Source organism: Poseidonocella sedimentorum, from assembly GCF_900116005.1.
Classification (GTDB): Bacteria; Pseudomonadota; Alphaproteobacteria; order Rhodobacterales; family Rhodobacteraceae; genus Poseidonocella; species Poseidonocella sedimentorum.
Genome location: NZ_FOYI01000014.1, coordinates 1 through 56,542, shown reverse-complemented (window position 1 = coordinate 56,542; position 56,542 = coordinate 1). Strand labels below are relative to the sequence as shown.

General features: G+C 63.7%; 52 protein-coding genes and 1 tRNA gene (1 of these 53 cut by a window edge). 34 read left to right on the top strand and 19 right to left on the bottom strand.

What is annotated here, in order from left to right:
- Both BM353_RS15025 and BM353_RS15020 read right to left on the bottom strand, forming a co-directional pair.
- Window positions 1–176, bottom strand: the beginning of a protein-coding gene (locus tag BM353_RS15025) for an FAD-dependent monooxygenase (protein ID WP_218155490.1). It extends 997 nt beyond the left edge of the window; the window shows 176 of its 1,173 coding nt (coding positions 1–176); the start codon lies at window positions 174–176; the stop codon falls past the left edge of the window.
- Window positions 166–2,478, bottom strand: coding sequence for a LodA/GoxA family CTQ-dependent oxidase (locus BM353_RS15020; protein ID WP_092082303.1), 2,313 nt, complete (start codon window positions 2,476–2,478; stop codon window positions 166–168). Before BM353_RS15020 ends, BM353_RS15025 begins: the two co-directional genes overlap by 11 nt.
- 99 nt (window positions 2,479–2,577) lie before the next feature.
- Between BM353_RS15020 and BM353_RS16700 the strand changes: the two genes are divergently transcribed.
- Window positions 2,578–2,799 (top strand): hypothetical protein, encoded by a 222-nt coding sequence (locus tag BM353_RS16700; RefSeq protein ID WP_143104181.1) that lies wholly within the window; start codon window positions 2,578–2,580, stop codon window positions 2,797–2,799.
- A gap of 378 nt (window positions 2,800–3,177) precedes the next feature.
- On the opposite strand, the gene BM353_RS15015 is transcribed toward BM353_RS16700, so the two are convergent.
- Complete coding sequence (locus BM353_RS15015; RefSeq protein WP_092082301.1) at window positions 3,178–4,086, bottom strand: LysR family transcriptional regulator; 909 nt, start codon at window positions 4,084–4,086, stop codon at window positions 3,178–3,180.
- Window positions 4,087–4,251: 165 nt separating this feature from the next.
- Here BM353_RS15015 and BM353_RS15010 point away from each other — a divergent pair, with 165 nt between their 5' ends.
- From BM353_RS15010 to BM353_RS15000, 3 genes are all read left to right on the top strand, one after another.
- The gene (locus BM353_RS15010; protein WP_092082299.1) at window positions 4,252–5,916 is read left to right on the top strand and encodes a GMC family oxidoreductase; all 1,665 of its coding nucleotides are present in this window, start codon (window positions 4,252–4,254) and stop codon (window positions 5,914–5,916) included.
- Window positions 5,917–5,942: 26 nt separating this feature from the next.
- On the top strand, window positions 5,943–8,453 hold the full coding sequence (locus tag BM353_RS15005; protein ID WP_092082297.1) for a CoA transferase: 2,511 nt from the start codon (window positions 5,943–5,945) through the stop codon (window positions 8,451–8,453).
- Window positions 8,454–8,590: 137 nt separating this feature from the next.
- Window positions 8,591–10,237: a BCCT family transporter gene (locus tag BM353_RS15000; RefSeq protein WP_092082295.1), complete on the top strand. Its 1,647-nt coding sequence runs from the start codon at window positions 8,591–8,593 to the stop codon at window positions 10,235–10,237.
- A gap of 56 nt (window positions 10,238–10,293) precedes the next feature.
- Here BM353_RS15000 and BM353_RS14995 read toward each other — a convergent pair whose 3' ends face one another.
- Window positions 10,294–11,280, bottom strand: a complete 987-nt coding sequence (locus BM353_RS14995; RefSeq protein ID WP_092082293.1) for a zinc-dependent alcohol dehydrogenase family protein — start codon at window positions 11,278–11,280, stop codon at window positions 10,294–10,296.
- Window positions 11,281–11,565: 285 nt separating this feature from the next.
- Between BM353_RS14995 and BM353_RS14990 the strand changes: the two genes are divergently transcribed.
- From BM353_RS14990 to BM353_RS14965, 6 genes are all read left to right on the top strand, one after another.
- Window positions 11,566–12,555, top strand: a complete 990-nt coding sequence (locus BM353_RS14990; protein WP_245759673.1) for a thiamine pyrophosphate-dependent dehydrogenase E1 component subunit alpha — start codon at window positions 11,566–11,568, stop codon at window positions 12,553–12,555.
- Window positions 12,556–12,569: 14 nt separating this feature from the next.
- Window positions 12,570–13,598 (top strand): alpha-ketoacid dehydrogenase subunit beta, encoded by a 1,029-nt coding sequence (locus tag BM353_RS14985; protein WP_092082290.1) that lies wholly within the window; start codon window positions 12,570–12,572, stop codon window positions 13,596–13,598.
- Window positions 13,599–13,673: 75 nt separating this feature from the next.
- On the top strand, window positions 13,674–13,907 hold the full coding sequence (locus BM353_RS14980; RefSeq protein ID WP_092082288.1) for a biotin/lipoyl-containing protein: 234 nt from the start codon (window positions 13,674–13,676) through the stop codon (window positions 13,905–13,907).
- Window positions 13,904–14,584 (top strand): 2-oxo acid dehydrogenase subunit E2, encoded by a 681-nt coding sequence (locus tag BM353_RS14975; protein WP_092082286.1) that lies wholly within the window; start codon window positions 13,904–13,906, stop codon window positions 14,582–14,584. Before BM353_RS14980 ends, BM353_RS14975 begins: the two co-directional genes overlap by 4 nt.
- Window positions 14,581–15,279 (top strand): lipoate--protein ligase family protein, encoded by a 699-nt coding sequence (locus BM353_RS14970; protein WP_092082284.1) that lies wholly within the window; start codon window positions 14,581–14,583, stop codon window positions 15,277–15,279. Before BM353_RS14975 ends, BM353_RS14970 begins: the two co-directional genes overlap by 4 nt.
- Before the next feature lie 50 nt (window positions 15,280–15,329).
- Window positions 15,330–15,689: a putative quinol monooxygenase gene (locus BM353_RS14965; RefSeq protein WP_092082282.1), complete on the top strand. Its 360-nt coding sequence runs from the start codon at window positions 15,330–15,332 to the stop codon at window positions 15,687–15,689.
- An 8-nt stretch (window positions 15,690–15,697) separates the two neighbouring features.
- Here BM353_RS14965 and BM353_RS14960 read toward each other — a convergent pair whose 3' ends face one another.
- The 3 genes from BM353_RS14960 to BM353_RS14950 are packed head-to-tail and all read right to left on the bottom strand — an operon-like array spanning window position 15,698 to window position 19,358.
- Window positions 15,698–17,530 carry a sigma-54-dependent Fis family transcriptional regulator gene (locus BM353_RS14960; protein ID WP_092082280.1) on the bottom strand — a complete coding sequence of 611 codons (1,833 nt, stop codon included), beginning with the start codon at window positions 17,528–17,530 and terminating at the stop codon, window positions 15,698–15,700.
- Between the two features lie 42 nt (window positions 17,531–17,572).
- Complete coding sequence (locus BM353_RS14955) at window positions 17,573–18,379, bottom strand: SDR family NAD(P)-dependent oxidoreductase (RefSeq protein WP_092082278.1); 807 nt, start codon at window positions 18,377–18,379, stop codon at window positions 17,573–17,575.
- A gap of 10 nt (window positions 18,380–18,389) precedes the next feature.
- The gene (locus tag BM353_RS14950; RefSeq protein ID WP_092082276.1) at window positions 18,390–19,358 is read right to left on the bottom strand and encodes an LLM class oxidoreductase; all 969 of its coding nucleotides are present in this window, start codon (window positions 19,356–19,358) and stop codon (window positions 18,390–18,392) included.
- A gap of 127 nt (window positions 19,359–19,485) precedes the next feature.
- On the opposite strand from BM353_RS14950, the gene BM353_RS14945 reads away from it, so the two are divergent.
- Window positions 19,486–20,391 carry a LysR family transcriptional regulator gene (locus BM353_RS14945; RefSeq protein ID WP_092082347.1) on the top strand — a complete coding sequence of 302 codons (906 nt, stop codon included), beginning with the start codon at window positions 19,486–19,488 and terminating at the stop codon, window positions 20,389–20,391.
- 27 nt (window positions 20,392–20,418) lie between these two features.
- On the opposite strand, the gene BM353_RS14940 is transcribed toward BM353_RS14945, so the two are convergent.
- From BM353_RS14940 to BM353_RS14930, 3 genes are all read right to left on the bottom strand, one after another.
- Entirely contained in the window at window positions 20,419–22,299 is a 1,881-nt protein-coding gene (locus tag BM353_RS14940; protein ID WP_177220569.1) for a putative bifunctional diguanylate cyclase/phosphodiesterase, read from the bottom strand.
- Between the two features lie 129 nt (window positions 22,300–22,428).
- Complete coding sequence (locus BM353_RS14935) at window positions 22,429–23,667, bottom strand: L-rhamnose isomerase (RefSeq protein WP_092082272.1); 1,239 nt, start codon at window positions 23,665–23,667, stop codon at window positions 22,429–22,431.
- A 33-nt stretch (window positions 23,668–23,700) separates the two neighbouring features.
- Complete coding sequence (locus BM353_RS14930; protein ID WP_092082345.1) at window positions 23,701–25,800, bottom strand: bifunctional rhamnulose-1-phosphate aldolase/short-chain dehydrogenase; 2,100 nt, start codon at window positions 25,798–25,800, stop codon at window positions 23,701–23,703.
- Window positions 25,801–25,989: 189 nt separating this feature from the next.
- Here BM353_RS14930 and BM353_RS14925 point away from each other — a divergent pair, with 189 nt between their 5' ends.
- The 8 genes from BM353_RS14925 (at window position 25,990) to BM353_RS14890 (ending at window position 34,468) form a co-directional block, all read left to right on the top strand.
- Entirely contained in the window at window positions 25,990–26,790 is an 801-nt protein-coding gene (locus BM353_RS14925; RefSeq protein WP_092082270.1) for a DeoR/GlpR family DNA-binding transcription regulator, read from the top strand.
- A gap of 44 nt (window positions 26,791–26,834) precedes the next feature.
- Complete coding sequence (gene rhaS / locus BM353_RS14920; protein WP_092082268.1) at window positions 26,835–27,836, top strand: rhamnose ABC transporter substrate-binding protein; 1,002 nt, start codon at window positions 26,835–26,837, stop codon at window positions 27,834–27,836.
- Between the two features lie 99 nt (window positions 27,837–27,935).
- Window positions 27,936–29,480: a sugar ABC transporter ATP-binding protein gene (locus BM353_RS14915; RefSeq protein WP_092082267.1), complete on the top strand. Its 1,545-nt coding sequence runs from the start codon at window positions 27,936–27,938 to the stop codon at window positions 29,478–29,480.
- Window positions 29,477–30,475 (top strand): ABC transporter permease, encoded by a 999-nt coding sequence (locus BM353_RS14910; RefSeq protein ID WP_092082265.1) that lies wholly within the window; start codon window positions 29,477–29,479, stop codon window positions 30,473–30,475. The genes BM353_RS14915 and BM353_RS14910 overlap by 4 nt, the downstream gene beginning before the upstream one ends.
- The gene (locus tag BM353_RS14905; protein WP_092082263.1) at window positions 30,472–31,458 is read left to right on the top strand and encodes an ABC transporter permease; all 987 of its coding nucleotides are present in this window, start codon (window positions 30,472–30,474) and stop codon (window positions 31,456–31,458) included. Before BM353_RS14910 ends, BM353_RS14905 begins: the two co-directional genes overlap by 4 nt.
- The gene (rhaM, locus tag BM353_RS14900) at window positions 31,458–31,772 is read left to right on the top strand and encodes an L-rhamnose mutarotase (protein WP_092082343.1); all 315 of its coding nucleotides are present in this window, start codon (window positions 31,458–31,460) and stop codon (window positions 31,770–31,772) included. Before BM353_RS14905 ends, rhaM begins: the two co-directional genes overlap by 1 nt.
- Window positions 31,769–33,157, top strand: coding sequence for an FGGY-family carbohydrate kinase (locus tag BM353_RS14895; protein ID WP_092082261.1), 1,389 nt, complete (start codon window positions 31,769–31,771; stop codon window positions 33,155–33,157). The genes rhaM and BM353_RS14895 overlap by 4 nt, the downstream gene beginning before the upstream one ends.
- A 114-nt stretch (window positions 33,158–33,271) precedes the next feature.
- A complete protein-coding gene (locus BM353_RS14890) occupies window positions 33,272–34,468 on the top strand; it encodes a LysR family transcriptional regulator (RefSeq protein WP_092082259.1) in 1,197 nt (398 codons plus the stop codon).
- 7 nt (window positions 34,469–34,475) lie between these two features.
- On the opposite strand, the gene BM353_RS14885 is transcribed toward BM353_RS14890, so the two are convergent.
- Window positions 34,476–35,366: a GNAT family N-acetyltransferase gene (locus BM353_RS14885; RefSeq protein ID WP_092082257.1), complete on the bottom strand. Its 891-nt coding sequence runs from the start codon at window positions 35,364–35,366 to the stop codon at window positions 34,476–34,478.
- 118 nt (window positions 35,367–35,484) lie between these two features.
- Here BM353_RS14885 and BM353_RS14880 point away from each other — a divergent pair, with 118 nt between their 5' ends.
- From BM353_RS14880 to BM353_RS14855, 7 genes are all read left to right on the top strand, one after another.
- Window positions 35,485–36,087, top strand: a complete 603-nt coding sequence (locus BM353_RS14880; RefSeq protein ID WP_092082255.1) for a nicotinate-nucleotide adenylyltransferase — start codon at window positions 35,485–35,487, stop codon at window positions 36,085–36,087.
- A 61-nt stretch (window positions 36,088–36,148) separates the two neighbouring features.
- Entirely contained in the window at window positions 36,149–37,639 is a 1,491-nt protein-coding gene (dacB, locus tag BM353_RS14875; RefSeq protein WP_092082253.1) for a D-alanyl-D-alanine carboxypeptidase/D-alanyl-D-alanine endopeptidase, read from the top strand.
- A 156-nt stretch (window positions 37,640–37,795) separates the two neighbouring features.
- Window positions 37,796–38,083 (top strand): 50S ribosomal protein L28, encoded by a 288-nt coding sequence (gene rpmB / locus BM353_RS14870; RefSeq protein WP_092082341.1) that lies wholly within the window; start codon window positions 37,796–37,798, stop codon window positions 38,081–38,083.
- A 23-nt stretch (window positions 38,084–38,106) separates the two neighbouring features.
- The gene (locus tag BM353_RS16695; protein ID WP_143104180.1) at window positions 38,107–38,547 is read left to right on the top strand and encodes a hypothetical protein; all 441 of its coding nucleotides are present in this window, start codon (window positions 38,107–38,109) and stop codon (window positions 38,545–38,547) included.
- An 18-nt stretch (window positions 38,548–38,565) separates the two neighbouring features.
- Window positions 38,566–39,045: a copper chaperone PCu(A)C gene (locus BM353_RS14865; protein WP_092082251.1), complete on the top strand. Its 480-nt coding sequence runs from the start codon at window positions 38,566–38,568 to the stop codon at window positions 39,043–39,045.
- Window positions 39,046–39,371: 326 nt separating this feature from the next.
- On the top strand, window positions 39,372–39,821 hold the full coding sequence (locus BM353_RS14860; protein WP_092082339.1) for a low molecular weight protein-tyrosine-phosphatase: 450 nt from the start codon (window positions 39,372–39,374) through the stop codon (window positions 39,819–39,821).
- Between the two features lie 124 nt (window positions 39,822–39,945).
- Window positions 39,946–40,020: transfer RNA gene (locus BM353_RS14855), tRNA-Phe, on the top strand.
- A gap of 31 nt (window positions 40,021–40,051) precedes the next feature.
- Here the strand turns inward: BM353_RS14855 and BM353_RS14850 are convergent.
- The 3 genes from BM353_RS14850 to BM353_RS14840 are packed head-to-tail and all read right to left on the bottom strand — an operon-like array spanning window position 40,052 to window position 41,624.
- Window positions 40,052–41,164, bottom strand: coding sequence for a tyrosine-type recombinase/integrase (locus BM353_RS14850; protein ID WP_092082249.1), 1,113 nt, complete (start codon window positions 41,162–41,164; stop codon window positions 40,052–40,054).
- On the bottom strand, window positions 41,164–41,400 hold the full coding sequence (locus tag BM353_RS14845) for a hypothetical protein (protein ID WP_092082247.1): 237 nt from the start codon (window positions 41,398–41,400) through the stop codon (window positions 41,164–41,166). The genes BM353_RS14850 and BM353_RS14845 overlap by 1 nt, the downstream gene beginning before the upstream one ends.
- A gap of 17 nt (window positions 41,401–41,417) precedes the next feature.
- Entirely contained in the window at window positions 41,418–41,624 is a 207-nt protein-coding gene (locus tag BM353_RS14840; RefSeq protein ID WP_092082245.1) for a hypothetical protein, read from the bottom strand.
- A gap of 138 nt (window positions 41,625–41,762) precedes the next feature.
- Here BM353_RS14840 and BM353_RS14835 point away from each other — a divergent pair, with 138 nt between their 5' ends.
- The 8 genes from BM353_RS14835 (at window position 41,763) to BM353_RS14795 (ending at window position 52,485) form a co-directional block, all read left to right on the top strand.
- Window positions 41,763–42,185 carry a helix-turn-helix domain-containing protein gene (locus BM353_RS14835; protein WP_014881196.1) on the top strand — a complete coding sequence of 141 codons (423 nt, stop codon included), beginning with the start codon at window positions 41,763–41,765 and terminating at the stop codon, window positions 42,183–42,185.
- A 4-nt stretch (window positions 42,186–42,189) separates the two neighbouring features.
- Window positions 42,190–42,486 (top strand): hypothetical protein, encoded by a 297-nt coding sequence (locus BM353_RS14830; protein ID WP_014881195.1) that lies wholly within the window; start codon window positions 42,190–42,192, stop codon window positions 42,484–42,486.
- Between the two features lie 116 nt (window positions 42,487–42,602).
- Window positions 42,603–45,068 (top strand): type I restriction-modification system subunit M, encoded by a 2,466-nt coding sequence (locus BM353_RS14825; RefSeq protein ID WP_092082243.1) that lies wholly within the window; start codon window positions 42,603–42,605, stop codon window positions 45,066–45,068.
- Window positions 45,061–46,353 (top strand): restriction endonuclease subunit S, encoded by a 1,293-nt coding sequence (locus BM353_RS14820; RefSeq protein ID WP_092082241.1) that lies wholly within the window; start codon window positions 45,061–45,063, stop codon window positions 46,351–46,353. The genes BM353_RS14825 and BM353_RS14820 overlap by 8 nt, the downstream gene beginning before the upstream one ends.
- A complete protein-coding gene (locus tag BM353_RS14815; RefSeq protein ID WP_092082239.1) occupies window positions 46,343–49,609 on the top strand; it encodes a type I restriction endonuclease subunit R in 3,267 nt (1,088 codons plus the stop codon). The genes BM353_RS14820 and BM353_RS14815 overlap by 11 nt, the downstream gene beginning before the upstream one ends.
- Window positions 49,609–50,361 carry a M48 family metallopeptidase gene (locus BM353_RS14810; RefSeq protein ID WP_014881191.1) on the top strand — a complete coding sequence of 251 codons (753 nt, stop codon included), beginning with the start codon at window positions 49,609–49,611 and terminating at the stop codon, window positions 50,359–50,361. The genes BM353_RS14815 and BM353_RS14810 overlap by 1 nt, the downstream gene beginning before the upstream one ends.
- A gap of 366 nt (window positions 50,362–50,727) precedes the next feature.
- Window positions 50,728–51,315 (top strand): hypothetical protein, encoded by a 588-nt coding sequence (locus tag BM353_RS14800; protein WP_092082237.1) that lies wholly within the window; start codon window positions 50,728–50,730, stop codon window positions 51,313–51,315.
- A gap of 60 nt (window positions 51,316–51,375) precedes the next feature.
- Window positions 51,376–52,485 (top strand): SEC-C domain-containing protein, encoded by a 1,110-nt coding sequence (locus BM353_RS14795; RefSeq protein WP_092082235.1) that lies wholly within the window; start codon window positions 51,376–51,378, stop codon window positions 52,483–52,485.
- 80 nt (window positions 52,486–52,565) lie between these two features.
- On the opposite strand, the gene BM353_RS14790 is transcribed toward BM353_RS14795, so the two are convergent.
- The 5 genes from BM353_RS14790 to BM353_RS14770 all read right to left on the bottom strand — a co-directional run.
- On the bottom strand, window positions 52,566–54,119 hold the full coding sequence (locus BM353_RS14790) for a relaxase family protein (RefSeq protein WP_092082233.1): 1,554 nt from the start codon (window positions 54,117–54,119) through the stop codon (window positions 52,566–52,568).
- Window positions 54,113–54,541, bottom strand: a complete 429-nt coding sequence (locus tag BM353_RS14785; RefSeq protein ID WP_177220568.1) for a plasmid mobilization protein — start codon at window positions 54,539–54,541, stop codon at window positions 54,113–54,115. Before BM353_RS14785 ends, BM353_RS14790 begins: the two co-directional genes overlap by 7 nt.
- A gap of 41 nt (window positions 54,542–54,582) precedes the next feature.
- Window positions 54,583–55,437 (bottom strand): hypothetical protein, encoded by an 855-nt coding sequence (locus BM353_RS14780; protein ID WP_092082231.1) that lies wholly within the window; start codon window positions 55,435–55,437, stop codon window positions 54,583–54,585.
- Between the two features lie 255 nt (window positions 55,438–55,692).
- Window positions 55,693–56,304 (bottom strand): GIY-YIG nuclease family protein, encoded by a 612-nt coding sequence (locus tag BM353_RS14775; RefSeq protein WP_143104179.1) that lies wholly within the window; start codon window positions 56,302–56,304, stop codon window positions 55,693–55,695.
- Window positions 56,264–56,542 (bottom strand): transposase (locus BM353_RS14770; protein ID WP_177220567.1); only part of this gene is annotated, 279 nt, incomplete at its 5' end. The genes BM353_RS14775 and BM353_RS14770, both read right to left, overlap by 41 nt.

The window sequence follows — 56,542 nt, the reverse complement described above, 5'->3', positions numbered from 1 at the left end:
ATCACCCCTGTCAGCAGACGTTTGGCCGCCGGTGCGAGTGTCTCGCCCGCTCTGGCGCGCGCCACCTGCCGTTTCTCGGCGATCAGCACGCGCAAACCCGCGCGCCCCAAAGTGATCGCCGTGGCGCTGCCGGCAGGGCCGGACCCCGCGATCACGACGTCGTAGTCACGCCTCATTGTCATCGGGATCACAGGCCGGTCCGGCAGACGAGGCCGGGACAGAGTTCAGCACCGGATTGCGCTCGTATTCCCGGAAGGCGACCGCATTGCGCACAGTGATGACGTTGCCATCGCTGTCCCGCTGCGGCAGCACCATCCCCAGCTTGTCCCAGGCATAGACCATCTGGTTGTAGCCGTCTGATCCGGACAGGGGATTGCCTTCAGTGTCGAAGCCTCGGAACCACTCGCGATAGGTGCGCTGCCCCCCCTCATAGTTCACGACACCGCCGATTGGCGTCGGGCTCTCATAGGATGCGGGGTAGTATTGAAAGACGATGTCCGGGCGCTGCACCGGCCACCAGGCCACGTTGCAGGACCAGTAGTCGCCCTGCCACGGGCTCGACATGAAGGCCGCCACCGCCCCCGGAACGGTCCCACCTGCGACGCGAAAGGCCTCTTCGAAATAGGACCGGTAGCAGATCACGTAGGGAAACTCGATCCCCGGGTGAAACCCGCCGCCGATGGTCGGCTCCAGCGCGGCGCAATCCATGGCATGGGGCTGGTCTTCGATGGGAATTTGATCAAGCGGGGGCGGCACGGGCGGCGACGTCCCGGCGCGCTCGTTTTCAAATTCGCCAAAGGCCCAGTTGTAGAGGTGCGCAAGCGTGTTCGCCGTAAGGCTCAGATATTGGTTGGGAAAATCATGGCCGAGCTGCTGGTTCTGTAGCGGTTTGCCCGCGGTGCCCCACAGCTTCGGCATCTTGTTCCCGCGTGCGGAGCGGTTTGCCTTGAGCTCGTCGGGCAGCGGCGCAGAGGTCGGCGGCGGGTCGGTCGGCAAGGTCATGATCAGGCGGGGGAAGGTCGACACCAGCCCCTCCATCTCGGTGGTGGGCGCGGGATAGTGCGCATCCCGCGCGCCATGCTCCGCCTGTCGCATGATGCGGAAAATCTGTTGCCGCGTCTGATAGGCGGCCGAGGACTTGTCCTTGGTGTTGTCGACAAACCGCGCAATGTTGTCGTCGCTCAGCATGTTTCCGGCCTGTTTCGGGCCATGCGCAAGGTTGCGGTTCTCTGGCGTCACCCCGCCGGCCTCGGCACTGACCCAGCCGTAATTCACGGCGCGCGCCAATGTTGGATAGACGTCTCTCCAGAACTTGGTCACACCGGGGACCGGCGCTTGCCGGATCGGGTCCGCCGGAGACAGCGCCGGGCTCGCAAGTGTCGGGTCTTGCTCCGGGAAGGCTTCATAGACGCGGTCCTTGATGCTCACCACATGGTACATATCGGGCGCGAATTTCGGCGGGGCGGTGACGATCCAGCCTCCGGCTTTCGGGTCGCGGATCCCGCCCGGGCGGGTCGTCAGCGGCGCCTTGCTCGCGTCTTCGAACGTCACGGTCGCGTCGATTTCGCCGCCGCATGTGTCGTCCCACCAACCGGGGACGTTGAAATAGGCGAATTGATTGACCAGAGGATCGTAGTCCTTGGGGTCTACCGTGTCGCCGTTCGGCAACGTGCCGTTGGTGACGGGTGTGCCGTTCGGCGGGGTATGCGTCTCTGACGGGTTCGACAGGCAGATGTGCGGCGTGGTCACGCAGCCCGCAAGCCCGGGGCCCGCAATGAACAGAAGCCGCCCGTCCTCGTCCAGCTGGATCCGGCCGAGTTCGATGTTTTCCGCTTTGCTGTAGGTGACTTCGACCCAGCCGTCTTGCGGGGTGACGGCGTCGCCGAACTTCAGATCCGCGGGTAGGTAGTATTTCCTGACCGTGGGATCGGAGTCGAAGAAGCAAGACCCGCGCAACGAAATTTCCTCGGTGCCAGAGCTCAGGGACAGCTCTTGCGCGCCCGGATCAACGATGAGCTGGGACCGGTTCGCGGGGTCCGCGTAATCACTGATCTCGCGCGGCTGGATGTTCGGGTTCCGCATCTGGGTCGCGTCGAACAGATAGGCGCCCTGGAACGCGAAATTCGCAGCCTTCATGTTCTGCACGTGAACCCGCCAGGTGATGTCCTTGACGCCTGGGGTTCTGCGCGTGATCTCGACCGTATCGCCGTCGCTGTCCTGGCCGTAGATCCGGAAACGCTGCGCTTGCCGCTTCAAGTCCATGTTCCCGTCGCGATAGGTGCCGCCATTCGGCCCCGGGCCATCGCCCGACGCGGGCGAGTTCGGGTTGCCCGGGTCCACAACGATCCCGGGCGCCTCTGGCCCGACATAGAAATTCTGATTGATCTCGAGTGGATCCGGGGACCCGGCACCACTATTCCCAACGCGCGCAATCCCGATGCCGGGATGCACGCGAATCGATTTGATTTCGCTAGCCATGGTGCTCCGTCCCTGATGCCGCAGCGTCCCTGCGATCTCTCAAATCTGATGTGCGCTCTTGGCTGGCGCTTACATATCCGTCGACTTCCGGATCGCCCAATGCGCGTTATCCTGCGAGGTCACGACAAGAAAATTGCCACGGTTCTCGATCACGCATTCCGTCTGGTTACCGGCACGCTTGGCGGAGCGGATGTTGAAACCGCTTCCGAACTGGGCATGGATATTGCGCGTCACCTCGCGCAGCGCGTTATGAGCAAGCTTCTCGGGCTGTGGTGCTGCGTGGCCCCGCCCCGCAAGGGTAAGAGCGCCGAGACCGATTGAATATAGAAACGCTCTTCTTTTCATATACTTGCCCTATGGATATTCTCGCATTAGGCGATAAACAATCAAGAACCTTTAAAATTATCTTTCAATTTGGAGCATGAATACGTCTCTATTTCAACATATTTTCAACCGAAGCGCGTATTTTCTTCCGGTCAACACCCCTCAGGTATGCCGCCATTTTGCATCAGATTTGCATTTTCATCATCAGGCGCAACACCTCGAATTTTGGGGGCATTAGAATTCCAAGTAAATTCGGGGGAAATACACACTCCCATTTGAAATCAGGTCTTTAAACGTCCGCCGCAATCAAATTCGCGCCGAAGTCCAGAGCTCGAAAACACCGGCTGCGGCGCGCTTCGATCGCAACAGGGCGCCTCAGGACCAGACCGTCGCGAGCTGGTCGAGAAGCGCTGTGATGACGTCGTCAGAGGCACGCGCCTCGGGGGTGAGCATCACAAGGCTGGCCGGCAGGCTTTGGGTCTCGCACAGGCTGAGGCCGAACGAATGGCGCTGCTCCAAGGCAATGGTCTCGCGGCACAGGCACAGGCCGACCCCGGCGCGGACCATTTCGAGCATCGATGCCTCGTGGTCCACAAGCGCGACGATGTTCTGGGTGCAGCCGTGCTCGGCGAAGATCCGGCCCAGCAGCCGGTTGTGCACGGAGACCGCTGTTGTCCCGATCCACGGCAGAGCCGCCAGCTCCGGCCAGCCCGCTCTCGCGACCCGGGCCTCCCAGCCGATGGGCGCGATGATGCGGTAGTTGAACGTGGCGAGCGGCTTGACCTGCATCGCCTCCTCCACGGCGATGTCATCCACCGCCCCGGGGTCCGTGAGGTAGAAACTGGCGTCGATCTGGCGGCGGCGCAGTTTTTCGAGGATTTCGCCGCTGATGCCATGCACCAGCTCGGTGGTGATGCCGGGATGCGCGCTGCCCAAATGGCTCAGCAGGCGGCCAAGGCGGATGAACTCCGGGTCCACGATCGTCCCGATCCGCAGCGTGCCGGAGACCTGCCCGACCCGCCGGCGCGCGCTTTGCCTGAACTCGGCCATCGCGCTCAGGACGGCCTCGGCCTTCGGCAAGAGCGCTTTGCCGTCCGGCGTGAGGTCCAGCCCATGCGGCGCCCGGGTGAAAAAGGTCACGCCCGTATCCTCGCTCAATCGCCGGATCTGGTGGCTGATCGCCGGCTGGGTGAGGTTCAGCACCTCGGCCGCGCGCGACACGCTCCCCTCCCGCGCCACGGTGACAAAGGCGAGGATACTGTTGGGATTGGAGACTCTATCCATATTAAAGATTTTAATATCAGCCAGAGAGATATGTCATTGGGAATGTTTCGCGGCCGGCTCTAGAGGGGGACGTGTTGATGGGCTGGGAGGAGCCGTCGACCCGAAGCCCCGGGAAGATCCGGGCCCCGTGGTGGCGCCTCTTTGTCCGAAGATCGGAGAAGAGACATGGCCGACGCCGCGACTGAAGTCGATTTCATTGTCATCGGTGGGGGATCCGCCGGGTGCCTTCTGGCGAACCGGCTCAGCGCCGATGCGGCCAACCGGGTCCTGCTTCTGGAGGCGGGCAAGGCCGACAGCTATCCTTGGATTCACGTCCCCGTCGGCTACCTCTATTGCATTGGCAACCCGCGCACCGACTGGATGTACACCACCGAGGCCGATGCGGGGCTCAACGGGCGCACCCTGCGCTATCCGCGCGGCAAGACGCTAGGCGGGTGTTCGTCGATCAACGGCATGATCTACATGCGGGGCCAAGCCCGCGACTACGACAACTGGGCCGCCCTCACCGGAGAGGAGGACTGGTCGTGGGAGAACGCGTTGCAGGATTTCAAGGCGCACGAGAACCACTACAAGCTCGACGGTGGTGCCGATCCCAGGACGGGCGACAATGAGCGCTTCTCCGACACCCACGGCCATGGCGGCGAGTGGCGGGTGGAAAAACAGCGCCTGCGGTGGGACGTTCTGGACAGCTTTGCCGATGCCGCCGTCGAGGCCGGGATCGAGAAGACCGATGATTTCAACAGCGGCGACAACGCGGGCGTCGGGTATTTCGACGTGAACCAGCGCTCAGGCTGGCGCTGGAACACCTCCAAGGCGTTCCTCAAGCCGGCGAAGACGCGGCGCAACCTGACGATCTGGACCGAGTCGCAGGTCGAAAAGCTGACGTTCGAGCGCGATGCGGATGGCAAGCTGCGCTGCTCGGGCGCGACGGTCAACCGCAAGGGCAAGACGCTCACCGTGACGGCGCGGCGTGAAACGGTGCTCTCGGCCGGCGCGATCAATTCGCCCCAGATCCTGCAACTTTCCGGGATCGGCCCGGCGGATCTGCTCCGCGCGCATGGCATCGAGGTGCTGCGCGACGCTCCGGTGGGCGAAAACCTGCAGGACCACTTGCAGATCCGCGCGGTCTACAAGGTGAACGGCACCAGCACGCTCAACGCGCTCGCCAGCACTCTGTTCGGCAAGGCGAAGATCGGCGCGGAATACGCGCTCAAGCGGTCCGGCCCGATGAGCATGGCGCCCAGCCAGCTTGGCGCCTTTACCCGGTCCGATCCGAACAGATCCCACGCCAACCTCGAGTATCACGTCCAGCCGCTCAGCCTCGACGCCTTTGGCGAGCCGTTGCATGCCTTCCCGGCGATGACGGTCAGCGTCTGCAATCTCAACCCCACCAGCCGGGGCAATGTGCGCATCCGCTCGGCCAATTTCCGCGACGCGCCGATGATCTCGCCCAACTATCTGGCCACCGAAGACGACAGGAAGGTCGCCGCCGACAGCTTGCGGCAGGTCCGCGAGATCATGGCGCAACCGGCGATGGCGAGCTACCGGCCGGAGGAATACAAGCCCGGCGTGCAGTATCAGAGCGACGAGGATCTCGCCAAGCTGGCCGGGGACATCGCCAACACGATCTTCCACCCGGTCGGGACCGTGAAGATGGGCGGCAGCGAGGACGACAGCGCCGTTCTGGATCCGCATCTTCGGCTCAAGGGCGTGGCGGGGCTCCGGGTTGTCGATGCCAGCATCATGCCCGAAATCACCAGCGGCAACACCAACTCTCCGACTCTCATGATCGCGGAGAAGGCGGCCCGGTGGATCCTGGCCGGTCACTGACGCAACCAATCGAACTGGGAGGAACCATGCGCAATTCGTTCTCGAAACTGCCCCTGACCGGGGTGAAAGTGGTCGATTTCGGACAGTATATCGCCGGGCCGGCGGTTGCGATGCTGCTCGGTGATCTTGGCGCGACGGTGATCCATATCGATCCGCCCGGCGGCCCGATGTGGGACAGCCCCGCAAACGCCACGCTCATGCGCAACAAGCTGATCCTGACCCTCGATCTGAAATCCGGGGACGGGCTGGACAAGGCCCGTGCGCTGTGCGCCGAGGCGGATATTATCGTCGAGAATTTCCGGCCCGGGAAACTGGCCGCGCTCGGGATCGACTTTGCCGCGATGCGAGAAGAGCGGCCCGAGGTGATCACCGTCTCGATCCCCGGCTTTGCCTCCAACGACATGGAGCGCCGCGAGCAGCGCGCCTTCGAGAGCGTCATCGCGGCAAGCTCGGGCGTCTTCACCGACATGGGGCTCAACCGGGTGCTCATGGGCCTGAACCCGTCGTTCTCGCCCCTGCCGCTCTCCTCCGCCTATGCCTCGCAGATCGCGGCCTCGGCCACGGTGCTGGCGCTGCAATCGCGGCAGCTGACCGGGCTGGGCGACCAGATCGAGGTGCCTCTGGCGGCGGCGGTGATGGAGGGGCTGTGTTACAACTCCATCAAGGTGTCAGACATGCCCGAACGTTATCTGACGCAGCGCGAGCAGGAGATCGAACGGCGGCGGATCGAGGGCCTGCCGATGAACATGACCTACGAGGACCTTCAGGAACTGCTCGACCCGTTCTTCCGCAGCTACATGTGCAAGGACGGGCGGATGTTCTACGTCGTCTGCCCCAGCCACAAGCACCACGCACGCCGCTGTCTTGAGGTGCTCGGCCTTTACGAAGAGATGGTCGAAGACGGGCTGCAGGAAGAGGACGACACCTACAGACCGCAATCGGACTGGGCGACCGACACGTCTCTGGGCGTCTATCCGATGCCGAAAGTCTGGGCCGACAAGATCGCTGCGCGGATGAAGGAGGTCTTCATGACCCGCACCTCGCACGAGTGGAAACGCATGTTCGGCCGCGCGGGGATCCCCGGCGCGCCGCAGCGTTGGTTGCAGGAGTGGATCAACGACGAATATGCCGAAACCTCGGGCCTGATGATCGACGTGTGGGATCCCGAATACGGCGAGATGATCCAGCCCGGGCCGGTCGTGTGGATGGAGGAAAGCGGCGAGGAGGCCCTTTCCCCCGACCCCCGCCGCTGGGTCGAATTCGACGAGGCGATGAAAGTCCTGCGCAAGCTGCGCACGGATATCCCCGACCCCGAGGACGGGATTGAACAGGAGGGCTGGCTCTCGGGCGTGCGCGTGCTGGACATGTGCAACGTCATCGCCGGGCCGCATTCGGCCAGCTACCTCGCGCGGTTTGGCGCCGAGGTGATCAAGATCGACCCGGCCCAGCCGCTCTACGACAGCTGGAACACGGTGATCTATGGCCTGAGCCAGGGGCGCGGGAAGCGGTCGATCCTCGCGGATGTGAAATCCGAGCACGGGCGCAAGGTCTTCGAGGACCTCGTCAAATCCGTCGACGTGATCTTCTGGAACGCGCCCGACAGCCAGATCAAGCGCATGGGGCTGGACGCCGAGAACCTGCGCAAGCTGAACCCCGAGGCGATCTTTTGCAAGCTGGACTGTTTCAGCGGCGTTCGGCGTGGCGCCCGGACCGACTACATCGGCTATGACGATCTGGTGCAGGCGACCACCGGCATCATGCTGCGCTTCGGCGGGGCGATGGACCGGCCCGAGGAACACGCCCACGTGGGCACCATCGACGTCATGTGCGGCTTCGGCGGCGCGCTGGCGGTCGCGGCGGCGCTCTACCAGAAACACCGTTTCGGCCGGATCGGGCGCGGGCGCACCTCGCTCAGCGCCAACAGCGGGCTGCTGCAGGTGCCGTTCGCGTATGACTTCCGCGGACGCGGGCTGTTTGACGAACCCTCGGGCCCGGAGGTCAACGGCTACGATGACCTCAGCCGTTTCTACAGCACCGCCTCGGGCGTCTATATCCTGCTGAGCGCCTACGAGACCGACCTGCCCCGCTTCCGCGATGTGGAGGACCTGTCGGATCTGCCCGACCTGCCGGTGGAGGACCGCGCGGCCTATCTCGCGACCGCGTTCCAGATGCACCCGGCGACCGAATGGATCGACCGGCTGCGCGCGGCGGATATCGGCTGCGCGATCTGTCACAACATCGATGCGCTGCGGTCCGAAAACCTGCGCGATCCCGACGGAACGCCGGGCACGGACAGGGGCAGCTATTCCTTTTCGCAATACACCGACCACCCGAGCGGGCACGAGGTCATCCAGCTCGATCCCTATGCCGTCCGCCCGACGCGCGGAAAGGTCTTCGCCCTGTCGCCGACCGAGAAGTTCGGCAATTCAACGCGAGACATCCTGCGCGAGCTGGGCTATTCCGATGCTGCTATCACCACGATGTTGAAATCCGGCCAGCTCAGCGAAAGCTGGAGCGCCGAATACCTGCCCAGCTAGGGCACCTGGGGGCTCGCGAGGGCCCCCTTTCTTGTTGAGCTCTACGAATTCCAATCCGTCCGGACCGGCTCTGCCGCGCAGCGATGCGAGGCAGCAGAGGAGGCTGCCCGGACATCCTGAGCCAGAACGGAGGAGACATGGCCAACACCCCCCCTTTAATGGAATTGGATATCGAGACCGCGGATCGCGGTTTCTATTCCGGCTTCGCCAAGAGCGTCGCCATTCCGTCCAAGATACTTGTCAGCGCGCTGATCGTCTGGGCGATCACCGTGCCCGACAACGCCGCGGCCGTGCTGAACGCCCTGAACGGCGCGATGCTCAAGAGCTTCGCCAGCTGGTACATCTGGGTCGTTGCGCTGTTCCTGATCCTCTGCGTGGTGCTGGCGGTGGTGCCCACCACCGGGCGGCTGAAGCTGGGCTTGCCCGAGGACCGGCCTGAATTTTCGCGCTTCTCGTGGTTTTCGATGATGTTCGGCGCAGGTATCGGCATCGGCATGCTGACCTTCGCCACCGCCGAGCCGATGTATCACTTTGCCACCAATCCCAACGTGATCATGGGCGAGACGACCGGCTCGGGCGCTGACAACGTCACCGCCGCCTATGTCTGGTCCTTCCTGCATTGGGGCTTCTCGGCCTGGGCCTGCTACGCGCTGGTCGGGCTGTCGCTGGCCTACTTCTCCTACCGGCGCAACTTGCCGCTCACGGTGCGCTCGACGCTGACGCCGCTGTTCGGCGCGCGGCTGTCCGGCCCGATCGGGCACGTGGTCGATATCGTGGCGGTTGTCGCCACCATCCTCGGCGTGGCCCAGACGCTCGGCTTCGGGGTCGAGCAATTCGTGGCCGGCCTCAACCGCGTGGGCTTCGGCGACTGGATCATCTTGGCCGATGGCAAGCCCAGCGCGGCAGGCATCGTGGTCGCCCTCGTGGTGATCCTCGGCGCCTCGACCCTCTCGGCGCTCTCGGGTGTCGGCAAGGGGATCAAGTGGCTGTCGAACCTCAACATGGGGCTGAGCTTCTTCCTGCTGGCCTTCTTCATCCTCTTTGGCTCCAGCTTTTTCGGACTGACCGCGCTGGTCAACGGGCTGGTGGCCTACGTGATGGAATTGCCCGCCCTGCTCTTCACCGTCAACCACGCTGACGGCACCGAGACCGGCGACGCGCTCGCCGCGTGGCAAGGCGGCTGGTCGGTGTTCTACTGGGCCTGGTGGATCGCCTTCGCCCCCTTTGTCGGCGTCTTTCTCGCGCGCATCTCGCGCGGGCGCAGCATCCGCGAATACGTGCTCGGCGCAATCATCGTGCCGTCGTTGATGTGCTTTGTGTGGTTCACCCTCGTCGGCGGCACCGCCATCGACCTGACGCTGAACGGCGGCGTGGGCGATGCGATCTCGAGCACGGGGCAGGAAAGCCAGCTCTTCGTCATGCTGGATCTGATGCTCGGCAGCGGGATGGCCTGGGTGATGGCGGCGATCGTCGTGGTGCTTTTGCTCACCTATCTGGTGACAACCGCCGACTCCGCGATCCTCATCGTCAACACGATCAACGCGGCCGGTGAGGAAAGCCCCAAGGGCCGGATGCACATCGTGTTCTGGGGCGTGGCGCTCAGCCTCGTGGTCGGGGGGCTGCTGCTCGTCGGCGGCCTCGGCGCGATCCGCACCGCGATGGTGATCGGCGCGCTTCCGTTCAGCTTCGTGATGTTCCTGATGAGCGTGGCGCTGATCAAGGCGATCATCAAGGACTCGATCCGCGAACGTCGCGGTGTGCAGAACCTTCACGTGGAGGCCTGATCCAAAGCCGGGCGAGGCAGATCCGTCTGTCTCGCCCGCTGTCATCTCTCCGGCGTTCAGACGTCGACGACCACCTTGCCGATCGCCTGCCCGCCTTGCAGCCGCGCATAGGCCTGTCCGACCTGCGCAAGCGAGAAGTCCGGCGTATCCAGACGTGGCTTGACCGCACCGGCATCAACCAGCCTGGCCAGATCGGCGAGGATCCTGCCGTGCACCTCGCGCCCCTGATCATGGAGCATCGGCAGCAACATGAAGACGATGTGCAGCGACAGGCCCTTGAAGTGGGCCGGCGACAGATCGAGCTCCGTCAGTGCAACCGTCGTGATCACCTGGGCGTTCAGCGCGGCCGCGGCGAAGGAATTGGTCAGGTTGGCACCACCGACCGTATCGAACACCGTGTCGAACCCGGCGTTGCCGGTGTGGCTCTCCACATAGGTCTCGACCTGCTCGGCCTTGAAGTCGATCGCCCGGGCGCCGAACCCTTCGATCACCGCCAACTGATCGGCGCCGGTCCCGGTCGCCGAAACCTCGGCGCCAAGATGGCGCGCCAGTTGCACGGCGATGTGCCCCACGCCGCCGGCGCCGCCCTGGACCAGAACCTTCTGGCCTCTGGCCACGCCTGCGCGCTCGAGCCCTTCCCACGCGGTGATGCCCACCAGCGGCAACGCGGCGGCCTCGCGCATAGACAGAGATGCCGGTTTATGCGCGATGAGCGCCGCGTCGGCGGAGATGTACTCGGCCAGAGCGCCCTGCAACCCGGCAAGCCCGCCCGCACAGCCGTAGACCTCATCACCCACGGCAAAACCCGTCACGTCCGCGCCGACCTCTTCGACGATCCCGGCGAAATCCATGCCCAGCACGGCGGGCAATTGTGGCGAGAGCGGCAATTCGCTCCCCATATCGCGGATCATCGTATCGACCGTGTTGACGCTCGACGCCTTCACGCGGACCAGCACGTGGCCCGGCCCGGCCACCGGGCGCGGCATCTCGGTTTCTTCGAAAGACGCCTGCGGGCCATAGGCGTTCAAGGTCATCGCTTTCATCGGTATCTCCTGTGGTCAGTTTCGAAATGGAGATAAAGGCACAAGATCGGAAAGATAATTGGGCTAAATCGGAGTTCAGTTTTCCGAATTTTCGGATAATCCCCCAGCGCGCGCCCAGAGCCGCAGCGGCCCGCGGGCGCTGTCTCAACCTGTCTCACAATGAGACAGGAAAGCCCCTTCGGCGCCGCGTCCGGCCCTCGGAACTTGTCCGACCCGGCCTCCCGGTGGACCCTCGCGCTCAGTGTTCGAGGCGGCAAACACGCCGCTCATGAAAGGGAGGAGTTCATGGCACCTACACGCGACGAACAGCATTGGATGTATCGCAACATGGTCACGAGCCGCAGGTTCGAAAACGCCATCGCGAAGATCTATTTCGAGGGGAAAACCCCCGCGTTCAACATGGCCAACGGGCCGATCCCGGGCGAGATGCACCTGTCGGACGGGCAGGAGCCGGTGGCGGTCGGCGTCTGCGCGCATCTCAACCCCGAGGACGTGGTCACCGCCACGCACCGCCCCCACCATCAGGCCATCGCCAAGGGCGTGGATCTGGACAAGATGGCGGCGGAAATCTTCGGCAAGGCGTCGGGACTCTCCGGCGGGCGCGGCGGACACATGCACCTGTTCGATACGGATGTGAACTTCGCCTGTTCCGGCATCATCGCCCAGGGCATGGGCCCGGCCGTCGGCGCGGCGCTCAGCCGCAAGATGCAGGGCAAACCGGGCGTTGCCGTGGCCTTTGTCGGCGAAGGCGCGGTCAACCAGGGCGGTTGGCACGAGGCGATGAACCTCGCCGCGGTCTGGAACCTGCCCTTCGTCTGCGTGATCGAGGACAATGCCTGGGGCATCTCGGTCGCGAAATCCGCAGCCACCGCCGTTGCCACCAATGACGTGCGCGCCGCGGCCTACGGCATCCCGGGCACCCGGGTCGAAGGCAACGATCCCTTCGCCATCTACGACGCCGCCGGCACGGCCATCGCCCGCGCCAGGAACGGCGACGGCCCCTCCTTGATCGAGGTCGAGACCTACCGGCTTGCGGGGCACTTCATGGGCGACGCCGAGGGCTACCGACCAGAAGGCGAGAAGGACGGCCTCTTCGCAAAGGACCCCATCCCCGCGATGCGCGCCCGTCTGCTGAAGGAGGGCACGGCCAGCGAGGAGGAGCTTGCCGCGATAGAGAGCGCGGCCGAGGCGCGCGTCGACGCCGCCATCACATTTGCCCGCGACAGCGCGGACCCGGCGCCCGAAGACGCGTTGACCGCCGTTTTCGCCGCCTGAAGGGAGGACAGGACATGACCAAACCGAACGAGAGAAAACTGACCATCGCCCGCGCCATGGCCGAGGCCACGGCCCAGGAGATGCGCCTCGATCCCGGCGTCTTCGTCATGGGCGAGGATATCGCGGCCCTCGGCGGCGTCTATGGCAACACCCGCGGGCTTCTCGATGAATTCGGCCCCGAGCGGATCCGCGACACGCCGATCTCCGAGACCGCCTTCATCGGCGCGGCCGTGGGCGCGGCGCAGGACGGCATGCGCCCCGTGGTGGAGCTGATGTTCGTCGATTTCTTCGGCGTCTGCTTCGATGCGATCTACAATCTGATGGCCAAGAACATCTATTTCTCCGGCGGCAATCTCAAGGTGCCGATGGTGCTGATGACCTCCACGGGGGGCGGCTATTCCGATGGCGGGCAGCATTCGCAATGCCTCTACGGCACCTTCGCGCACTTGCCGGGGATGAAGGTGGTCGCGCCGTCCAACGCCTATGACGCCAAGGGGCTGATGACAGCGGCCCTGCGCGATGACAGCCCCGTGGTCTACATGTATCACAAGGGCTTGCAGGGGATGGGCTGGCTCGGCACCGAGCCCGGCGCCACGGTGCATGTGCCCGAGGAGAGCTACACCGTCGAGATCGGCAAGGCCAAGGTGGTCCGCGAGGGGCGCGACGTCACGATCGTCAGCCTCGGCCTCGGCGTTCACAACGCGCTGAAGGCCGCAAAGACGCTTGAGGGCAAGGGCGTGAGCGCCGAGGTCGTGGACCTGGTCAGCCTCGTGCCGCTCGACCGCGAGACGATCCGGGCGAGCGTGGCCAAGACCGGCCGGCTGATCGTGGTGGATGAGGATTACCAAAGCTACGGCGTCTCGGGTGAGATCATCGCCTGCGTGACCGAACACGACATCTCGGTCCTCAAGGCCGCGCCCAAGCGCGTTGCCTTCCCCGATGTGCCGATCCCCTATGCCCGCGTGATGGAGCAATACTGCCTGCCGAATCCGGACAAGATCGTCGCCGCCTGGGACGAGATGGGCGCGATGCAGCCCGCCTGAGCCCGAATTGCCACTTGCCGATATTCGCCGGGGGCATGGGAGAGCCCTGCCCCCGCACAGAGAAGGACAGTCTACATGTCAACGGACATCACCATCCCCACCGATCTTTGGGAAGAGGACGAGGAATGCGTCATCACCGGCTGGCTCGTCGATGATGGCGCCACGGTCGAAAGCGGCGCCCTGGTGGCGGAGATCATGACCGCCAAGGTGCAATACGAGGTCCACGCGCCGGCCTCCGGTACCGTCAGGATCACGCAGGAGGCCGATGCCGTCGTCGCCAAGGGCGCGGTCATCGGGCGCATCGAATGAGCAGCGCGGCGAGGGTCATCCCGCTCAAGGGCGTGCGCGGCATGATCGCCGATCGCATGGTCGAGAGCCTGCAGACGGCCGCGCAACTCACCCACCACGCCGGCGCCGACGCCACTGCGCTGATGGCGGAGAAGGCGCGGCTGGCGGAGGGCGGCGAAAAGGTCTCCATCGAGGATCTGCTGATGCTGGCCGCGGTGCGGGCGCTGAAGACGGTGCCCGATGCCAATGGCCGGGTCGAGGGGCGCGAGGTCAGGCTCTCAGAGGCGGTCGATCTGTCGATCGCGATCGCCCTGCCCGGGAACCTTCTGGTCGCCCCGGCGATCTTCGGCGCGGAGGCCATGAGCGTGGCCGAGCTGCGCGCCGCCCGGCAGGACCTTGCCGCGCGGGCCCGCACCAACACGCTCAGCGTGACCGAGATGACCGGCGGCACATTCACCATCTCCAACCTCGGGCTGACGCGGGTGGAGCAGTTCACCCCGATCATCAACACGCCGCAGATCTGTATCCTCGGCATCGGCCGGATGACCGACCGGGCGGTGCGCGCGCCGGACGGCGGTATCGCGCTGCGGCCCCATGTCGGGCTGTCGCTGACCTTCGATCATCGCGCACTCGACGGGGCTCCGGCGGGCGATCTGCTGACCGCGATTTGCACCGAGATCGAGGGGATGCGGGCGTGAGCGCCGCGCTCACCATGGTGCGGGATGTTCCCGCGGGGCTCGCGCTGGAGGCGCAGGCCTTCGGCGGCACCGGCCCCCAGGTGCGCCTCTGGATGGCGGAGGCCCCGGCGCTGGTCTGCCCGGCCGCCTTTCGCCGCAAACCCGGATTCGATGCCGCCGCGCGCAACGCGGGCTCTCGCGGCTGGCCGCTCCACCTGCGGCCCACGGGCGGGGGCGCGGTGCCGCAGGGGCCGGGCGTTCTGAACCTCGCGCTCGCCTTTGCCGCCGGCCCCGGGTTCAGCATCGAGGCGGGCTACCGGCTGATCACCGATGTCATCCGCAACGCGCTCGGCCCGTTCGGCCTCTGCCTCACCACCGGCGCAACGCCGAGGAGCTTTTGTGACGGGGCGTGGAACCTCTCGGCCCGGGGCCGCAAACTGGTCGGCACAGCGCAGCGCATCCGCCCGACCGGCGGCGGCCGGCGCCGCGTGCTCGTCCACGCGCTTTTGCTCACGGATTGCGACCTCGGGCCCGCCGCACTGGCGGTCAACGGAGCGCATGCGGATCTCGGCCTGCCCCCGGTCAGCGCCGATGCCCACACGACGCTCGCGCATGTCCTGGGACCTGACGCGCCCGAACCGACGCAGCTCGCCGACAGTCTTTCCGCCCGCGCCGCAGACGCGCTCGGCCCCAGCCCGGCAATCATTGCCGCCTGAAATCACCGCCGCTCGGAGGAGAGCGGCACCACCCCCAAGGGAGACGATCCATGACCAATGACACCATCCACGTCCATCTGAAGGTCGGCGTTCCGTCCGCCAATGTGGAGCGCTTCACGGCGCTCATGGACGAGCTGGTCGAGCGCAGTTTGGCCGAGCCCGGAACGCTGCTTTACGAATGGTATCAGGCCGCGGACGGCACCTGGCACATCCTCGAACGCTACGCCGATGCGGAGCAGGGGGACGCGCATGTCAAAGGCTTTGCCGAAAACTATGCCGGCAGGTTCTTCGAACTCGCGGAGAGCTGCGAGGCCACCGTTTCAAACAACGCGACCGCCTATATCCAGGGCGTTCTTGAGGGCTTGGCGCCGACCTATATCACCCAAAAGGGCGGCTTTCATCGGTTCTGAGCCACCGCTCAGGACGGCCGCGAGAGCCCGTGCCGCTTGATCTTGCGGTTGATGGTGGCGCGGCTCATCCCGAGGCGCCGGGCGGCCTCGCTGACGTTCCAGCCGCTCGACGTCAAGGCGTCGCGAATGCGCGTTGGCTCGTCATAGGACAGCATCGGCGCCGGATCGGTGGCCGCGGCGGCGGCCACCGCGCCACCCGCCACGATGGACGTGGGGCCGAAATCCACCGGTGTCAGGCGATCGCCCGATGCGCTCAGGAGCGCACGCGCAAGGGCGGCGCGCAGCTCGCGCAGATTGCCCGGGAACAGGTGCGCGCGGATGAGCGCCGCGGCCTCGTCGCTGAGATCGATCCGTCGTCCGGCGAGCTTCGTGGCGAGAACCTGAGCCAGAACTTCGGGCTGCCTGCGCGCCCTGAGCGGCGGCAGCGAGACCTGCGCTCCGGCCAGCAGGTAATACAGATCGTCGCGAAACAGCCCCTCTGCCACGGCGTCCGCCAATGGTCGGCGGCTCAGGCCCACGACCCGAAGCGGCGCCCCCTCGGCGCCGCCCCTCTCAGCCTCCAGCTCATCGAGTTGCCTGCGCAACTCCGCCTGCGCCTCTCGCGGCATCTCGGCGATGTTGTCGAGCAGCACGCTGACCCGCTCCTGCGCTGATCGGGGCAGCAGCGCCAAAACCCGCGCCTGCGACAGGACGGCGCGCAAGATGTCGGTGTCCGCCGAGGTGTCGCCCATCGTCGCGCAATCGAGTTTGAGCACCGGCGCGGCCCCCGCCAGCGCGGCGATCAGCGCCGACTTTCCGGTGCCGGTCTCGCCATCGATGAGAAACGGCACGCCGGCGCGAAACAGCATCTCGGCCTCCGCGCAGCGCGCCGCCATGAGCTTGCACCCCACCGCCAGATCGCGCAGCGAGGGCGGCAACCTGCGCCGCCGTGGCGCGGCTGCGGGGCGAGGGCCGCGCGACACCGCGCCGTCCCGTTGGGGCAGCACGGCCGAGAACGTCATCATCGCGCCCCGGGCCATCGGCATCGACAGCACCCGCTCGGGAACCTTCGCCAGCGCATCACTTTCAAGGTCGAACACGGCCTGGAACGCCTGTCCCGTCAAGGGCCCGCGCGCGCGATCTCCGGCGATCCGCGCAACCGCCGCAGTGGCCCCGAGGATGATCCCGGCCTCGTCAACCGCGATCAGCCCGGTCCCCGAAAGCGGTTGCCCCTCTGCCCCGGCCGAAACCGATATCAACATGCTCTGGGCGAAATGCTGCTCGAACAGACGGCGCTGGATCCGGTCGGCGGCGGTTTCGAGAAACTGGCGGGCGAAATGGTGCTCGGCCGCGGCACCCAGATCGTAGGTCACGAGGTTGACCGACCCGACGAGCGCCCCGTCGGCATCAAGGATCGGCGCACCCGTGCAGGCAAAGGGTTTGAGCCGGGCATAGAAGTGATCGGCCCCGCGGATGGTGATGGCCCGCCCCGTGCGCAGCGCCATCGAGACACCGTTCGTCCCGGCGATCCGCTCATCCCAGCAAGAGCCGAGCGCGATGCCGTTCCACTCCTCGGCGGTCCGGTCCGGATCGGCGGATTCGAGCCGCACCAGCACGCCCTCGGCATCGGTCACGACGAGGCACCGCTTGCCATCGCCCGTCACTGCCGCAAGCTGGCGGAAGAACCCTTGCCTGCCGCCAGTGCGCTCGGTGATATGCGCCAGCCTCGGCGCGATCTCGGAGGTTTGCAGCCGCAGGATCGGATGCGCGGCATCGCGCGCGAGCTTGTGTTGCCGCTCGCAACGCTCCCAGGAGGCGGCGATTGCCTCGCGGGTGGGTGCGTCTGGGGTGCCTCTCGTCATGTCTCCTCCGCCGCGGATGTTACGGCGACGGGGCGGCGCATTTCAAAGCATATCTTCAGGTTTGTCTCCCAAACCGGTCAGATCGCGGATCGCGTCCATCACCTCGGCGGCATGGTCGGGATCGCCCGCGGCGCTGTGGGGGCGCGCGAAACGGCCGCTATCGTTGTCAAAATACCGGCCGGAGGCGGAGGCGAATTCATCCGACAGGGCGGCCCGGCGGAGGATATCCGCGCCGATTTCGAGATCGTTGCCCGCGACCCCAAAGCCCTCCTTGACCATCTTAGAGGCCAGCAGCGAGCCCGGATTCACCGCGACGAACACCGGCCCTTCGGGGCGGGAGCGGGCCAGTTCCAGCGTCCAGATAGTGATCGCCAGTTTGCTTTGCGCATAAGCGCCCATGTCATCGAGCTTGCGCGCGCCGCGCAGCGCGGCCACCTCCACCGGCGCCTGAGCCGCCGAAGACAGGTTCACCACGCGGCCCTCCTTCGGCAAGATCGGCAAGAGCCGCTGCGTGAGCACCCAGGGCGCCAGCGAATTGACCACGAAGCGCAGATCGAGCCCGGCTTCCGTGCGCGTCTTCGGCGCTTTCAGCACGCCGGCGTTGTTGATCAGCACATCGATCCGCTCGTGTCGCGCCCGGATCTCATCCGCAAGGGCGGCCACCGCGCCGAGGTCCGACAGGTCGGCCCGAAAGGTCTCCGGGGCGCCGCCCACCGCTTTGGCCGCCGCCGCCAGCTTTTCCGCACTGCGGCCATGCAGAAGCACGTTGTGCCCATCCGCGGCGAGCGTCTTTGCCGTCAGCAGGCCGATGCCGTCGGTGGCGCCGGTGATCAGGATCGTCTTTGACATTTGGGTCTCCTCAGAGATGAAAATCCGGCAGGATCTCATCCGCCAGCCGTGTCATGGTGTCTTCGATGTCGGCCCCGTTGAACCGCAGGTTGAGCGCGACATGGTTGATGCCGAGCGCGCGGATTTCCTCGAGGTAGCGGCGCAGGTGATCGGTGCCCGCGCGAAAGCCGAGGTGGATCGGGCGGGGCGGGGCATCCGCCTGCGCCACGAGGTCCACATAGAGCGATTGCATCACCGGCTTGTCGGGCAGCCCGGCCTCCGCGATGCGCTGGCGATAGGCGTCCACCACCCGGCCCTGGGCAGCGGCGTCGCGCGGGTAGGTCATCCAGCCGTCGCCATGGCGCGCGACCCAGTCGGGGGCTTGCTGGCTGCCGCCGGTGATCAGGAGGGGCAACTGCCCGGCGGCGGGTTTGGGCAGCATGTCGATCCCGCCGGACAGCAAACCTTGTGCCGTCTCGACGCGGGGGTAGGTCTCGGCCATCGCGCGGATGTACTCGACGCTGTCGCGGAACCTCTCGCCGCGGCCCTCATAGTCCATGCCCAATGCCGGGTATTCGTCCGGCCGGTCGCCCGAGGCCACGCCGAGCAGCAGCCGCCCGCCCGAAAGCGCATCGGCCGAGGCCGCTGCCTTGGCCACATGCGCCGGATGCCGCAAGGGCAGCACGATGCTCGCGACGCCCAAGGCGATGTCGCGCGTCGAGGCCGCCAGCGCGCCGAGGTAGACGAAGGGATCGAAGACCTGTCCCGCGTCGCCGAAGGAGGGCACGTTGAACGGCACATCGCGCAGCCAAAGCGCGGAAAAGCCCAGAGCGTCGGCCAGTTGCGCCCGCTCGATATGGCGCTCAAGGCTCGGCACGGGGGTGCCGCCATGGGCCTCCAGCGGCGCGACCAATCCGATGCTGAGCCGCCCCGGCCGGAAGGTCGCGTTGTAGCCCCGGTTGAGGGGCGCGAAGGCGGTGGTGGGCGCGGTATCCTTCAAGGTCTATCTCCTCGGCTGGCTCGACAAAGGCCGGGTTGCGATCCGATGGAGCATAGCTATCCCTTGCGAATACGCGATAAAACCGGGCATATCGGATTTGTTCTTTCGGATTTGGGATATAATCGCGGTGGATACTGAGAATCTGCGCCTGTTCGTCCGGGCCGCTGAGCGGCTGAACATCTCGGCAGCGGGCCGCGAGTTGGGTCTTGCCCCGGCGGTGGCGAGCGCACGTCTTGCCAGTCTCGAGCGCGAACTCGGGGTGGAGCTGTTGCGGCGCACCACGCGCAAGGTGTCGCTGTCACTCGATGGCGCGGACTTCCTGCCCTACGCGCGGGAGATACTCGCGCAGGCCGATGCGGGACGCGCGGCACTCGGGGGCGCAAATTCCGGCCCGAAAGGTACGTTGCGTTTCGCGGCGCCGAGCAGTTTCGCGCAGCTGCATATCATGCCGCTTTTGCCGGAGTTTCACCGGCGCCACCCCAAGCTCACCCTCGATTTGCGCCTGTCGGACACACGGTTCGACGCGATCGAAGGCAGCTTCGATCTAGCCCTGCGCAGTGGGCCGTTGACGGACAGCAGCCTCAAGGGCCGCAAGCTGGCCGATGATACGCGGGTTCTCTGCGCGTCGCCTGCCTACCTCGAACGGCGCGGCAGTCCGGAAACGCCAGCCGATCTCGCGGGCCACGACCTCATCGCCTGGGGCAATCTCGAGCCGCGCGACCTGGTGAACTCAGACGGCGAGACGGCCCCGCTGGATCCCGCGAGCATGTCGTGCCAGACGATCGTTGACGATGGCGACGCGCAACGCATGGCGACGCTCGCGGGCGCGGGGCTATCGATGAATTCGCTGTGGAACGTGGCTGCTGAGCTTGCGACCGGGCGGCTCATACGCGTGCTGCCCGGGTGGCGGATGAACGACCACGCCGTGCTGTGGCTGGTCTATCCGCGCACCAACGTGCTGACCCCGAAGACCCGGGTGTTCATGGATTTCCTGATCGAACATCTGGGAAATCGGCCCGACTGGAGCGCTTGATCAAACAAGCCCTGCGGCGCTTTTTGCTCAGGCCTGTTGCACCACTTTCGGCACGGCGATCTCGGTCGCGTCCGCGGGATCCAGCGCTTCGGGGCGACCGAACAGGAAGCCTTGCAAGACATCGCAGCCAAGCTCGGTCAGGATGGCCGATTGCGCCTGCGTCTCGACACCTTCGGCGGTCACCTGCATTCCGAGGCGCTTGCCCAACATGATCACAGACTCGACAATCTCCAGCGTCCGCTCGGGGTTCTCCGTCAGGCCGGAGATGAAGGACCGGTCGATCTTCAGACGGTCAAACCGGTATTTCCACAAATACCCGAGGCTGGAGTATTTCGTGCCGAAATCATCCATCGCGATCTTGACGCCCATCTCACGCAGCATGTCGATCTGATAGGAAATCGACGGATCGTCGATCAGCAGGAGGGACTCGGTGATTTCAACCTCCAGCCGCTCAGGCGCGAAGTCGACCGCTTCCAACGCCTCGCGGACCACATCCGGCAAGGTGCCGGAGCGAAACTGCGCCACCGACAGGTTGATCGCCACGCAAGAGCTGCCGTCGAACTCGGAGATATCGCGGATCGCCTTGGCGATGGTCCAGCTTCCGAGACGCTCCACATAGCCCATCTCTTCGGCGAGAGGGATGAACTCCATCGGCGGGATCGCCGTGCCGTCGTCGGCCTTGAGACGCAGCAGCGCCTCATATCCGAGAACCTCATGCGTCTGGCCATCCACGAGGGGCTGATAGACGATGGTGAATTCCTCGTTCTCGGTCGCCACCTTGACCCGGGCTTCGATCATGTTGCGGTGCCGGATCTCCGAGCCCATCTTCTCGCCATAGAAGGCATACTGATTGCGCCCGCCGGATTTCGCGGCATAGAGCGCGGCGTCGGCCTCGGCTGTGAGTTCGTCGAAATCCTTGCCCTCTTCGAAAAGCGACACGCCAATGCTGACCGAACAGGCAATCACGCGTTCGCGGACGGTGAAGGTCTCGGCCGAGAGGGTCAGGATCTTGTGGATCCGGGTCAGGATCATATCGGGGTTGATGTTGCGCAACGCCACCACAAACTCATCGCCGCCGAAGCGCGCGACGAGGTCGTCCGCGGCGGTGTTGGCGCTCAGGATGCGCCCGAGCCGGCTGAGGAATTCATCCCCAACCCCGTGGCCATAGGTGTCGTTGATCGATTTGAACCGGTCCGCGTCGATGTAGAGCACGGCCGAAAGAGACCCTTCGGCGAGGGCGGCGTCGAAGCGGCGCTTGAATTCGGCGCGGTTCATCAGCCCGGTGAGGGTGTCGAACCGGGCGAGGTATTCGATCTGCTTTTGGGTGCGCAGCGCGCGCTCCTTCTGGACGATGAACCCAAGCGCCGGCGCCAGGAAAAGAAACGCGCTCAGGCCGGCAACGATGATGCCGAACCCGTTGAAGCTGTCCACGAAATAGGCGCGTGTTTCGGTTTCATCGAGGTAGACCTCGGCGACGCCCAACGGCGCGCCATCGGCGCCAATGATCGGGACATAGGCCTCTGCATATATATCCGGGCGATCAGGCTTCAGCGTTCCGTCGTTTACCGAGACGATCGGCTTCATCGTCTCCAGCACCATCCGCGGGTCAGGATCGGCCTCCGGGGCAACACCCTGCGGATTGGCCACGAATTCGTCGTCGGAGATAAGCACCAGACGGCCCTGATCGTCAAAGAGCTTGAAGCGGAACACATTCGCAACCGCGCGCATGTCGCCGATGGACTTGATCTGATCCTCGGTGGGTACGCCGGTGGCCAGTAACGTTTCGATATCGGAAATATGCGAGGACATGTAGCGCCCCCAATACTCCCCGACCGTCGCCGCGTGATGCATCACCGCCTGATTCATGCGCCGGTCCGAAAGCGCTGAAATCACAAGGAAAACCGCCATAGAGGTAATCAGTACCGTGGTAACGATGAAACGGACCATACCGACCTGCTACTTGAACTCCGGCTCAAGTTAGGGACGAAAGTGTTAATATCCGCTCAATATTTCCTGGTTGTGTTTACGACTTACTCTCTATCCGCGCGATGCGACCGAGGCCTGGTAGCCCTCGAGACGGCTTTGCAGCGCAAGGCCCGTTGGCCGGTCCTGCCGGGCGCAGAACTCGTCCCAGACCGCCGCATGGGGCAGGCCCTTGATCTCTTCGGTGAGGATCATGCGCGTGGTGAAATCGAGCGCGGCTTCGGCCTGTTTGAGCTGCGCCTGAGGGCTCAGCAGCGCTTCGAGCAGGGCCTTTTGCATGTTGCGCACCCCGATGACCCAGGCCGCCGTGCGGCTGATCGTGGCGTCAAAGAAATCAAGCCCGATACGCACCCGGTCGGTCAGTTCCGCGAAGATGACCTCCTGCGCCATGGCGCGGATACTGTCGTCGAGGAGGATGACGTGGTCGCTGTCCCATCGCATCGGGCGCGAGACGTGAAGCAGGATATCGGGCACCGAGAGCGCCACGGCGGAGAGCTTGTCGGCGACGTTTTCGGTCGGGTGGAAGTGGCCCATGTCGAGGCAGAGCGCCGCGCCCTTGCGGATCGCGTAGCCGAGGTAGAACTCGTGGCTACCGACGGTCATCGCCTCCACGCCGATCCCGAAGAGCTTGCTCTCTACCGCGTCGAGTACCCGTTCGCGCGGGTAGTCGGGCGAGAGGATCGCATCGAGCGAGGCCTCCAGCCGGCGCCGCGCGCCCATCCGGTCCACCGGGTTGTCCTTGCTGCCGTCGGGCACCCAGATGTTGTTGACCACCTCGCCGCCCTGCGCCGCGGCCATGCCATCGGCGATCTCGCGGCAGCGGCGGCCATGCTCGATCCAGAAATCACGGATGCCCTGGTCCGGATGCGAGAGGGTCAGGTTATCGTCGGCCTTGGGGTGGGCGAAGAAGGTCGGGTTGAAGTCGAGCCCGATGCCTTGCGCGGTGGCCCAGTCGATCCAGGGAGTAAAGTGGCCGAGTTCGATCTCGTCGCGGTCCGGGGTCTCGTCCGTATCGAGATAGAAAGCGTGCAGGTTGAGCCTGTGCCGCCCCGGGATCATCCCGTAGGCGAACTCCAGATCCGCGCGCAGCTCATCGGGCGTGCGGGCCCGGCCGGGGTGGTTGCCCGTGGCCTGAATGCCCCCGCCGGAGGCCCCGGCGCGGGTCTCGAACCCGCGCACGTCGTCGCCCTGCCAGCAATGGACCGAAATCGCAATCCCGGCCAGTTTGTCCAATGCCGCTTCGGTATCCACGCCCCAATCGGCGAACATTTCCCGCGCTTCACTATAACTCATGTGTCCCCCCTCGGGCCCGCCCCCGCGCTTGGCTCAGCGCGTGAAGGCCTCTTTGTTGCCCGCGTCGACATTGATGATGTTGCCGGTCGATTTGGCCGAGCGATCGGAGGCGAGGAAATAGGCCGCCTCGGCGATATCCTCGGGGAAAACCGAGCGCTTGAGCATCGAGCGGTTGCGGTACATTTCTTCCAGCCCGCCCTTGTCGGTGCCGTAGGTCGAGGCGCGCTGTTCGAGCCATTCGCCCTCCCAGATCCGCGAGCCGCGCAACACCGCGTCGGGGTTGACCACGTTGACGCGGATCCCCGCCTCCGCCCCTTCGAGCGCAAGGCAGCGCGCGAGGTGCAACTCCGAGGCCTTGGCCGTGCAGTAGGCCGAGGCGTTGGGCGAGGCCGCGAGGCCGTTTTTCGAGGCAACGAAGACGATCGATCCACCGATCCCCTGCGCCCGCAGGAGCTTGAAGGCTTCGCGCGAGACGAGGAAATAGCCCGTGGAGAGCACGTCCATGTTCTTCTGCCACAGCGCGAGGGTGGTGTCCTCGACCGGCGCAGACGAGGCGATCCCGGCGTTGGAGACGAGGATATCGACCCCGCCGAATTCGACCGCGATCTCGGCAAAGGCGCGCGCGACGGCGGCTTCGTCGGTCACGTTGATCTCGACCGTGCGCACCGCATCGCGACCGAATGTCTGGATCAGCCCCTCGGCCGTCCCGTCGAGCGCGCCGGCATCGATATCGGCCAGCATGACGCAGGCCCCTTCGGCGAGGTAACGCGCCGCCGTGGCCGCCCCGATCCCGCCCGCGCCGCCCGTGACCAGCGCGACCCGGCCCGCGAGTGATTTCGGCTTGGGCATCCGCTGGAGCTTGGCCTCTTCGAGCAGCCAGTATTCGATGTCGAAGGCTTCCTGTTCGGGCAGGCCCTGATACTCCGACACCGCGGAGGCGCCGCGCATCACGTTGATCGCGTTGACGTAGAACTCGCCCGAGATCCGCGCCGTGGCCTTGTCCTTGGCAAACGTGATCATGCCCACGCCGGGCACGAGGTAAACCACCGCGTTGGGATCGCGAATGGCGGGCGAGTCGCCATGTTTGCAGCGCTCGTAATAGGCGGTGTAATCCTCACGATAGGCCGCGATTTGGCCCGCGAGCCCGTCCAGCACCGCATCGACATCGCCGGTCCTGGGGTCGAAATCGACCACCAGCGGGCGGATTTTCGTGCGCAGGAAGTGATCCGGGCAGGAGGTGCCGAGCGCGGCGAGGCCGGGCATGTCGCGCGCGTTGACGAAATCGAGCACCGCGTCGCTGTCCTCGAAATGACCGACCATATGCTGGTTGCCGGAGACGAAGCCGCGGATCGCGGGCATCAGCCGGGCCGCCACAGCGCGCCGCGCCTCCGGCGCGAGGCTCTCATGCACCGCGCCGCCGAAGGCCGGTTGCTCCGCGGTCTTGCCGGCGAACCAGTCCATCGCCTTCTGGATGATCTCAAGCGTCAGCTCATAGCAGGCCTTGGCGTCATCATCCCAGGTGAACAGCCCGTGGCTTTCCAGCACGACGCCCTTGGCATCGGGGTTGTCCTTGCAGAAGGCCTCCAGCCAGAGCCCCAGCTCATAGCCCGGCTTTTTCCACGGAAGCCAGCCGATCTCGTCGCCGAAAATCTCCTGCGTGAGCGCCTTGCTGTCCTTGGAGGCCGCGATGGCGATGATCGCGTCGGGGTGCATATGGTCGACGTGTTTTGCCGGAACGTAAGCATGCAGCGGGGTGTCGATGGAGGCGGCACGCGGGTTGAGGTTGAAGGTACAATGGGGGAGGTAGCCCACCATCTCATCTTCGAACTCGACCCCGCGATACTTGTCCTTCAGGGCCTCAAGCTTCTCCATGTAAAGCGTCGCGAACCCGTCCATCTTGATCGAGCCGACGTCACCGCCCGAGCCCTTGACCCAGAGCACCTCGACCTCGCCGCCCGTGAGCGGATCGGTTTCCATCACCTTGGCGGAGGTATTTCCGCCGCCGTAGTTGGTGATTCGCTTGTCCGAGCCCAGAAGGTTGGAGCGGTAGAGCAGCTTTTCAGGCTCGCTCATGGTCGCGGCGCGGGCATCATCCCACAGGTTTTGAAGCCGGTCCTCGGCGCGGGTCAGCATGATAATCCTCCCATGAACGCCGCATCCGGCGGCATCGTCGTCGTCGGCCAGAGCTTGCGCATATTCGCCGGGCGCGTCAACCAAAAACAATCATAACCAATCATGCTGCACCGCAGTATGATCGTTTATGAAAGTTTATGATTGACCCAAGCGATAAATCGGGCAATCTAGGCGGAACGGGAGGACAAGATGCACGAAACAGAACGCCACAGGATCATTCTATCCGCGGTTCAGGAGCGCCCGCTCGTGACCGTTGCGGAACTGGTGGCGTTGACCGAAACCTCCGAAGCCACGATCCGCCGCGACATCGCCGCGCTGGACCAGAAAAAACGTCTGCGCCGGGTGCGCGGCGGGGCCGAGGCGCTCACACCGCCCAACCTGCCCGGCCTCGCCGGCCGGCCCTTCAGCGTCAACCAGGCGATGAATTCCGAGGCAAAACAGGCCATCGCGAAAGAGGCCGTCGCGCTTTGCGAGGACGGCGAGCCGATCATCATCAACGGCGGCACCACCACGTTCCAGATGGTGCACCCGCTGGCCAACCGGCGGCTGCAGGTCCTGACCAACAGCTTTCCGATCGCCGAACACCTGCTGCGCCATTCCAAGAACACCGTGATGCTCCCGGGCGGCGCGATCTACCGCGAACAGAACATCGTGCTCTCGCCCTTCGACAACGACATGACCCGGCATTTCTATGCCCGGCGGATGTTCATGGGCGCGCAGGGGCTCGGGCCCATCGGGCTCATGGAAAGCGATCCGCTGCTCATTCAGGCCGAGGAGAAGCTTATCGGACAGGCCGATGAGCTGGTGGTGCTGGTCGACAGCACCAAGTTCCACAACCGCTCCAGCCTCGTGCTCTGCCCGCTGGAGCGCATCGACATTGTCATCACCGACGAAGGGATCACGGATCGCGCCGCTTCGATGCTGGAGGCGGCGGACATCCGACTGATCGTGGCGCCAACGGGCGCCGCGCAGAAATCGGACGCAGGATAGCGTCCGGCATTTCGCAAGACAGGTTCAAAAAGGGAGGAACCACCATGAAATTCACACGCAGACTGTTTGGCAGTGCGGCCATGGCCGCCGCGCTCATCGCCGGCAACGCCGCCACGGCGCAGGATGATCCGGTGCGCATCGCGCTGGTCGTCAAGGCGCTCGGGATCGGCTTTTTCGAAGCCGCCGCCAAGGGCGCGGAAGAGGCCGCTGCCGAGCTTGGCAACGTCGAGGTGATCTACACCGGGCCCACCGACACCACCGCCGAGGGCCAGATCGAGGTGATCAACTCGCTCATCGCCCAGCAGGTCGATGCCATCGCCGTCTCCGCCAATGACACCGACGCGCTTGTCCCCGCCCTCAAGAAGGCGATGCAGCGCGGAATTACCGTGATCTCGTGGGATTCCGGCGTCGCGACCGAAGGCCGCGAGCTGCACCTCAACCCCTCGTCCAACCCGCTGATCGGCAACATGATCATCAAGCTCGCCGCCGATGAGCTGCCCGAGGGCGGACAGGTCGCGGTTTTGTCGGCGACCACCACCTCCACCAACCAGAACATCTGGATCGAGGAGATGACCAAGGTCCTCGGCGACTATAACGGCATCGAGGTCGTGGGCACTGTCTATGGCGACGATCTGGCCGACAAGTCCTACCGCGAGGCCACGGGCCTGATGCAGACCTACCCCGAGCTTGACGCGATCATCGCGCCGACCTCCGTCGGCATCGTCGCCGCCGCGCGTGCGGTCGAGGATGCGGGCAAGGTGGGGCAGGTCAACGTGACCGGTCTGGGGCTCCCGTCGGAAATGGCCGGCGCGATCGAGAGCGGCGCGTCGAAGTCCTTCGCGATCTGGAACCCGATCGACCTTGGCTACTCGGCGGCCTACCTCGCCTATCAGCTCGCCACCGACGCGGCCGAAGCAACCCCCGGCGCCGAGATCCCGATGGGCCGGATGGGCGCGCTCACGCTCGATGAGAATACCGAAGGCGCGATGGCCGACCCGTTCGTCTATGACGCGAGCAACATCGACGCGTTCAAGGACATCTTCTGATCCCAGCCCTCCCCCCGGCGCGCCGCCTTGGTGCGCCGGGGTCCACCAAGACGGCCGCCCCGCTCGCGCCCCCGCGCGCGCCCAAGGATGGAGGACCGGATGCAGCCCAGCATCGCGTCCCGAGACTATGCACCCCAAACCGCCGACGTGCCCGTTCTGGCGCTGAGCGGGATCACCAAGAGCTTCCCCGGCGTCAAGGCGCTCGACGGGGTCTCACTGGAGCTTTTCCCCGGCCAGGTGACGGCGCTCATCGGCGAGAACGGCGCGGGCAAGTCCACCATCGTCAAGACCCTCACCGGCATCTACCAGCCCGACGCGGGCGAGATCCGCGTCGCCGGCAAGCCCGTCCGCTTTGCCAGCGCGCAGGATGCCGCGCGCGCCGGGATCACCGCGATCCACCAGGAGACCGTCCTCTTCGATGAGTTGACGGTCGCGGAAAACATCTTCATCGGCCATGCCCCGCGCGGCCGTTTCGGCATGATCGACTGGGCCGAGATGCGCCGCCGCGCGCGCGACATCCTCGCCCGGATCGACGCCGAATTGGACCCGGACACGCCGCTGCGCGATCTCGGGATCGCCTCCAAACACCTCGTCGCCATCGCCCGCGCGCTCTCCGTCGATGCGCGCGTCGTCGTGATGGACGAACCGACCGCCGCGCTCTCGCACAAGGAAATCGAAGAGCTCTACGAGCTCGTGGACCGGCTCAAGTCCGAGGGCCGCGCGATTCTCTTCATCAGCCACAAGTTCGACGAGATCTTCCGCATCGCCGACCGCTACACCGTCTTCCGCGACGGGGCGCATGTGGGCTCGGGCCTCATGGCCGATGTGGATGAGGCGGATCTCGTGCGGATGATGGTCGGGCGCGACGTGGACCAGATTTTCCCCGACCGGGTGAAATCCCCCGGCGAGGAGGTCCTGAAAGTGGTGGGCTACGCCCATCCCACCGAGTTCGACGACATCGGCTTTTCCCTCCGGCGCGGCGAGATCCTCGGGGTCTATGGCCTTGTCGGCGCGGGGCGCTCCGAGGTCATGCAGGCGCTCTTCGGCATCACCAGGCCGTCCAAGGGCGCGGTCAAGATCGACGGCGCGATCAAGGTGATCCGCTCGCCCGCCGACGCGGTCGCCAACGGGATCGTCTATGTGCCCGAGGATCGCGGCAAGCAGGGCGCGGTGATCGGCATGCCGATCTTCCAGAACGTGACCCTGCCCTCGCTGTCCCAGACCTCGCACCGCGGTTTCCTGCGGCTGGCCGAGGAATTCGCCCTCGCCCGGCGCTACACCGAACGGCTGGACCTGCGCGCCGCCGCGCTCGATCAGGACGTGGGCAACCTCTCGGGCGGCAACCAGCAGAAGGTCGTGATCGCCAAATGGCTCGCGACCCAGCCCAAGGTGATCATCCTCGACGAGCCGACCAAGGGCATCGATATCGGCTCCAAGGCCGCGGTCCATGCCTTCATGGCCGAGCTCGCCGCCGAAGGGCTCGCGGTGATCATGGTGAGCTCTGAAATCCCCGAAGTGCTCGGCATGTCCGACCGCGTGATCGTCATGCGCGAAGGGCTCATCGCCGCCGAGCTGGAGGGCGACGCGCTCACGCCCGAAACCCTTGTCCGCCATGCTGCCGGGATCGGAGAAGACCGCCCATGAAACGCCTCCTGACATCGCGCGAAACCATGCTGAGCGGGGCGATCCTGCTGCTTCTGGCGCTGACCGCGAGCCGCTTTCCCGGCTTCATCGCGCCCGCCAACCTCGTCGCGGTCTTTACCGACACCTCCCCGCTGCTGATCCTCGCGCTCGGCCAGACGGTGGTGATCCTCACCCGCTGCATTGACCTCTCGGTCGCCGCCAACCTCGCGCTGAGCGGCATGGTCTGCGCCATGCTCAACGCGGCGATGCCGGGCATACCGGTGGCCCTGATCCTCGCGCTGGCGGTGCTTCTCGGCGCGGTGATGGGGGCCATCAACGGCGCGCTCGTGTGGAAACTCGCCATCCCGCCCATCGTGGTCACGCTCGGCACCATGACGATCTATCGCGGCATCATCTTCCTGATTTCCGACGGCGCCTGGGTCAACGCCCATGAGATGAGCGCGGCCTTCACCGGCCTGCCCCGCGCGCGGATCCTCGGCCTGCCCGTGCTGGCCTGGTTCGGGATCGCCTCGGCGCTGCTCATCTGGCTCATGGTCACGCGCACACCGCTCGGCCGGGCCTTCTACGCCGTCGGCGGCAACCCCCACGCGGCCGTCTACACCGGGATCGATGTCGGCCGGACCCAGTTCTGGGCCTTCACCATCTCCGGCGCGCTCGCCGGGCTCGCGGGCTACCTGTGGGTCGCGCGTTATTCGGTCGCCTATGTCGATATCGCGGGCGGATTCGAGCTTGAGGTGGTGGCCGCCTGCGTCATCGGCGGCATCTCCATCGCCGGCGGCGCCGGGACGATCCTCGGCACCATCCTCGGCGCGTTGTTCCTCGGCATCATCAAGAATGCCCTGCCGGTGGTCGATGTCTCGCCCTTCTGGCAAATGGCGATCTCTGGCGCCGCGATCATCATCGCCGTGACGCTCAACACCCGCAGCGCGCGCGCCAAAGGCCGGATCATCCTGCGACGCGCCCAGGCCGCCCAGACCGAAGGAGCCCCCGCATGAGCGACATGACCGCCCGCCATCTGCCCGACCGGCTCCAGAGCCCCGCCGCGCGGCTGCTCCAGAGCTGGGAGCTGCTGCTGCTCGGCCTCGCGATCGCGATCTTCATCGCCAATTCGCTCGCCTCCCCCTATTTCCTCAACGCCTGGAACCTCAGCGACGCGACGTTCAACTTCACCGAAAAGGCCATGATCGCCTTCGCCATGGCGCTTCTGATCATCGCGGGCGAGATCGACCTCTCCGTCGCGGCGATCATCGCGCTGGTCTCCACCGCCATGGGCGCGGCGGCCGCGGCCGGGGCCGGAACCCCGCTGCTCGTCCTCATCGGCCTCGGCACCGGGCTCGCTTGCGGCGCGTTCAACGGGCTGCTGGTCACGCGGCTCGGCCTGCCGTCGATCGTGGTGACAATCGGCACGATGAGCCTCTTTCGCGGCGTCAGCTTCATCATCCTCGGCGACGGCGCCTACCGCAGCTACCCCCCCGAGTTCGCCTATTTCGGACAGGGCTACGTCGGCTGGGTGATTTCGTTCGAATTCGTGCTCTTCGGTCTCTGCGCGCTCGCCTACTACGTGCTGCTGCACCGGACCAACTTCGGCCGCTCGGTCTTCGCCATCGGCAACAACGCCACCGCGGCGCAATTCTCGGGCATCCGGGTGGGCCGCGTGAAATTCATGCTCTTTCTGCTGACCGGGCTCATGTCCGGCGTTGCCGCCATTTGCCTCACCTCCCGGCTCGGCAGCACACGCCCCTCCATCGCCTCGGGCTGGGAGCTCGAAGTCGTGACCATGGTCGTGCTCGGCGGCGTGTCGATCCTCGGGGGCTCGGGCTCGATCCCCGGCGTTGTGATCGCCGCCTTCGTCATGGGGCTGGTGACGTTCGGGCTGGGGCTGCTGAACGTGCCCGGCATCGTCATGTCGATCTTCATCGGCCTGATGCTCATCTCGGTCATCGCCGTGCCGCGCCTCTGGCGGATGTGGAGGGGCTGATGGAAAAACACGCCTTCACCATGCGGCTTCACCCCGGCCAGGCCGAGGAATACACGCGCCGCCACGATGCGATCTGGCCCGAGCTCGTGACCCTGCTCAAGGAGGCCGGCGTCTCGGACTACTCGATCCACCTCGACGAGCAGAGCAACACCCTCTTCGGCGTGCTCTGGCGCAGCGACGATCACGGGATGGACGCGCTTCCGGGGGCAGAGATCATGCAGCGCTGGTGGGCCCATATGGCCGACATCATGGAAACCCATCCCGACAACGAGCCCGTCGCGACTCCCCTGCGGCTGGTGTTTCACATGCCATGAGCGCGCCGCCGCCCCACGTCGCCGTGATCGACATCGGCAAGACCAATGCCAAGCTGGCGCTGGTCGACACCGCGTCGATGACGGAGGTCGAGGTCCTCACCCGGCCCAATACGGTCCGCCCCGGACCGCCCTATCCGCATTTCGATACCGAGGCGCTCTGGAGCTTTTTCCTTGACGGTCTCGCGGCACTGCATGCCCGCCACCGGATCGACCGGATCAGCGTGACGACCCACGGCGCCTGTTTGGTCCTGCTCGATGCGCGCGGCGAGATCGCCTGCCCGGTGCTCGACTACGAGCATGACGGCCCCGTTGCGCTCGCCGCCGCCTATGACGCGATCCGCCCGCCCTTTGACGAGACCGGCGCGCCGCGCCTGCCCGGTGGCCTCAACGCGGGGGCGCAACTCCACTGGCTCACCGAGACGCAACCGGGCCTGCGGGAGCGTGTGGCCCAGGTGGTGAGCTACCCGCAATACTGGTCCGGCCGACTGACCGGCCGCTTCACCACCGAACCGACCTCGCTCGGCTGTCATACGGACCTGTGGCGCCCCGACGAGATGCGCTTCTCCGACCTGCCCGCGCGCCTTGGCCTGACCATGGCGCCGCTCGCCGCCGCCTCCGATGTGGCGGGCACGCTCCTGCCCGCACTCGCCGAGGCCACCGGCCTGCCCGCGCAGACGCCCGTCCACTCCGGCATCCACGACAGCAACGCCTCGCTCCTGCCGCATCTGCGCCAGCGCGAGGGCGCGTTTTCGGTGATCTCGACTGGGACATGGGTCATCGCCATGGCGATCAACGGCGCCCGCCGCGCGCTGGATCCGGCCCGCGATACGCTGGTCAACGTCAACGCCCTCGGCCAGCCGACCCCCTCCGCGCGTTTCATGGGCGGGCGAGAATTTGACCGCCTGTCGCCGCAGACCGCGGCGCCGGACGACGCGGCCGTCGCGCGCGTTCTGCGCGAGGGCTTGCTGCTGCTTCCCGCCGTCGAACCCGGATCGGGCCCCTATCCGCAGCGGGCCGGCGGCTGGAGCGATCCGGAGATGACACCGGCGGAGAAAGGCGCCGCGCTGGCCTTCTACCTCGCGATGATGACCGCCGAGTGCCTCTCGTTGATCGGCGCGGCCGGGCCCTCCATCGTGGAGGGGCCCTTTGCGCGCAATCCGCTCTACCTCGCGATGCTGCGGGCCGCCACGGGCCGCGCGGTCGAGACCTCGGCCACGCGCACCGGGACAAGCCTCGGCGCCGCCCTCCTCGCCGCGCCAGATGCCGCCCTGCCCGCCGTACCCTCCCGCCCCAGCACGGACACGGCGCCCGATGCGGCCCTCATGCGGGCCTATGCCGCGCACTGGCGCGCCGCCGTGGCCGGGCCGCAATCCGTGGACGCTTGAGGCTCCAGGTGGGTCTCGATGCACCCCGATTGCGCGGAACTGTAAAATAAGTTTTAGCTATAGCCGAAGCTCCGCCGCCGGGCGGAAAACCACCATGCGCGAGGCGACCCCCCGATGAAACTGGCGCGCAATATCCGGCATTTCCGCGTCGTTCTCGCAGTCGCGGAGAGCGGCTCGCTGACCCGAGCCGCCGCGCTGTGCAACATCTCGCAACCGGCGGTGAGTCAGGCGCTCCATAATCTCGAAGGGCAGTCCGGCGGCGATCTCTTCGCCCGGACCCGGCGCGGCGTGTTTCCAACCGAACGCGGCGAGCTTCTCTGCCACCGGCTGCGCCGGGCCCTTGCCCACCTCGATCCCGGCCTCGACGCGGTCTCGCCCCGGCTCAAACCCACGTTGACCCACGCCCAGCTACAGGCGCTCGCCGCCGTCGTGGAGGCCGAGAACTTCTCGCTTGCCGCCAAACGGCTCAACCTCGCCCAACCAACCGTCCACCGCGCGGTCGCGCAGGTGGAGCGCGCCGCGGGCCGCGAGTTGTTCCTGCGCGCGGCCCACGGGCTCGTGCCCACACCGCAAGCCCGGACGCTCGCGCGCGCGTTGCGACTCTTCGGCTCCGAGCTGGAACAGGCCGAGGCCGAGCTTTCCACCTTCGACGGGCGTGAGGCCGGGCGGATCGCCATCGGCGCGCTGCCGCTTTCGCGTTCTGTCCTGCTGCCGCAGGCGCTCACCGAGCTGCGCAAGAGCCACCCGCGCCTGCCGATCGAGATCAACGACGGCCCCTACGAAGATCTCCTCCCCGGTCTGTTACGTGGCGATCTGGACTTCATCGTCGGCGCGCTGCGCGTGCCCGCCCCGATCGCCGAGGTGGTGCAGGAGCCGCTCTTCACCGATGCCCTCGCCTTCGTCGCGCGGCCCAATCATCCGCTCGTCGGCCGCCCGCTGCGGCTGGACGCGCTCACCGGCTGCCAATGGGTCGTGCCGCGCCCCGGAAGCCCGTCGCGCGGCCAGTTCGACGCCTATTTCGCCAGCCGCGCCATCGCCCCGCCCGAGAGCCTGATCGAGTGCGGCTCGATCCTGTTCATGCGCGAGTTGCTCCATGCGGGAGAGTTCATCGGCTGCATTTCCGAGACACAAGCCGAGGCGGAGATCGCCAAGGGGATGCTCGCGCGGCTCGATGTCGCGGGGGACTGGCCCGGCCGGGCCATCGGGCTCACGGTGCGTAAAGATTGGGAGCCAACCCCGGAGCAGGCGCTGTTGCTCGATCTGCTGCGCAATGCCGCCGAGGCGCGCGCGCGGGGCACCTCGGCGCCATGACGCCCGCTCACGCCCCCGGTGCGGCCACCGCTTTTTCAAAGAAATGCGTCGGGTAGGGATCGTCATTGTAGCGCGGAATCTCATGCCAGCCGGAGTTGCGGTAAAACGCCTGCGCTTCGGTCAGAGCCGCGTTGGTGTCGAGCCGCAAAGTGGTGATCCCGAGCTTCTGCGCAGCCGCTTCGGCCCGCGTCATGAGCTTGCGCGCAAGGCCAAGCCCCCGGGCGGACGGCGCGACCCAGAGCCGCTTGATCTCGGCATAGCCCAGATCCGTCCCCTTCAGCCCGACGCAGCCGAGCGGCATTCCGTCCGAGAGCGCGACGAAAAACGCCCCGCGCGGCGCGGTCATGCTTGCGGCCTCCGGATCGCAGGAAAGCGAGACATCGAACCCGCCGTCGAACCGCGCCGCGAGTTCGGCGTAATAGGCCTCAAGGCAGTGAATCGCGGCCTCCGCGCGCGGGTCCGTCTCCGCGATCTCGATCTCTTCCCGGCCCAGCGTCGTCGCGATAAGATCCATGGCGGTGAGCAGCGCGGAGGTATTCGGGTGCGCCGCCAGCAAATCCGTCGCGCGCGTGTCCGACAGGGTCTCATAGGCCTCGAACTCCGCCTGCCCCGCCGGGGTGAGCCGCGCGCGGCGGCGGCGGCCATCCGCGTCATCCCGCGCCAGAGTGATCAGCACCTCGCCCTCAAGCCCGCGCAAAAGCCGGCTGAGCAACCCGCTGTCGAGCCCCAGATTGGCGCGCAAGGCCCCCACCTCGTCGATGCCCTGACCGATGGCATTGAGCACACGCGCGGCGCCCAGCGGGCGGCCACGGCCGAGGAAGGAGTGATCGAGCGCGCCCACCTCGCGCGTCACCGCGCGATTGAACCTGCGAATGCGGGAAATATCGGAAATCGTCATTTGCCTGACTTTAGTCAGCTATAAATCCGCGGTCAATATCTTGCCCCCCGACGGCTTGCCAAGCGGGCCGGGGGCGGGGCATGGATAACTGTCTGAAAAAGCGAGTTGGAGAGCGCCGATGCGTGCGACCCTGCCACGCGGCGCGAGGCCGCGCAGCATCGGGCTGCTGGGCGGCAGCTTCGATCCCGCCCACGCGGGCCACGTGCATATCACGCGCGAGGCGCTCAAGCGATTCGGGCTCGATGAGGTCTGGTGGCTCGTCTCGCCGGGCAACCCGCTCAAATCGCACGGCCCAGCCCCGCTCGCCCGCCGCATGGAACAGGCACGCAAGCTCATGGACCACCCCCGCGTCCGCATCAGCGATTTCGAAGCCCATGCCGGGACGCGTTTCACCGCCGAGACCCTCGCCGCGCTCACCAGGCACCATCGCGGACACCGGTTCGTGTGGTTGATGGGCGCGGACAATCTTGCGCAGTTTCACCGCTGGCAGGACTGGCAGGACATCCTCGGGCGCGTGCCCGTCGGCGTTTTCGCCCGCCCCGGCGATCGGATCGCGGCGCGCACCGCCCCCGCCGCCCGGATCTACCGGCGCTACATGCTCAAACCGGCCGAGGCGCATCTTCTGCCCTTCGCCGCCGCGCCGGCCTGGTGCTTTCTCAACGTGCCTATGCGCGATGAGAGCTCGACCGCGATCCGCTCTCGCGGGGACTGGGCGCGGTAACATAGTTTTGCCCGTGATCGCGCTTGTCCCCCGAGGGGCCATGCGATTAACTCCGCCCGAGATGACAACCCCGACCCTCTCCCGACGCGCGCTCCTCGGCGGCATGGCGGCTCTGGCCGCGCCCACCGCGGTGTTTGGCGGCGCGCCCGCCCGCTCGCTCTTTCCCCAGGCCCGGCCCGCGGGCCTGATCAAACGCGCGCTGCCCACCACCGCCGATCTGATCGCCAAGGCGCGGCTTGATGGCCCGGTGGCGCTGGCGCTGGTCAACGCGGCGGACGGCCGGGTCATGGAAGCGCGGGGCGCGGATGTCGCCCTGCCGCCAGCCTCCGTGCTCAAGGTCGTGACCGCACTCTATGCGCTGGAGGCGCTCGGCCCTGCGTTCCGCTTCGAAACGCGCGTTCTGGGCACTGGCCCCGTTGTGGACGGGCGGCTCGAGGGCGATCTGATCCTCGCCGGTGGGGGCGATCCCACCTTCGACACCGATGCCGCGGCCGAACTCGCGGCGGCGCTCAAGGAGGCCGGGCTGCGCGAGATCACGGGGCGGTTCCTCCTGTGGGAGGGCGCGCTGCCCTATCAGCCCTCGATCGACGCCGCGCAATTGCCGCATCTGGGCTATAATCCGGCGATCTCGGGGCTCAACCTGAACTACAACCGGGTGCATTTCGAATGGCGCCGCCAGGGCGGGGACTATGACATCACGATGGACGCCCGCTCGGCGCGCTACCGGCCCGATGTGACCGTGGCGCGGATGCGCGTCGCCGACCGCGCCGGGCCGGTCTATACCTATGCCGACGCGGGCGGGCATGATGACTGGAGCGTCGCGCGCGGCGCGCTTGGGGGCGGCGGGGCCCGCTGGCTTCCGGTCCGCAAACCCGCGCTCTACGCCGGCGAGGTCTTCAGCGCCTTTGCCCGCGCTCACGGGATCGTCCTGCCCGCCGCCGAGCTCATGACCGACGCGCCCACCGGCGAGACCATCGCCCGCCACAGCTCCGCCCCGCTGCGCGAGATTCTGTTCGGAATGCTGAAGTATTCCACCAACCTGACCGCTGAAGCCGTGGGGCTCATGGCGAGCGCCGCGCGAAGTGGCCGCCGCCCGGGCGGCACCCTGACATCGGCCGCGGAAATGGCGCTCTGGGCCCGCGAAAGTCTCGGGCTCGACGGCGCGGCCTTCGTAGATCACAGCGGGCTGGGCGACCGATCCCGCCTGCAGGCCGCCCCCTTCGCCCGGATGCTCGCCCGGCCCGAAATCCGCGCCGCTCTGGACGGGCTGCTCAAGCCCTTCGATCTGCGCGACGCCGCAGAGATCGGCCCGCCGATGCAGGTCCGCGCCAAGACCGGGACGCTCGATTTCGTCAACGGGCTGGGCGGCTATCTGACCGCGCCCGACGGCACGTTGATGAGCTTTGCCGTCTTCAGCGCCAATCCTGAGGCCCGCGCCGCCGCGAAAGCGCGCGGCGATGAAGTGCCCCCCGGCGCGCGCGGCTGGAGCGGGCGGGCTCGGGGGCTGCAACGCGCGCTCCTCGCCCGTTGGGGGGTGCTCCATGGCGTCTGAACGGGGCGCCTCTCTCCTACCGCGCGGAAACCCGCTTGACGGGGCCGGCGATTCTGCGTATCCCCCGCGGACGGATTTCGGGGCGCTGCCGTTGGCGGTGCCCGTTTGGTTTTGAAGGGGCCCACGCGGCCCGACGAGACACATGAGGAACATGAGATGTCGCGCCGCTGCGAACTGACCGGTAAGGGCCCTATGACGGGCAACAACGTGAGCCACGCGAATAACAAGACGAAGCGTCGGTTCTTGCCCAACCTGAACGATGTAACGCTTCAGTCCGAGACGCTCGGCCGTGGCGTGAAGCTTCGGATTTCCGCAGCTGCTCTGCGCAGCGTGGATCACCGGGGCGGGCTTGATGCTTATCTCGCCAAGGCGAAGGATGCGGAACTGTCCGCAAACGCGCTGAAGGTCAAGAAAGAGATCCAGAAGGCCCAGGCGTCCGCCTGAGCCGCTCAGTGCGACTGAGTTGGATGGAAATCAGACGCCCCACCGCCCCGCGCGGTCGGGGCGTTTTTTCGCGTCTGGAAGATAGGCGCGCCCGAGGCGCACGAGTCTGGAACGCGCCCATCGCCCTGCTCCTTGCGCTGCTTCTGTCGCTCACGAGCCATCACTATGCGACCGCTCGCACAACGCCGGGCCCGGTGGGGACGATCGTGCTCTGCACCGGCTCCGGCACTGTTACCGTTCCAGTGGATGCCGACGGCCAGCCCACCGCCCCGCGCCACCTTTGCCCCGATTGCGCGCTGGTCTATGTCGGCCAGATCGCACCACCGCTCGACATTCCGGCGCACACCCCGGCGGCGCGCAAGCTAGTTGTTCAGCCCGGGCCCGCCTACCGTCTCTCTGCGCGCCCGGCCGCCGCCAAGGCCCGCGCCCCGCCCCTTTCTGCCCGGATCACACAAATTTCCTGATCTTCAGAAAGAGACAACATGACACGCACCACCCTCGCCTCCCTCGCGGTCGCCGCGCTCTGCGCCACGCCGCTCGCCGCCGATATCATGGTGACCGATGCCTACGTCCGCAGCGCGATGAGCACTGCCAAATCGGCCGCGGCCTTCATGATCATCCACAATACCGCCGAAGCGCCAGACCGCCTGATCGCCGTGGAATCCGACATCGCCGCCCGCGTCGAGCTGCACACGCATATCTCGTCTGGCGACGGCGTGATGCAGATGCGCGAAGACGAGGACGGCTTTGACATCCCCGCCGATGGCATCCACGCGCTCGAACGCGGCGCCGATCACGTCATGTTCATGGGGCTGTCCAGCCCGATGGAAGACGGGGCGAGCGTCCCGGTCCGGCTTATCTTCGAGAAGGCCGGCGTGATCGACCTGGACCTGCCGGTGCGCATCGGCAACAGCCATGATGCCATGGACGGCGGCGACCACGGCGCGCACAAAAACCACTGAGCCACCGCTCCGCACGCGGGGGACCATGCCTCCCCCGCGTCACACCAACTCCGCCGCGATCTCGGCGCCCCAATCCGGCCCGTCTCGGTCGCAGGCCCGGCATCGCCCCATCGAAAAGCCTGCGCGCCGGGCCGCTCTCAAGGGTCAACGCCACGGTCTCGGCCCCAAAGGCCCGCGCCTCCCCCACAAATCCCGCCGCCGGATAGACCTGCCCCACTGCCCACGGCAGAACCACGACCCGCTTCCCACGCCTCGCCCATGCCGACGCGATGAGCTTGCCCTCCGCCACGCGATCGCGCAACTTGCACGCCGGAAAGGTGGAAACCATGCGTCTTCTCTTCGTCTGCCTCGGCAATATCTGCCGCTCGCCCGCTGCAGAAGCGGTGATGCGCGCCAAGGCGCCCGAGCTATTCATCGACAGCGCAGGCACCGGTTCCTGGCACATCGGCGAGATGCCTTACGGCCCGATGCAAGCCGCCGCCTCCCGCCGCGGCTATGACCTCAGCCCCCTGCGCGCACGGCAATTCCACACCGACGATTTCACGCGCTTCGACCTCATTCTCGCCATGGACCGCCAAAACCTCGATGATATCGAAACGCTCCGACCCGCAGGCGCGCCGTGCGACACCGCGCTCTTTACGAGCCCCCTTCAGGGCGCCCCAAGCGACGTCCCCGACCCCTATTTCACCCGCGATTTCGACGCCGCCCTGACCCTGATCGAAGCCGGAGCAACAGCTTGGATCAAGACTCTGCAAACACGCAAACTCAAGGGGTGATCACCCGCCTGCGCGTCCCTGCGAGTTTGCGAAAATATTCCCACTAAACCCCCACAAAATGCGCTGGACACGCCCCAAGGCCTCGCATAGAAACCACCCACCCGAACGCCAAGGCGTTCCCGTTGCCCGGGTAGCTCAGGGGTAGAGCAGTGGATTGAAAATCCTCGTGTCGGTGGTTCGATTCCGCCCCCGGGCACCACTTAACTCTCTGATATGATTGTAGTTTCTGCTCATGGCTGATCCTCGTTTCGGACAGGTTTGACGCTTTTCTGCGAAGGTTTGACACCTTCGGCCCGCCTTCGGTTCTCTTCTTCTAGTGTGGCCATGGTTTCGCGGTTCTTGTCGGCAAGGTTTGCAGAACGCGAATAGTGCCGCGCCATGGACGGTGTTTTCTGCCCCAGAAGGTCCGCGATACGGCGTTCATCCAGCCCCGCCTCGCGCAAAGTCGTGGCGACCGTGTGCCGCAAGCCCTTGAGGGTCAGGCCTTTTTCGATAAGGCCTTCATTCTCAAGGGCGGTTTTGAAGCGGTGCCAAACAGTCGAAAAGCCGTTGTATGTCCATGCCTCACCGCGCGAATTGGAAAGCACAGTCTCGGCGTCGTGGTTAGGCATGCGGTTAAGCGCGGCCTGAAGGGTCGGGCTGACCGGAATCGCAACCTCTTCGCCTGTCTTTCCGCGTACGCCCCAGATAGTGCCGCCGTCGACCTGATCATTCCGCAAACTTAGGGCGTCGGACGGGTCGAGGCCGGTGTTCATCATAAGGGCGAGGGCCACGCGCACATGGGGCTTTGCTTTGCCTAGAACAGTGTCTCGCTCCTCGATGGTCCAGGGGCGGTTGGCATAGGCGCGGTCGCGAGGGCGGCGCTTGGGGATCACTTCTTTGGCGAAGTTGGCGGAAATGAGCCCTTTCGGGATGTTGTAGCGAAAGACCTCGCTCAAAAGCGTGCGCACCATGTTTGCCCGCCGCCAGCCAATTTTCTTCGCGGCCTTGTCGTGGATGCCCGCGATCAAGGGGGTGTCGATCACATGGATCGGTGTGTCGCGGATCGGCTCAAGGAAGTCAGCGCATTTGCGGTAGTCGCGGCGCGTGGCTTCAGCCAGGTTCTGATAGTGCTCGGTTTCAAAGTAGGACTGGATCAACCCGCCCAAAGTTCCGGCTTTTGGTGCCTTCGCCCGCTGTGCCTCGGCAATGGCGCGGACCGTCTCGCATTCAGCGAAAAACTCGGCGGAACCAATCGGCGCATTGTTCAGGTCAACTTTGTGACCGGTCTCGCGGTGATAACATCGCTGCTTTCCGTGCCGGTCCTTGAAAATCTTGAACCCCTTGACCCGCACCTGTGTCATCAAAGGCGGTCCAGAATGGTGTCGCGGGTGTCGGTCACGGCCCCGGACTTCACATCATCGATCCAAAGATCGAGGTCACGACGATCCCAAAGACGTGCACCTCGTATCAACTCCACCGGGCGCACCGGGCAAGCCGCCTTGAAGTGCTTGACTGGCAACCCGGCATAGCTCGCGGCCTCTGACTGCTTGAACATGCGCTTATCTACCACGTTAATATTGAGATTGGTCGTTGCCATGGCCTGACATCCCCCGTTCAATTCGCCGCCGAGCCCTCGGCTCCACTGACCTTGGTCGCATTCTTCTGAAACCGCTCCCAGCCGCTCATCGTCAGCATCTTGGTCTTCGATGATATCTCCACGAACTCCAGTTTCCCGGTGTTCATGAGTGCGCGAATTTGCGCAGGGCTAAGCCCGACGATCTCGCTGAGCTGTTTGGGTGAAAGCAGGCGTTCCTGGGTCAATTTCGGCCTCCATCGCTGGATATGAATAGAATCGCTTGTTCTGCACCTTATGACATGCTCAGATGATTTAAAGGCAGGAAATACGTCATTTCGTGCAGTTTCGCTCGTTATGGCGATTTCGTCAATAGGAGACCTTGCATGCGGCAGGACGCAAAGTCAGTTTTCATTGCTATGGGCGCGCGCCTTGCTATCGCGCGTAACGAAGTCGGCTTGACGCAAACAGCAATGGCGGAGGCGATTGGCGTCTCACATCGCGCCTATCACAGCTACGAAAAGGGCCAACGGGGTCTTCCTGTGGAGGCGCTTGTCGCGATGTCAGACCGGTTTGAAGTAGATGCTGCGTGGATACTGCTCGGAACGCAGACAGTCCGTGCATCTCATGACTTTGAAGCCTTGAAACAGATTGAGACCTCGCTCGATCAGCACCTCAACGAAGAAAACATAAAGATCAAAAGTGAGAAGCGCGGGGCCATCGTCGCGCGCTGGTATCAGTCACATCTCGAGGGGCGGGAAGTCAGAGATGATGACGTTCACACTTGGATCGAACTGGTAAGGGATTAAGCCGATGCAAAAGCCAAGCGACAACTGGAAGAAACTTCGGCGCGCAACACTGGAGCGTGCACGCCGCAACGCAGTCGAGCCGTTGGAACCGCTCAATACGGTACTCTTGGTTGCCAGCGCACTCTATTTGATCGGTTTCCTGAGGCTGAGCTTCGGGGGGCAGCCTCATGATTTTACGTTGATATCCGGCGCGGCCATCTTTGCGGTAGCACTATCTGGAATTCTGGTGCCCATTCTTTCGGGTTCCGTCATCACGTTGCGGCTTGCAGACCGTCAGCTCAAAAAACTGATTGAAGAATGACACGATGCATTAAAGCCCCTCGCATTGATACCTCTGCGGCCCGTCCTGCGGCGTACGCCAGCGGAATTTGTACATTTGCACGCTCTGAGCGCGCGCCAACTTAGGAATACCAGTAGATGCCACTGACACTCGCCCAATTGGAGCGTCACCTTTTTAGCGCTGCAGACATCCTTCGCGGCAAGATGGATGCCTCGGAATTCAAAGAGTACATTTTCGGGATGCTCTTCCTGAAGCGCTGTTCGGACGTGTTCGAACAGGCCCGCTTAGAGGTGGTGCAAAAGCGTATCGCGAGCGGCGTGGCCCCGGAGCAGGCCGCAGAAGAAGCGGAGAACAAGGTTTGGTACGGGCGCGGCGGCACGTTCTGGGTTCCGCCGCAATCGCGCTTTGGTCACCTCGTTGACGAAGCGCACGAGAACATCGGCGACAAACTCAACAAAGCTCTGGGCGGCGTTGAGTCTGAGAACATCGCGCTCGAAGGTGTCCTCGACCACATCGACTTCACCCGCAAAGTTGGTCAAAGCAAGATCAGCGACCAAAAGCTGCGCCAACTCATCAATCACTTTGGTGAAATCCGTTTGCGCAACGAAGATTTTGAATTTCCTGACCTTCTCGGTGCCGCCTATGAATATCTGATCGGTGAGTTTGCGGACTCCGCTGGCAAAAAAGGCGGCGAATTCTACACGCCGCGTTCGGTCGTCCGGATGATGGTCAGGTTGCTGAAGCCAACGCTCGAACATGACATCTACGATCCCTGCTGTGGGTCTGGTGGCATGCTCATCGCTGCCAAGGATTACATCGACGAACATGGTCAGGACGGGCGCAGGGCCAACCTTTTCGGTCAGGAAGCCGCTGGCACCGTTTGGTCCATCGCCAAGATGAACATGCTGCTACATGGCATCAACAGCGCCGACCTGCGGAACGAGGACACCCTAGGTGAACCGCAGCACGTTGAAGACGGCGAACTGCGTCGCTTTGATCGGATCCTCACGAACCCGCCGTTTTCGATCAACTGGGGTTCCAAGGACAAAGACCGCTCTGGTGAATACACGTGGCAGCCCAAGTTCAGAGAACGCTTCTTCCATGAGGTGCCGCTTGGCTCCAAGAAGGCCGACCTCATGTTCCTCCAGCACATGTTGGCCGTCAGTCGTGACGGCGGCATGATCGCAACGGTGATGCCGCACGGCGTTCTGTTCCGGGGCGGAGACGAAGGTAAAATTCGTCAGAAGATCATCGAGAGCGACCAGATCGAGGCGGTCATCGGCCTCGGCCCGCAACTCTTCTATGGAACTGGCATCCCGGCTTGTGTGATTGTCCTGCGCCAGCGGGTGCACCATGGCGCGAACCTCGTGTCGGGCAAGCCAGCCGAACGGCAGGGCAAGGTGCTCTTCATTAATGCGGATCGCGAATATTTCGAAGGGCGCGCGCAGAACCATCTGCTGCCGGAACATATCGAAAAGATCATCACCACGTTCGAGGAATACCGTGCAATCCCCGGCTTCTCGGCCATCGTCGACATCGACAGGCTGCGCGAGAATGACTTCAACCTCAACATCCGCCGTTATGCCGACAACGCCCCGCCGCCAGAGCCGCATGACGTCCGCGCGCATCTGGTCGGCGGCATCCCGAAGGCTGAGGTTAAGGCAAAGGCGGAGCTGTTCCAATCCCACGGGCTGGACCCGATGGACCTGCTGACGCCGCGCGATGAAAACTACTTCGACTTCGCCGCAAGCCTGGCTGCCAAGTCAGACCTTAAGCCCGCCATTGAGACAAACGCGGGCCTCACCGCCCGTGAGGCAGAGATCAAGGACAGCTTCAACGCGTGGTGGGACGCGCATCGCGATAGCATCAAATCCCTCGCCGGGGCCGAAGACCCTGCCGCGCTGATCACCTTGCGCGACGAACTGCTCTCCAGCTTTTCCGACACACTGGAAAGCCTCGCCATGCTCGACCCGTTTACCGTGCGGGGCATCATCGCGCAGTTCTGGAACCAGTCGCGGTTCGACTTCCTGACCCTCATGGCGCGCGACACCAAGGGCGTGGTGGATGCCTGGCGCACCTCTATCGTCACGGCGCTGGAGGATAAGGGCAACAAGGAAAACCCGCTCGATCACAAGCTGGTCGCCTTCCTCATGGGCGACTTCGTGCGCGAGATTGCAGAGCTTGAGGCGCGCAAGGCGGAACTGGATGCACAGATCAAGGCAGCGACGGCCAAGCCTGAAGAGGGCGAGGAAGAAGAGGACGAGGCCGAACCGGTGGATGAGGCGCAGATCAAGCGCTGGAAGAAGGAGCTAACCGAGGTCAAGAAGACGCTGAAGGCCAAACAGGCGCAGTTCACGGATGAGATCAATGCAGGCGTTGACGGGCTGTCATCCGAGGAGGCAGCGTCGCTTCTGCTGAAAATCCTGCACGACGATATGCAGAAAATCCTGATCCGCTACATCGCCGCGCAGCGCGGGCAGATCGTGGCGGCGTTTGAGAATTGGTGGGACAAGTATCGCGTGACCCTCACTGAGATCGAGGGCGCACGGGCAGAGGCGACGGAGAAGCTGGCTGGGTTCTTGAAGGGGTTGGGGTATGTCTAAACCGAGCCTACCAGAAGGTTGGAGTAGCCGCTCACTGGCGAGTCTAGGTCAGTATGAAAATGGCTTTGCATTCAATGATCAGCATTGGTCAGAAGAAGGCCTTCCCATCGTTCGCATCGCTCAGATCACTGGCTCGCAAGAGATTGTGGATCGCTTTGCTGGCCAGTTGCCTGACAAGTTTCGCCTGGCGTCAGGTGACATGATTTTCTCTTGGAGTGGCACCCTTGCGGTTGTTCGCTGGGATGGCGGGCCTGCTTGGCTTAATCAACACCTTTTTAAAGTTACATCCGCGTCAGATGTGGATGACGGCTTCATGTTTCATGTGCTGTCGGACTCCGTTGCGGAATTCGACAAGCGTGCGCATGGCAGCACGATGAAGCACATCAAACGCGGCGAACTGGCTGAATATTCCGTAGGCGTCCCTGACGATCCCAAAGAGCAATCCAAAATCGCCGAGGTGCTGGATACGTTGGATGCGGCGATCCGGGGGACGGAGGCGGTGGTGGCGAAGTTGAAGGCGATGAAGCAAGGGCTGCTGCATGACCTTCTGACCCGCGGCATCGACGCAAACGGAGACCTCCGCCCCCCACACACCGAGGCCCCCCACCTCTACAAAGAAACCCCACTCGGCTGGCTCCCGAAGGAGTGGGATGTCTTACCCCTTGGAGAAATCACTCGCGAGCTCGCTCAAGGGTGGAGCCCAGACTGCCCATCAGAAGAAGCGCTTGCAGACGAATGGGGCGTGCTAAAGACAACCGCTGTTGTTTGGCAGGGATACCAAGCGCACGAAAACAAGCGGCTGACCATGGGTCTCAAGCCAAGGCCGCACCTGCAGGTCGAAGCGCGCGACATTTTGATAACGCGGGCAGGTCCATCCAGCAGAGTCGCGGTCGTGGCCTATGTTCCTGAAACAAGGGATAAGCTTATGATTTCTGATAAACTCTACCGTCTCAGGGTCCATCAACGGCACAATCCTGGCTACGTTTCGTTGGCATTGGGCTCGACGGCAGTTCAGCGTGAAATCAGCAAAACGATTAGCGGCATGGCAGAGTCGCAAACCAATATTTCGCAAGCCACGCTGAAGCCTTTGCCAACTCCTCTACCCTCTCAACCGGAACAAGACTTCATCGCCGAGACAATCACCGCACAATCGCAAAAAATCACTGAGGAAGAGCAACTCCTTAAAAAGCTCCGACTTCAGAAATCCGGCCTGATGGACGATCTGCTCACCGGGCGGGTCTCTGTCGCGCCTCTGCTCGAAGAGGGGGCTGGACATGGGGCATGAATTCGATGATGTCGAACAGCCCTTCATCGACCAATGTGTCGCCATGGGCTGGCAGGCGCAGACCGGCACTATGGACGACCCCGCCCTGACCGGGCGCACCAGCTTTAAGGAGGTCATCGCGGAGGCCACGCTGCGCGAGCGCCTGCGCGCGATCAACCCCGGCCCCGATGGCAAACCCTGGCTCGATGATGCGCGCCTGTCCGAAGCTGTCAGCGCGCTCACCCGCCCCGGCCAGCGCGGGCTGATGGAGGCCAATCAGGCGGTCACCGAACTGCTGCTCAAGGGCCTGACGGTCGAGGGCCTGCCCGGCTGGGACGGCGGGCGCGGCCAGACCATCCGCTATATCGCGTGGGACGATGTGGAGGCGAACGATTTCACCGTCTCCAACCAGTTCCGCGTCGATTGCCCACCGGGCCATGACGTCGGCAAGGGTTTCATCATCCCCGATGTGGTGATGCTGGTGAACGGCATCCCCGTGGTGGTGGTCGAGGCCAAAAGCCCCGGCATCCCCGAACCGCTGGCCGAGGCGGTCAAGCAACTGCGCCGCTATCACAACGCTCGTAAGGCGGCGCTGGAGGTGGACGAGAACGAAGGCGCGCCTGCGCTTTTTGCCTCGGTCCAGCTTCTGATCGCCACCAGTTTCGACGAGGCGCGCGTGGGCTGCATCGGCGCGGGGCTGGAGTATTACGGGCAATGGAAGACGGTCGTGGGGCCGGATGGCAAAGGCTCCGAGGATGAGGTGGCGACGGCGCTTGGCAAGACACGCTTGTCCGAGCAAGAGCGCATGATCGCGGGCATGCTGCGCCCCGCGCATCTGCTGGATATCCTGCGCCACTACCTGCTGTTCATGAATGTGGGCGGCCAGACCATCAAAACCGTCTGCCGGTATCAGCAATACCGCGCCGTCAACCGTGCGTTGGAACGTCTGCGCAGCGGCAAGACGCGGCTGCAAGACGGCGAATATGATCGGCGCGGCGGCATCGTCTGGCACACGCAAGGTTCGGGCAAGAGCCTGACCATGGTGTTCATGATCCGCAAGATGCGGACCGATTTGGAGTTGCGGAAGTTCAAGGTGATCATGGTCACCGACCGCAAGGACCTGCAGCGCCAGTTGTCGGAAACTGCGACGATGTCCGGTGATGTGGTGGAACTGGCGACAAGCAACAGTTCCCTCAAAAGGCTCGCCCGCCGGAAGGGTCCGGGGTTGGTCTTTGCCACGATCCAGAAGTACCGCACGGATGAGGACGTGGCCGAGGTCACGAAGGGCCCGGCCTTTGACGTGCTGAACGAAGATGACACGATCCTGGTCGTTGTGGATGAAGCGCACCGCACGCAAGCGGGTGATCTGCATGCCAATTTGCTGGCAGCGCTGCCGAACTGCGCAAGGATCGGCTTCACCGGCACACCGATCATCATGGGCGAGAAGAAGCGTTCGACCGAGATTTTTGGCGATTTCATCGATCAATATACGATCAAGGAAGCCGAGGCCGATGGGGCGACGGTTCCGGTGCTTTACGAGGGGCGCACCGCTGAGGGTGCGGTAAAGGATGGGGCCACCCTGGACGGCCTGTTCGAGGATATGTTTCGCGGCCGGTCTGACGAGGAACTGGAAGCGATCCGCAAGAAATACGCGACCAAGGGCAACATCCTGGAGGCTAAAGAGCTGATCGGGGAAAAGGCCCGCGACATGCTGCGTCACTACGTGACCAACCTTTTGCCGAACGGTTACAAGGCGCAGGTCGTGGCCTACAGCCGCACAGCAGTTGTCCGGTATCATGCGGCTTTTTTAGAGGCGCGTGATGAGCTTTTGGCAGAAGCCTCGGCTCTTTCCGACGCTGACAAGTCGTTGGACGACGAAGAGCTTTGCATCCGACCGGCGAAGCTGCAGGCGTTGGTCCAAGCTTGGCGATACCGCGATACGCTGGAGAAGATCGAGTTTGCTGCGATCATGTCCGGTGGCAACAATTATGATGCCAGCTGGAAGCAGTGGACCGAAGGATCAGCGCAGGAAATGCGGATCAAACGGTTCAAGAAACCTCTGTTTCACAAGGACCCCACGAAAGCGGACCCTCTAGCGTTTTTGATCGTCAAATCGATGCTTTTGACGGGCTTCGATGCGCCCATCGAAGGCGTGATGTACCTTGATCGATCGATCCGTGAAGCCGAGCTGTTGCAGGCCATTGCCCGTGTAAATCGAACCGGTTTTGGCAAGACCTGCGGGATCGTCGTGGATTATTTCGGCGTTGCCCATCACCTGAAGTCGGCCCTTTCCGCATATTCGGATGAAGACATTGACGGGGCGCTGGTCAGCCTCACTGACCAAATTCCCATTTTGCGAGATCGGCACATTCGAGTCGTCGACATTTTCAGGCGGGAAGGCTTGGACGATCTGTCGGACGACGAAAGCTGTCTACAAGTGCTGGCAACTGAAAAGTTCAGGGCCGAGTTCACAGTGAAGCTGAAGGACTTCCTCAAGTCCTTGGAAATCGTGCTTCCAAGGCCCGAGGGTCTTCCATTTGTGAAGGATGCAAAGCGCCTTGCCTATATCCAAGCGCGCGCACGGAACAGGTTCCGCGATGTCGCTGTCATCGGTTCAGATGTGGGTGCTAAGGTCCGAAAGCTGATTGATGACCATGTGATCTCGTTGGGTATCGATCCCAAGATACCTCCCGTTCAACTTACGGATGCCGAGTTTGAAGACCAGGTTGGGCACGCCAGCGGTGCGCGCGCCAAAGCTTCGGAGATGGAACACGCGATCCGTTCACATATCCGCAAGAAGCTCGAAACTGACCCTGTTCGGTTCAAGAAGATGTCCGAGCGCCTTAATCAGATTTTAGATGGCTTTGGCCATCAGTGGGATGAAATCATCGAGCAGCTTCAAGCAATTATTGATGAGCTACGGTCAGAGTCCCAATCAACTGGCGAAACTGAATTCGATATACCGGAGATTTATGTCCCCTTCCTTCGCACCGTTCTCGAAGAGGCGGGAGTGGACGAAAACACTCCGGCACAACATCTTCAGGCTCTGCATCGTGTGACCCAGGAAATCGTGGATCGCATTGTCGAAGAGGTTGTTGCCAATCGCTCAATCTGGAGCACATTCAAGATGGCTGATCAAGAAAATCTGCGATCTGAAATCTTCGAAAAACTGGTTGATGCAAAGATCAAGGGGCTTGGTGTTTTGGAGTCAGAGCAGTTGTCGGAACAGTTGATGCAGCAAGCCAAGGCCAATGACGAAGCCTTGAGGGAATTCTGATGCCAAACCTCCCGCTTTCACCCATTCGAACCGGGGGCCGCTCGGTACGTTTTTTCGACCAGCATTTGGACGTAGATGGCCTGTCCTTCAACATACGACGAAGCGATAGAAGAAAGACCCTCCAAATTACCGTGGAGAGGTCGGGTGAACTTGTAATTCTTGCGCCGCCGGAAGCAACTGAAAGTGAACTGGTCGAGTTCGTTCAGGAGAAACTGCTTTGGGTGCATACCAAGTTAGAGGAAAAGGCGCGGCTTCAGCGAAGGGCCCCTGTTAAGGAGTTCGTCGATGGCGAGGGGTTCCTGTATCTTGGTAAAAGTTATCGCCTTCGCTTGGTCGACCGTCAGCTTGTCGATCTGACATTGAAGAATGGACGCTTCTGTCTTCGAACGGCCTCGGTCCATAGAGGCCGGGAAGTCTTTATTTCCTGGTATATTCGCAAGGCGCAGGCCTGGTTCGAGAAGCAAACCCTTCAGCATTCAAACCGCATGGATGTGAACATCAATGAAGTCAAAGTCCAGGACCTAGGCTTCCGGTGGGGTTCGTTCGGATCAGAGGGGAGGGTTTCCTTTCATTGGAAGGCGGCACTTTTGCCGCCGAGGATCGCGCAATACATCATCATCCATGAACTGGCGCATGCCCATCATCCCGACCATTCGGCGAAATTCTGGATCAAGGTTGAGCAACATCTCCCTGATTGGAGGGCCCGCAAGGAATGGTTGGCAGAAAATGGGATGCAAGTTGAGGGTTTGTGAACGTTTCTATTTTGTTGAGGCAGTCCGTCAATCAACTCGAAGCAATAAAGTTGTCAGTTGACAACTTAAAGAAAAAGACCTATTTAATGCCTAGAAAGTCGCACAAGTCCAAGGAGATCGAAGCCGTTCTGCGTGAGCTGGAGGCTTTGGGCTGGACGGTCACTTTGCGTTCTGGGCGTGGTCATGCTTGGGGCCTGGTCCGGTGCCCGAACAACGATCCTGACTGTCGGTGCGGTGAGTTTTGTCAGATGGGTGTCTGGTCGACGCCTCAGAATCCGGGCCGCTTTGCGCGGCAATTGAGGAGTCGGGCGCTCGGTTGCACGAAACTCGACAACACGAACGAAGACGCGCAAGAGGATGAATAATATGGCAGAAATTGAGTTCGAACTGATCTTCGCCCTTCCGGAGGGTGAGCATGAAGCGTTCGATCTGATGGACGCAGTCTTCGAGGCTGGCTTCGAGGATGCCATCGTCGGCACTGGCGTGCCGGGCATGCTTGGCGTTGCGCTGGAAGCCGCGAGTGATCGCGCGGAGGATGCGATCCTCAACGCGGCGCGGGCGATCCAAAAGCAATTGCCTGCGGGCGCGGCTCTGCGGGAAGTGCGGCCTGACCTCGTCAGCCTGGCGGATGTGGCCAAGCGGTTGGATGTGACACGCCAGTCGCTGCAAAAGCGCAAGATGCCCCCGGCCAGCCAAGGCGGGCTGTTCCGTATGGAAGAGGTCTCTGTGGTCATCATGAATGCGGCGGAAGGCAAGGGTTCTGGGGCGCGCAGAGGACGCTTCGCAGTGGACAAGGCGGGGAAGTGGTTGAGTGCGGGTAAAGCGGCGCGGCGGGTGAACGCAGGCCTTGCCGTTGGCGCGATTGACGGGGCGACGCTGGAAGTGCGCGACGATGCCAAGCAATTCATCTACGCAGATGGAAGCGGCCCTCAATCGCGGGCAGGAGCGGCCTAAGCTGCCCTTTTCGCCTGCGAAGGACTGTCTAACAACATCAGAAAGTAAGAGTTTCGCTCTATGAAAGGCAGAGATCGTAATGCGCCTTGCTGGTGTGGCTCCGGCAAGAAATACAAGAAATGTCATCTTGGGCGAGAAGATCAAGAAAAAGGAAACCCGTGGCAGGCGGTTGAGGTAAACCGAAAAGCGTTCACAAAGAAGAAATGCTGCGCACGAGATGTGGGATTAGGAGCTTGCGAAGGAGGTGTCATTAAGGCGCACACAGTCTCGCGGGGCCCGAATCTGTCCAAAATCGCGAAGAATGGTCATGTGCTGCAATACTCCGCGAGCATCCCCGACCTGAACAAGAACGGTGGCAAGCTGTCGATAAAGAAGATCGGTGTTAAGGAGGCATCGGTTTTCTATGGCTTCTGCTCCAAACATGATCGGGACCTGTTCAGTTGCATCGAAAACGAGCCCTTCTCCGGTAGGGCAGACCAATGCCTCGCGGTTGCTTATCGCTCGATGAGCCGAGAGCTATACGGCAAAGACGCAGGGGCGCATTTGCGAGAGACGCTACGAGAAGCAGACAAAGGCCTGGGACCGTTAGAGCAAGTCTTTCTTCAACAAATGTTGGATGACATAGAGACTGGCAACGAAGCTGCTCGACGTGAGTTGAAGGCTACGCATGACAGGTTGACCGAAGCGCTAGCAAAGCAACAAACTGGCGCGCTTAAGTCCATGATTTTCGAGTTCGATGCCCCTTTGCCTTTCATGGTTGCAGGGGCTTGGTCGCCTTTCACGGATTTAGGTGGAAGAGATCTGCAAAATGGTTTCGCCGACGAGTTCCTCGAACAAGTGATGGTTTCTTCATTTGCGTTGGATGGTGGGGCAATGATCTGCGTTTCTTGGCTTAATTCTGATAACGCTCCAGGGCTGCGCATCGCTGAACAACTGCTTGCCCAAAGCAATGATCAATTGGCGTCGGTCTTTCTACAGTTCGCAGTGAAGCACGAGGAAAATGTTTTCTTCGAACAAGACTGGTTTTATGGACTTGATGCTGAGGCGAGGGTGCGGCTCGATCAACTGGCTGCCGACGGTATCGATCCCATGGACAGCGTCCCATCGGTTCCTATCGAAAGTGGCCTCGATCTACAGCTGCCTAGATGCTCGGGGGCTTTTGGAACCTAGCTAAAGAGGAGGGCTGTCGACAGCGTTTATGTGGCGTCTTCTGCCCAAGACAAGACCGCCACTTGGTCGGCGACTAGCATTCAATGCCGCAATCCCCTTTCCGCATGCGCTTCCTGGCTGTCTAGCTGTCCCTCAATCTCTCTGCGGCGGCTTTCGCTAAGGTCAAGCTCTGCTGCAAGCTCTCGTCCAGCGTCTTGTAGCTCGCCTCGTCGTTCAGCAATCCGTTCAAGGCCTTCATGGATGCGGCTTGTGAACGAATGAGCAAGGTCACGCAGTCTTTCAAGCCATCCAGCTCCGTCTCGATCCTGCCGGTCGAGCGTGTCTCCAAGGCGGTCAATTCCTTCGCGGAGGCCTCTGAGGCCTTCACCAACCGCTCGACGCAGGCGAGCAAGTCGCGTTCCAAGGCTGTCAGTTGAGTCATCTAGTCCTCCTCGATCCGAATGCAGGTGACGCGTCGCTCGCCCATCGTGCAGGTTCGCAGGCGCGTCTTCGATGGGTCCAGGATCAGCCAGGTCCCATCGGGCCGCTCGATTCGTGTTAGGCCCAGTTCCGTCAGCTCCGAGCGCGTCAGATGCACCGTCCAGAAGAAGCTCGCGGCCATCATCGAGGCGATCCCCGTCAGCACTATTGCCGCGATCAGCCAGGGCGAGATCGTCAGCCAGAGGCGGATCGATCTCAACCGCGTCTCGAACATGGTCGCCGTCTCGGTCTGAAAGCGGCGCGTATCGCTCGCGATGGGATGCTGCGCGGCGCCCACAATGTTCTTCAAATCGATCCTGAAGTTTTTGAGCTGGGATGAGATCGAGGCGACGTGTTCCTGCCTGATCTCGTCGAGCTCCGCGTTCAGCTTCTCGCTCAGCCGGGTCGGCTTGCCAGTCTTCATGGAAAATCTCTCCTTTCAGCCGCCAGCGCTCACCAGTCTCGGGATCACGGGCGGTGATGTAGGCTTTGCCCGTGCGCGGCAAGTCGAAGCCTGCGTCGGTAAGCGCCTCGATCATGGTCGCGCGGTCGGCGATCAGGCCCATGTCGATCTGGTCCTGTATCCAGGTGTGCAGCTCGTCCCGGCCCTGGGCGCGGGTCGGGGCCTCGACGGTGTCGCGGACCTCTTGAGCACGCTCCACATCCATCGGATCGGCCCAACCGTGGCGCTGGTTCATAACGTCCCGCAGGCTGTCATAGGCGTCCTGGTAGCCCGGCGGTGCGATGTTGAGGCTCTTGCCAGTCGTCAGCTCCAGACGCGGCGTGCAGAAGTGAAGCTCGACCCGGCCTTCGTGGGCGTGCCGGACCCAGAGCACCTCATATTGCTCAGGGTCCAGCCCCGCGAAGGCCAGCCGTTCGAACTGATCCATGACCTCGGCCTGCTGGTCCTCGGTCGGACCGTCGCTGTCGGCAAAACTGATCACGCCCGCGCGGTAGGTCCACTGGTGGCGACTGGCGTCGATCAGGGTTTCGGTGCGTTCGGGGTTTCCTCGCAGAACCTCGGGCAGAGGGTCGCGCGTGACGGTCATCGGCTGTCCGTCGGCGTCACGAATCAGGTCGCGGTTGCCGTCATAGGCCAGCACACGCTCGGCCACGAGGTAGCCGACCGGTCCCGCGCCCGCACCTTTGCCGTTGGGGAAGAACTTGATCAGCACCGCCGCGCCTCATCGAGGAGGGCGGCGAGCTGGCGTTCGATCACCACAAGGCGGCGCGCGACGGTGAGCGAATCGAGGTCTGCGCGCCCGACTTTCATAGCGTAGTTCAGCCAGCGGGCGATCTGATTGAGGTTGCCGCCGATCCGCCCGACCGCCAGCACCAGCGCGGGGTCAACGCGGGGCACGGGTTTACGGCGACGCGCTTCGGTTAGGCCCAATGCCTCGCGCAGGAGGGCCGAAGCAGGCAAGCCAGCGGCCTCGGCCTTGGCGCGCAGCTGGGCCTTCTCGGACGCGGTGCAGCGGAAGACGAAGGTCTCGGTTAGCGGCTTTTTGGCGGCGGCTTTGCCCGCGCCGGTGGGGTTCGAAGGGGAGGCGTGCCGCCCCTCGCAAGGTCCCGTGTCATCGGCGCAGCCGTATGACATGGGTCGCCTTGCTGTTTGCGCTTCGGTGGGATCGGTGACGCTCATGATCTGAGGCCTGCCGCCTGGATTTGGGCCTGTGTCACCAGCTCGGCAGCCAAGAGCGCATCGATCTGGCCGGGAGTGATGTGGCGGCAAAGGGGATGTTTGTCCGTGATCCAATTGGCCAAGCCTGTGAGCATCTGGGCTTCCTTCGCCTTCGCTTCATCTCGGCCCTTGGTGATGTCTTTGATATAGGCGCGCCACCGTCCCGACCTGAACCAGTTGTCCGAGAAACAGACCTTGGAGCGGGTGAAGCCCGCGCTGTCCGCCGCGTAGGCCTTCACGGCCTGCAACAGGTCCTCAACTTCTGTTCCAACGTCCAAAGCCTCCCTGATCCGACTGAGGCACTCAGCCTTCCCGCGCAGACGGTCGGGCGGATAGGAGGCCAAAATCTTCTCAGCATCTTCATCCACCGCCACCATGCGCTCGCGCGTAGAGGGTTTATGGATGGTTTTAGGATGGTTTGGGGGCCGTGGTGGCCCCGGTACCCCGGCCACTGTGGCCCCCGTTCCGGGGCCAGTCTGGACGGGGTCCACTGTGGCCCCCGTCTCGATCTCGGGCTCGGCGGTCAGTTCAAGCACCTCAACCTTGGCTAGGTCGATCCGATAAACGACTGTGAAACCGTTCTTGCACCCCCGTGCCCCGGTCTCGACCAGGATGCCTTCCTTCAGGAACTCCCGGATCGTTCGCTTGACCGTTGTTTCCCCCAATTCGGTATGCCGCTGGATCGTGCCTTTCGAACACCAGATGCCCGACCCATCATCCGAGGCCTTGTCCGCCAAGAACATGATGATCTGCTTACGCGTCGCACTCCCGAACTTCCGCTCCGCGCAAGCGTTTGCCACCCGCCAGCTCATCGGATGGCCTCAGAGCCAAGGTTTGACAAAATGCTGCTAAGTGCTTGATGCGCCGTTGTAGGTTTGACAGATTTTTCGTGACTAACCTGTTGAGCCTTCTCAATAAGCTTCGGTTTGAAAATCCTCGTGTCGGTGGTTCGATTCCGCCCCCGGGCACCATTTAACTAACTGAAATATAATATAAAAATACGCATCCGCGTACGCGCACAATCTTACCGATGATGCGTTGGGGGCTGACCGTGTGCCAACTGGAAATTATGGCGTCTCTTTCGGAGAGTTGTATCTATCCTGATCAACGTGATGCGACGAGTGGGTGCTTTCCTCGCGCTGAAAACTTAGCTTGGAAGATTTACGCTCCGAAAACTCAAGTGTCAGTTCGCTCATGCCCGTGGAATTCATGAAATAGATGAAGTCGATGGAGTTCTTGTTGATGTCTGTTTCGCTGAATGCTTGGAATTCTGTTAGAAACCAGCCTTCGAATTCGTCACCTTTAAACTCGTACCATTCACCAGTGACCCAGAATCGAGCCATACCGAGTTGCAAGTATTTCTCTGTACTTTTGTGGTTCCAGAACGGCTTGACGCCGATCACTTCGCATTCTGGTAGCCAAGTTTTGGCCTGCTTGATCCGTGTCTGCTTGTTGATAGAGCGTCCAATTTTCAATCTAGAACTGGCATGCAGGACATAAATGTAACCGGGGTCCTTAGGCTCAACCCCAAAGTTTGAAAGGCTCTGGCTCGGAACAAATTGATGAGACATTTGGATGATGTCCCACGGCGTGGTGTAGCTCGTGACGGGCCTCGTGCTCACCGGCGGGCCGAGCTTGTCAGTCGCGCTGCGCTGCAGGCAGGCTGACCACGACATCATCGCAGACCGGAGCCAGCGTTTCCAGCGTCATGTACCGACCGCGCTGCACCGTCCATTCCTCGGTCTGTTCCATCAGGCTGGCGCCGACGAGGCGGCGTATGGATGCCTCGTTGGGAAAGATCCCGACCACGTCGGTGCGCCGCTTGATCTCGCCGTTCAGACGCTCGATTGGATTCGTGCTGTGCAGCTTCGTCCGGTGCTGCTGGGGAAAGGTCATGTAGGCGAGGACGTCCTCCTC

Excerpts from the sequence above, each read along its gene's own strand:
- BM353_RS15020 (WP_092082303.1), bottom strand. The coding sequence starts at position 2,478 with ATGGCTAGCGAAATCAAATCGATTCGCGTGCATCCCGGCATCGGGATT.
- BM353_RS16700 (WP_143104181.1), top strand. The coding sequence starts at position 2,578 with ATGCGCGTTATCCTGCGAGGTCACGACAAGAAAATTGCCACGGTTCTC.
- BM353_RS15015 (WP_092082301.1), bottom strand. The coding sequence starts at position 4,086 with ATGGATAGAGTCTCCAATCCCAACAGTATCCTCGCCTTTGTCACCGTG.
- BM353_RS15010 (WP_092082299.1), top strand. The coding sequence starts at position 4,252 with ATGGCCGACGCCGCGACTGAAGTCGATTTCATTGTCATCGGTGGGGGA.
- BM353_RS15005 (WP_092082297.1), top strand. The coding sequence starts at position 5,943 with ATGCGCAATTCGTTCTCGAAACTGCCCCTGACCGGGGTGAAAGTGGTC.
- BM353_RS15000 (WP_092082295.1), top strand. The coding sequence starts at position 8,591 with ATGGCCAACACCCCCCCTTTAATGGAATTGGATATCGAGACCGCGGAT.
- BM353_RS14995 (WP_092082293.1), bottom strand. The coding sequence starts at position 11,280 with ATGAAAGCGATGACCTTGAACGCCTATGGCCCGCAGGCGTCTTTCGAA.
- BM353_RS14990 (WP_245759673.1), top strand. The coding sequence starts at position 11,566 with ATGGCACCTACACGCGACGAACAGCATTGGATGTATCGCAACATGGTC.
- BM353_RS14985 (WP_092082290.1), top strand. The coding sequence starts at position 12,570 with ATGACCAAACCGAACGAGAGAAAACTGACCATCGCCCGCGCCATGGCC.
- BM353_RS14980 (WP_092082288.1), top strand. The coding sequence starts at position 13,674 with ATGTCAACGGACATCACCATCCCCACCGATCTTTGGGAAGAGGACGAG.
- BM353_RS14975 (WP_092082286.1), top strand. The coding sequence starts at position 13,904 with ATGAGCAGCGCGGCGAGGGTCATCCCGCTCAAGGGCGTGCGCGGCATG.
- BM353_RS14965 (WP_092082282.1), top strand. The coding sequence starts at position 15,330 with ATGACCAATGACACCATCCACGTCCATCTGAAGGTCGGCGTTCCGTCC.
- BM353_RS14960 (WP_092082280.1), bottom strand. The coding sequence starts at position 17,530 with ATGACGAGAGGCACCCCAGACGCACCCACCCGCGAGGCAATCGCCGCC.
- BM353_RS14955 (WP_092082278.1), bottom strand. The coding sequence starts at position 18,379 with ATGTCAAAGACGATCCTGATCACCGGCGCCACCGACGGCATCGGCCTG.
- BM353_RS14940 (WP_177220569.1), bottom strand. The coding sequence starts at position 22,299 with ATGGCGGTTTTCCTTGTGATTTCAGCGCTTTCGGACCGGCGCATGAAT.
- BM353_RS14935 (WP_092082272.1), bottom strand. The coding sequence starts at position 23,667 with ATGAGTTATAGTGAAGCGCGGGAAATGTTCGCCGATTGGGGCGTGGAT.
- BM353_RS14930 (WP_092082345.1), bottom strand. The coding sequence starts at position 25,800 with ATGCTGACCCGCGCCGAGGACCGGCTTCAAAACCTGTGGGATGATGCC.
- BM353_RS14925 (WP_092082270.1), top strand. The coding sequence starts at position 25,990 with ATGCACGAAACAGAACGCCACAGGATCATTCTATCCGCGGTTCAGGAG.
- rhaS (WP_092082268.1), top strand. The coding sequence starts at position 26,835 with ATGAAATTCACACGCAGACTGTTTGGCAGTGCGGCCATGGCCGCCGCG.
- BM353_RS14915 (WP_092082267.1), top strand. The coding sequence starts at position 27,936 with ATGCAGCCCAGCATCGCGTCCCGAGACTATGCACCCCAAACCGCCGAC.
- BM353_RS14910 (WP_092082265.1), top strand. The coding sequence starts at position 29,477 with ATGAAACGCCTCCTGACATCGCGCGAAACCATGCTGAGCGGGGCGATC.
- BM353_RS14905 (WP_092082263.1), top strand. The coding sequence starts at position 30,472 with ATGAGCGACATGACCGCCCGCCATCTGCCCGACCGGCTCCAGAGCCCC.
- rhaM (WP_092082343.1), top strand. The coding sequence starts at position 31,458 with ATGGAAAAACACGCCTTCACCATGCGGCTTCACCCCGGCCAGGCCGAG.
- BM353_RS14895 (WP_092082261.1), top strand. The coding sequence starts at position 31,769 with ATGAGCGCGCCGCCGCCCCACGTCGCCGTGATCGACATCGGCAAGACC.
- BM353_RS14890 (WP_092082259.1), top strand. The coding sequence starts at position 33,272 with ATGAAACTGGCGCGCAATATCCGGCATTTCCGCGTCGTTCTCGCAGTC.
- BM353_RS14885 (WP_092082257.1), bottom strand. The coding sequence starts at position 35,366 with ATGACGATTTCCGATATTTCCCGCATTCGCAGGTTCAATCGCGCGGTG.
- BM353_RS14880 (WP_092082255.1), top strand. The coding sequence starts at position 35,485 with ATGCGTGCGACCCTGCCACGCGGCGCGAGGCCGCGCAGCATCGGGCTG.
- dacB (WP_092082253.1), top strand. The coding sequence starts at position 36,149 with ATGACAACCCCGACCCTCTCCCGACGCGCGCTCCTCGGCGGCATGGCG.
- rpmB (WP_092082341.1), top strand. The coding sequence starts at position 37,796 with ATGTCGCGCCGCTGCGAACTGACCGGTAAGGGCCCTATGACGGGCAAC.
- BM353_RS16695 (WP_143104180.1), top strand. The coding sequence starts at position 38,107 with ATGGAAATCAGACGCCCCACCGCCCCGCGCGGTCGGGGCGTTTTTTCG.
- BM353_RS14865 (WP_092082251.1), top strand. The coding sequence starts at position 38,566 with ATGACACGCACCACCCTCGCCTCCCTCGCGGTCGCCGCGCTCTGCGCC.
- BM353_RS14860 (WP_092082339.1), top strand. The coding sequence starts at position 39,372 with ATGCGTCTTCTCTTCGTCTGCCTCGGCAATATCTGCCGCTCGCCCGCT.
- BM353_RS14850 (WP_092082249.1), bottom strand. The coding sequence starts at position 41,164 with ATGACACAGGTGCGGGTCAAGGGGTTCAAGATTTTCAAGGACCGGCAC.
- BM353_RS14845 (WP_092082247.1), bottom strand. The coding sequence starts at position 41,400 with ATGGCAACGACCAATCTCAATATTAACGTGGTAGATAAGCGCATGTTC.
- BM353_RS14835 (WP_014881196.1), top strand. The coding sequence starts at position 41,763 with ATGCGGCAGGACGCAAAGTCAGTTTTCATTGCTATGGGCGCGCGCCTT.
- BM353_RS14830 (WP_014881195.1), top strand. The coding sequence starts at position 42,190 with ATGCAAAAGCCAAGCGACAACTGGAAGAAACTTCGGCGCGCAACACTG.
- BM353_RS14825 (WP_092082243.1), top strand. The coding sequence starts at position 42,603 with ATGCCACTGACACTCGCCCAATTGGAGCGTCACCTTTTTAGCGCTGCA.
- BM353_RS14820 (WP_092082241.1), top strand. The coding sequence starts at position 45,061 with ATGTCTAAACCGAGCCTACCAGAAGGTTGGAGTAGCCGCTCACTGGCG.
- BM353_RS14815 (WP_092082239.1), top strand. The coding sequence starts at position 46,343 with ATGGGGCATGAATTCGATGATGTCGAACAGCCCTTCATCGACCAATGT.
- BM353_RS14810 (WP_014881191.1), top strand. The coding sequence starts at position 49,609 with ATGCCAAACCTCCCGCTTTCACCCATTCGAACCGGGGGCCGCTCGGTA.
- BM353_RS14800 (WP_092082237.1), top strand. The coding sequence starts at position 50,728 with ATGGCAGAAATTGAGTTCGAACTGATCTTCGCCCTTCCGGAGGGTGAG.
- BM353_RS14795 (WP_092082235.1), top strand. The coding sequence starts at position 51,376 with ATGAAAGGCAGAGATCGTAATGCGCCTTGCTGGTGTGGCTCCGGCAAG.
- BM353_RS14785 (WP_177220568.1), bottom strand. The coding sequence starts at position 54,541 with ATGTCATACGGCTGCGCCGATGACACGGGACCTTGCGAGGGGCGGCAC.
- BM353_RS14780 (WP_092082231.1), bottom strand. The coding sequence starts at position 55,437 with ATGAGCTGGCGGGTGGCAAACGCTTGCGCGGAGCGGAAGTTCGGGAGT.
- BM353_RS14775 (WP_143104179.1), bottom strand. The coding sequence starts at position 56,304 with ATGATGTCGTGGTCAGCCTGCCTGCAGCGCAGCGCGACTGACAAGCTC.